The sequence below is a fragment of the Puerhibacterium sp. TATVAM-FAB25 genome (assembly GCF_046535855.1).
Classification (GTDB): Bacteria; Actinomycetota; Actinomycetes; order Actinomycetales; family Cellulomonadaceae; genus Puerhibacterium; species Puerhibacterium variabilis_A.
In genome coordinates, this window is sequence record NZ_JAXUAK010000010.1 from 1 (window position 1) to 57443 (window position 57443).

Below are 57443 nucleotides of genomic sequence, written 5' to 3' on the forward strand. Positions count from 1 at the left end.
GTTTCCCGCGGGGGGCCCGCCCCGTGGGGGGGGGGGGGGGGGCGGCGGGGGCGGGCCCCCCCCGCCGGGCCGCCCCCGCCGGCCGCCCGGGGGGCGCCGCGGCCGGGGCCGCGGCGCCGACGCTCGGGGCGGAGGCGGTCATGAGCCCAGCAGCCCCTCGACCGTCGTCACGGCGCCCTGAGCGGCGTCCGCCGGCGACTTCTGCCCGCCGATGGCGGCGCTCCAGGCCTGGCCGACGGCGAGCTGCAGGTCGGCGACGGCCTCCGGCGGCACGACGGCGTCGGGGTAGTTGGCGCCGAACTTCTCGGTGGTCTCCGCGAACGGCGCGAGCAGCTCGTTGCCGGTCACGACGTCGGCCTGCGCGGCGTCGGCGCGCGACGGGATCGAGCCGACGATCTCCGGGGCGAGCAGCTGGCCGTCGGCGTCGAAGTACGTCGACGTCAGGTACTCCCACGCGAGGTCGGGGTTGTCGCTGAACGCGCCGATGGCCTCGCCCTCGCCGCCGAGGTACACCTTGCCGGTGTCGCCGAGCGGCAGCGGCACGACGCCGTACTCGAAGTCGGCGTCCGCCTCGGCGGTGCCCATCTGCCAGTTGCCGTTCGCGGCGAAGGCGAAGCTGCCGGCGGCGAACTGCTGGAACGGCACGGTCTGGTCCCAGTTGACGGCCTCCTGGGGCAGCCAGCCCTGGTCGACCCAGCCACGGACCCGCTCGAGGCCGGCCTGGAGGGCGCCGGCGTCGGGCGCCTCGTACGTGAAGCCGGCGTCGGTGATCCACGGGTAGGCCTGCCACTCGCCCTGCGACTGCGGCAGCCCGGAGAGCGTGATGCCCTGGTGGCCGGCCTCCTTGGCCTTGGCCATGGCGGCCTCGAGCTCCTCCACCGTGGTGGGCGGCTCGACCCCGATCTCGTCGAGGATGTCCTTGTTGTACCAGAGGCCCAGGAGGTTGACGTAGCCCTGGGCGGCGTACATGGTGCCGTCGACCTCGTGGATGACCGCCTCGGGGAACTGGTCGGCGTCCTCGTAGGCGTCCCAGTACTCGTCCATCGGGGCGAGCGCGCCGCCGAGGGCGAGGGTGGACGCCTCGGCGCCGTTGAAGACCACCACGTCCGGGCCCTGCCCGGCGCCGGCGGCCGAGATGAGCTTCGAGTTCATCTGGTCGTAGGGCACGAACACGTTCTCCACGGTGCTGCCCTCGTGCTCCGCCTCGAACTTGGCCTTGTACTCGTCCATGAGCCGGACCTGCTGCTCGTCCGAGAAGTAGTGCCAGACGGTGACGGTGTCGGCACCCCCGCCCTGGGTGGCGTCGCCGCCGCCGGTGCCGCCCCCGCCGCCGCCGCCGGAGCAGGCGGTGAGCGCGAGCGCGGACAGCGCGGCGGTGGCGGTCAGGCCGAGTCGGGCGACGCGGCGGGTCGGCATCGCGTCCTTGCGGTGGTTCCTCATCGGTGCTCCAGGTGACGTGACGGGCGGCCCCGGGCGGGGCCGTGCGACGCGCCCCGTCGCCGCGGCGCTGCGGCGGGGCGAGGAGGGTGCGGGGCTCGACGACGTGCTGTCCTCGAAACGACCCGAAACCCTTTTCGGCGAACGTAGCACCGGTGTGGAACGGTGGCAAGAGACAACTCGGCTGGGGTAGTTTTCGACCACGCCCGGCGGCCACGCCGTGCAGGAGGGAGCCCGTCCGCGTGACCACGACGCCCGACGCCACCCGTCCCCGCAAGGTGACGCTGCGCGACGTCGCCCAGCTCGCGGGGGTCTCGGTGGCCACCGCCTCCAAGGCCCTCAACGGCCGCTCCCAGGTGCACCCCGAGACGCGCCGGCGCGTCAAGGAGGTCGCCGACCGGCTCGCCTTCACGCCCAACTCCCTGGCCCGCGCCATCGTCGCCGGCCAGACCGGCACGCTCGGGCTGCTCACCAGCGACCTCGAGGGCCGGTTCTCGCTGCCCATCCTCATGGGCGCGGAGGACGCCACCGGCGCCGGCCAGATGTCGGTGTTCCTCTGCGACGCCCGCGGCGACGCCATCCGCGAGCGCTACCACCTGCGCGCGCTGCTCGGCCGGCGCGTCGACGGCCTCATCGTGGTGGGCTCCAAGACCGATCCGCGCCCGCCGCTGAGCGAGAAGGTCGCCGTCCCGGTCGTGTACGTCTACGCCCCGTCGGCCGAGCCCGGCGACATGTCGGTCGTCGCCGACAACGTCCGCGCCGGCCGCCTGGCCGTGGAGCACCTGTTGTCCACCGGCCGGCGGCGCATCGCGCACGTCACCGGCGACCCCACGTACGCCGCCGCCCACGACCGCGTGCGCGGGGCCACCGAGGCCCTCGCCGAGGCCGGCCTGGACCTCGTCGGCCCGCCGCGGTTCGGCGCCTGGACCGAGGCGTGGGGCCGCGCCGCCGCGGCAGCGGTGCTCGAGGAGCACGCCGACGTGGACGCCGTCCTGGTCGGCAGCGACCAGGTCGCCCGCGGCGTCCTCGACGCGCTGCACGACCGCGGGGTGCGCGTGCCGCAGGACGTGGCCGTCATGGGCTTCGACAACTGGTCCCCCATGGTCGAGGGCGCCCGTCCGGGCCTGACCAGCGTCGACATGCGGTTCGAGGAGATGGGCCGGCGGGCCGTGCAGCGGCTGCTCGGCGCGCTCGACGGCGCCGCCGAGCCGGGCGTCGAGGCCATCGAGCCGCGGGTGGTGGTGCGCGACTCCACGGTGGGCTGAGCCGCCCAGCTCGCTGTGGGTACAGAACACGCCGTGCGGATCGTGATCCGCACGGCGTGTTCTGTACCCACAACAGCAAAGGCCGGGATCAGCGCACCCCGTGCCGCTCGAGGAACGCGTTGACGAACCGCCGCCGCGGGTCGAGCCGCTCGGCCAGCTCGCGCAGGTGGCCGATCCGCGGGTAGAGGTCGGCCGCCGGCAGGTCCGGCGTGAAGACCTTGCCCCAGTGCGGGCGGGCGCCCAGCGGCAGCAGGGCCTCCTCGACCGCGGGCAGCGCGCGGCCGACCGCCGCGGCGTCCTTGACCCACGTGAAGTGGAAGCCGACGAACCAGTCCGCCGACCCGCCGTCGGCCAGGGCGCGCGACGTGGGGCTGGCCCACGCCTCGTCCGCGGCCACGCTGCGCAGCTCGGCGACCTGCAGCAGCGGCGTCACGACGTCGCTCAGGCCGCGCATCGCCTTGACGGCCTCGGCGACCCGGTCGCCGGGCAGCAGGTACTCCGACTGGATCTCCTCCCCCGCGCTCGGGGTGTGGTCGGCGCGGAAGTGCGGCAGCCGCGCGTGCCACGGGCCGGGCACGCCGCCCTGCTCGTTGGCTGCCTCGGCCGGCAGCCCGAGGATCGGGTGCCGCCGCTCGGTCACCGGCGTGCCGCCGGCGGCGGCGAGCACCTCGCCCGCCGCGGCCAGCTCCTCGGCGGAGGCCGCCTTGACGAAGACCTGCTGCGGCCCGTCGCCGGCCCAGTCGGTGAACACGCTCACCGAGTAGGCGCTGCCGAGCAGGCCGGAGGGGTCGTCGCCGACCGCGTCCCAGCGCACGCCGTCGAACACCTGCTGGCGCACCTCGAACGTGGGCACGACGTCGAGCGTCACGTCGAGCACGACGCCGAGCGCGCCGAGGTGCACCGCGGCCGCGGCCGCCTCCTCGCGCCCGAGCTCGACGACCTCGCCCTCGCCGGTGAGCACGCGCAGCCCGGCCACCTGGGTGGCGAGGCTGCCGGTCCGGGTGCCGGAGCCGTGCGTGCCGGTCGCCACCGCGCCCGCCACGGAGATGTGCGGCAGGGAGGCGAGGTTGCGCAAGGCCCAGCCCTGCGCGTGCAGCGCCTCGGCGAGCGCCGCGTGCCGCACCCCGGCGGAGACCGTGACGGTCCGCGCCTCGGCGTCGACGATGATCGACGTCGGCAGCGCGGTGACGTCGACCAGCACGCCGTCGGTGTCCGCGACGGGGCTGAACGAGTGCCGCGAGCCGACCACGTGCACGCGGTCGGCGGCGAGCACCACCTGGCGCAGCTCCTCGACCGTGCGCGGCGCCACCAGCTCGCGCGCCGTGTAGGCGAGGCTGCGCGACCAGTTCTCCCCCGGCTCGGTGCCCGGGACGGGGCCGGGCGTCGGGTTCTCGGCCACGGTCACAGCCCCTCGGCGAGCTTGAAGTAGACCTGGTTCCAGCGCACCTGGTCGGCGAACCCGCGGCGCGTGGTGCTCTCGTCGATGACGAGCAGCTCGGTGCGGGCGATGTTGGCGAACACCTCGAACGCCTCGACGCCGGCGGCCGTGGACATCACGGTGTGGTGCGCGCCGCCGGCGGTCAGCCACGACTCGGCCGAGGTGGCGAAGTCGGGACGCGGCTTCCACACGGCGCGCGCGACCGGGAGCTTCGGCAGCTCGTGCGACGGCGCCACGACGTCGACGACGTTCGCGGTGAGGCGGAAGCGGTCGCGCATGTCGGCGAGCGACACGACCACGGCCTCGCCCGGGTCGGTGTCGAACACCATGCGGACCGGGTCCTCCTTGCCGCCGATGCCCAGCGGGTGGATCTCGATGCGCGGCGTCGAGGTGGTCAGCGTCGGGCAGACCTCGAGCATGTGGGCGCCGAGGATGAGCTCGCTGCCCGGCGTGAGGTCGTAGGTGTAGTCCTCCATGAGGGAGGCGCCGCCCGGCAGCCCCTCGCCCATGACCTTGGCGGCCCGCACCAGGACGGCGGTCTTCCAGTCGCCCTCGGCGCCGAAGCCGTAGCCCTTCTCCATGAGGCGCTGCACGGCCAGGCCGGGCAGCTGGCGCAGCGCGCCGAGGTCCTCGAAGTTGGTCGTGAACGCCTTCGCGCCGCGCTCGGTGAGGAAGGCCTCCATGGCGGCCTCCTGGCGGGCCGCGTAGCGCAGCGACTCGTGGCGGTCGCCGCCCCGGCGCAGCTCGGGCGCGACGTCGTAGCGCTCGGAGTACTCGGCGACCAGCGCGTCGACGGTGGCCTCGTCGACGGCGTCGACCGCCGCGACCAGCTCGTTGACGCCCCAGGTGTTCACCGAGACGCCGAAGCGCAGCTCGGCCTCGGTCTTGTCGCCCTCGGTGACGGCGACGTTGCGCATGTTGTCGCCGAAGCGCACCAGGGTGAGCTCGTGCGTGGCGGCCCAGCCGGCGGCGCCGCGCACCCAGGTGCCGACCCGCTTGGTGACGGCCGGGTTGGACACGTGGCCCACCACGGTGGTGCGGGCGACGCCCAGGCGCGTGGCGATGTACGCGTACTCGCGGTCGCCGTGCGCGGCCTGGTTGAGGTTCATGAAGTCCATGTCGATCTCCGACCACGGGAGCTCGACGTTGGCCTGGGTGTGCAGGTGCAGCAGCGGCTTGCGCAGCGCGTCCAGGCCGGTGATCCACATCTTCGCCGGGCTGAAGGTGTGCATCCACGTGATGACGCCGAGCACCTTGTCGTCGCTGTTGGCGTCGAGCATGGCGCGGCGGATGGCGGCCGAGTCCTTGAGGACCGGCTTCCACACGACCGTGACGGGCACGTCGTCGGACGCGTCGAGCGCGCGGGCGACCTCCTGCGACTGCTCGGCGACCTGGGCCAGCACGTCCTCGCCGTAGAGGTCCTGGCTGCCGGTGAAGAACCACACCTCGCGGTCGGCGTAGGGCTTGGTCATCGTCGTCCTTCCTGGGGTACGGGTGGTGCGGTGGGAGCCGGCAGCGTCAGTGCTGGCCGTAGACGTTCTGGTAGCGGTCGTAGAGGCTGTCGACGTACTGCTGCTCGATCGGCAGCGGCTCGCCCACCTGGCGGGAGACGTGCACCGTGCGCGCGACCTCCTCGAGCAGGACGGCGGCCTTGACCGCGTCCTTGGCGTCCTTGCCGATGGTGAAGGGGCCGTGGTTGCGCATGAGCACCGCGCGGCTGCGGTGGCCGGTGAGCGTCTCCACGATGCCGCGGCCGATCGAGTCGTCGCCGATGATCGCGAACGGGCCCACGGGGATCGGGCCGCCGAACTCGTCGGCCATCATCGTCAGCACGCAGGGGATCTCCTCGCCGCGCGCGGCCCACGCCGTGGCGTAGGTGGAGTGCGTGTGCACGACGCCGCCGACGTGGTCCATGTGCTTGTACACGTAGGCGTGGGCGGCGGTGTCCGACGACGGCGCGCGCTCGCCCTCGACGAGGTTGCCGTCGAGGTCGCACACGACCATCGACCCGGCGGTGAGCTCGTCGTAGGAGACGCCGGACGGCTTGATGACCAGCAGGTCGTCGCTGCCGTCGCCGGCGGTCCCGCGCACGCGCTCGGAGACGTTGCCGGCGGTCCACACGACGAGCTCCCAGCGGGGCAGCTCGGCGTGCAGGCGCGCGACGCGCTCCTTGGCCTCGTCGACGGCCGCGCGCAGGGCGGCGGGGACCTCGGTGGGGGTGCTCATCAGGGGTGTCTCTCCTGCGTCCGGGTGTGGTGCGGGGCTGGTGCGGGGGTGGTGCGGGGCTGGTGCGGGGCCGCGACGGGGTGCCGGGCGTCAGAGCGCCTGCGTGGCGGCGCGCTCCACCGCCAGGCCGGCGGCGTAGCGCTCGAGGTACGCCGCGAAGCCCTCCTCGTCGGCCGCGGCGGGCTCGACGACGTCGAGGCGGGCGTCGGCGAAGACGCGCTCGGCCAGGTAGGTGCCGAGGTCCTGGCCGCTGCCGGCGGCGGCGTAGGCCGCGAGCACGGCGATGCCCCAGGCGCCGCCGTCGCCGGCGGTCTCGCCGACGGCGACGGGCGCGCCGATGGCCGCGGCGAGCAGGCGCTGGGCCACGCCCTCGGTGCGGAACATGCCGCCGTGGGCGAACATCGCGTCGAGCGCCACGTCCTCGGCCGCCAGCACGCGCATGCCGAGCGCGAGCGTGCCGAAGACGCCGTAGATCTGCGTGCGGGCGAAGTTCGCCAGCGTCAGGCGGCTGCCCGGGGTGCGCACGACCAGCGGGCGGCCCTCGTCCAGGCCCGTGATCGGCTCGCCGGCCAGGTAGTTGTAGGCGAGCAGGCCGCCGCCGTCGGCGTCGCCGTCGAGGGCGGCGCGGAACAGCGCGCGGAAGACGTCGTCGGGCTCGGTGGGGCGGCCGGTGGCCGCGAGCAGCTCGCCGAGCAGGCCGGCCCAGGCGTTGAGCTCGCTGGCGCCGTTGTTGCAGTGCACCATCGCCACGAGGTCGCCGGCGGGGGTGGTGACGACGTCGAGCTCGTGGTGCACGCGGCGCAGCGGCTTCTCGAGCACCACCATGGCGAAGATGCTGGTGCCGGCGCTGACGTTGCCGGTGCGCGGCGCCACCGAGTTGGTGGCCACCATCCCGGTGCCCGCGTCGCCCTCCGGCGGGCACACCGGCACGCCGGCGCGCAGCGCGCCGGTCGGGTCGAGCAGCGCGGCGCCCTCCTCGGTCAGCGTGCCGGCCTCCTGGCCGGCGACGAGCACCTCGGGCAGCAGGTCGCGCAGGCGCAGGCCGGGGCGGCGCGGCGAGACCAGCTCGTCGAACCGGGCGAGCATCGTCGCGTCGTAGTCGTGGGTGGCCGGGTCGATGGGGAACATGCCCGAGGCGTCGCCGACGCCGAGGACGTCGCGGCCGGTGAGGCGCCGGTGCACGTAGCCGGCGAGCGTGGTGAGGGAGGCGACCTGCGGCACGTGCTCCTCGTGGTCGAGCACGGCCTGGTAGTAGTGCGCCACCGACCAGCGCAGCGGCACGTTGAACCCGAACAGGTCGGTCAGCTCGGCGGCCGCCCGCCCGGTGCTGGTGTTGCGCCAGGTGCGGAACGGCACGAGCAGCTCGCCGTCGGCGTCGAACGCCATGTAGCCGTGCATCATCGCCGAGACGCCGAGGCCCGCGAGGGTGGTGAGGCGCACGCCGTAGCGCTGCTCGACGTCGGCCGCCAGCGCCGCGACGCTGGCCTGCAGGCCGGCCCAGACGTCGTCGAGCGAGTAGGTCCACACACCGTCGAGGAGGTCGTTCTCCCACGCGTGGCTGCCCGTGGCGACGGGCACGTGGTCGGGGCCGATCAGGCACGCCTTGATCCGCGTCGAGCCGAGCTCGATGCCGAGGGTCGCGCGGCCCGCGGTGATCGCCTCCCGCGCGGCGCCCGTCGCGCCGCCGGTCACGTCGGTCGCGCCGCCGGTCATGCCGCCGGGCCCGTCCTGCTGCACCATCGCCAGCTGCTCCGTCCTCGCCCGGCTCCGTCGCGGGCGTCGTTCCTTACCGGCCTCGCCGGGCGTCTCGCCCGTCGTCGGATGTTAGCGCTCACACCGAGCGGTCCGCCACCGCCGTGCTCCCCTGGGTGCCGCGCGGCGCGGCGGTGCTGCCCCGGACCACCAGCTCCGGCGCGATGACGGCGGCCGGCCCGCGCGAGGCCCGCTCCGCGGGCTCGGCGAGCAGCGCCTCCAGCGCCGCCTGCCCGAGCGCCTGGAACGGCTGGCGGACCGTCGTCAGCGCCGGCACCAGGTAGCCGGAGCCCTCGAGGTCGTCGAACCCGACCACGGACAGGTCCCGCGGCACCACGACCCCCTGCTCCCACAGCGCGCGCAGCATGCCCTGGGCGAGCATGTCGTTGCCGGCGAACACCGCCGTCGGGCCGTCGCCCGCGGCGACCTCGGCGGCCACGCGCAGGCCCACCTCGTACCCGCGCGCCGCCGTCCAGTCCCCCGCCTCGTACTCGTGCGGCTCCAGGCCGCGGCCGGCCAGCACCTCGCGCCACCCGGCGCGGCGCACCTGGGCGTCCACCCACCCGGGCGGGCCGGAGACGTGCGCCACCCGCGTGTGGCCGAGGTCCAGCAGGTGCTCCGTCGCGAGCCGCGCGCCGAGCCGCTGGTCGACGTAGACGTGCCGGGTCGTCGAGCCCTCGGCGTCCTCGATCGCCGCCACGACGACGACCGGCTCGGCCGTGACCAGGTCGTCGACGACCTCCGCGACCGCGGCGATCGGCGCCACCACGACGAGGCCCTCGACGCGCTGGTCGAGCAGGTGCTCCACCGCCGAGCGCGCCGAGCCGGCGTCGTACGAGCCGAGGGACGAGATGGACACGAAGTACCCCCGCGCCCGTGCCGCCGCCTCGACGGCGACGACGGTGCTCGAGGGCCCGTGGTGGGCGCTGCCCATGGTGAGGATCCCGAGGGTTCCCGAGCGCGCCGTCGCCAGCGCCCGCGCGGCGACGTTGGGCCGGTAGCCGAGCTCCGCGATCGCGGCGACCACCCGCTCGCGCGTGCTGGGCCGCACGCTCGGGTGGTCGTTGAGCACGCGCGAGACGGTCTGGTGGGACACGCCCGCCAGCGCCGCCACGTCCGCCATCGACGGCGGGCGCGGCGGCGCCACCCGGCCCGGGGCCATGCTCATCCGCGCTCCGCGGCGGCCGGGGCGCCGGCGCTCACGGGGGCCGGCGCGGGCGCGCCCGACCGGGACAGCTCCGCCGCCAGCTCGCGCGAGCGGTCGCGGGCCGCCTCGATCGCGTCCGCGAACGCGGCGCGCACGCCGCCGTCGTCGAGCGCCCGCAGCGCCGCGGCGGTGGTGCCGCCCGGCGAGGTCACGCGCTCGCGCAGGATCACCGGGTGCTCGCCGGTCTCGTCGAGCAGCTGCGCCGCGCCCAGCACGGTCTGCACCGCGAGCCGCCGGGCGAGGTCGCGGTGCAGACCGACCAGCACGCCGGCCTCGGTCATCGCGTCGACCACGTAGAAGACGTACGCCGGGCCGCTGCCGGAGACGGCGGCCGCGGCGTCCTGGTCCTTCTCCGCCACGCGCACCACCACGCCGGAGCCGCGCAGCACGGCCTCGACGAGGTCGAGCTGCTCGGGCGTCACGGCGGCGCCGCCGCTGACCGCCGCGGCGCCCGCGCCGATGGCCGACGGCGTGTTCGGCATGACGCGCACGACGGCGGTGCCCGCCGGCAGCCGGTCCTCGAACCACGCGGTGGACAGCCCGGCGGCCACCGACACGACCACCGCGCCGGGCCGCAGCGCCGGCCCGACGACGGCGAGGAGGCCCGCCATGTCCTTGGGCTTGACGGCGAGCACGACGACGTCGGCGCCGGCGGCGGCCGCGGCGTTGTCCGCAGTCGTCGGCACGCCGAAGCGCTCGGTGAGGTGCTGCGCGCGCTCGGGGCGGCGGGCGGTGGCGGTCAGGTGCTCGGGGGCGACGCCGGACCGGAGGGCGCCCGCGAGGACGGCCTCCCCCATGGCGCCGGCGCCGAGGACGGCGACGGTGGTGGCGCTGAGGTTCACGCGGCCCACGGTACGCGGCCGGTGGACCGGTGCGGGCGCCGGTGGGCACGCGCCCGCGAGGTCAGAGGGGGTAGGCCGAGTAGAGGTCCTCGACGGCGTCGGCCGGGCCCGTGGCCGTGATGACGACCGTGCCGTTGCGCCACATCACGGTGGCGGCGCCGTCGGCGCCGGGCACGACGGCGTAGGCCCCCGTGACCTCGTCGCCGACCGTGACCTCGCCCTCCTCGGCGGGCTCGCCGGCGTCCTCGAGCCACGCGGCCGCGAAGCCCTCCGCGGCGGGCTCGTCCGCCCACTGGCCCACCTGCACGGTGATCTCGACGGCGCCGGCGCCCGCGCCGTCGGCGTAGGTGATCTCCCACGCCTCGACGACGTCGTCCTGCGCGCCCCACGTGGTGCTCTCGGCGAACCCGCGCTGCGCGTACTGCAGCACCGTGTCGGGCAGGGCGTCCGTGAGCTCGGTCTGCTCGCCCTCGCGGGCCGCCGGGGACACGGTCGGCGACGGCGGGGGCGCGGTGACGGTGGCCGCCGGAGCCGGCTCGGCCGGCAGGGCGAAGCCGGGCCACACGAGGGCCGTCAGCAGCGCCACGGCCACGACCACGCCGCCGGCCGCGCCCGCGAGCAGCCGCACGCGGCGCCCCGCCGCGGCGTCCCGCGCCCCGCGTGCGCGCCCCGCGCCGCCCGGTCCGTGCGGCTGCGCCATGGTCGTCCCCTCCGTGGTCCCGCGTCTCGGTGTCGCGTGTCGGTGTCGCGTGTCGTCGCTGCGGGCGGAAGCCTACGGGCGCCGACGGCGGTGTCGGTGGCCCGGCCTAGCGTGTCGGCGTGACCACCTCGACGTCCGCACGCGCCCCTCGGGCCGCCGGCAAGGCCGCCAAGCCCGCCTACCGCTGCACCGAGTGCGGGTGGACCACCGCCAAGTGGGTGGGCCGCTGCGGCGAGTGCCAGTCGTGGGGCACGGTGGCGGAGGACGGCCCGGCCGCCGCAGGCCCGCGCACCGTCGCCGTCACGCCGGTGCGCTCCGCGGCGCGGCCCATCGCGGAGATCGACGTCGACTCGGCGCGCGCCACCCCCACCGGCGTGGCCGAGCTCGACCGGGTGCTGGGCGGCGGGCTGGTGCCCGGCGCGGTGGTGCTGCTCGCCGGCGAGCCCGGCGTGGGCAAGTCGACGCTGCTGCTCGAGGTCGCCTCGAAGTATGCCGAGGGCACCGGGGACGCCGGGGACCGGGAGAGCCGCACCGTCCTCTACGTCACCGGCGAGGAGTCCGCCGGCCAGGTGCGCCTGCGCGCCGAGCGCGTCGGGGCGCTGGCGCGCACGCTGCTGCTCGCGGCCGAGACCGACCTCGGCACCGTGCTCGGCCACGTCGAGGCCACCGACCCCGCCCTGCTGGTGGTCGACTCCGTGCAGACGATCGCCTCGGCCGAGGTGGACGGCGCCCCCGGCGGCGTGAGCCAGGTGCGCGAGGTCGCCGCCGCGCTCATCGCGGCGGCCAAGGCCCGGCAGGTGCCCGTGCTGCTCGTGGGCCACGTGACCAAGGACGGCACGGTGGCCGGCCCGCGCACGCTCGAGCACCTCGTCGACGTCGTCTGCCAGTTCGAGGGCGACCGGCACTCGCGGCTGCGGATGGTGCGCGCCGTGAAGAACCGCTTCGGCCCCACGGACGAGGTCGGCTGCTTCGACCTGTCCGAGTCCGGCATCACCGGCCTGGCGGACCCCAGCGGGCTGTTCCTGTCCCACCTCGGCGCCGGGGTGCCCGGCTCGTGCGTCACGGTGACCCTCGAGGGGCGCCGGCCGTTGGCGCTGGAGATCCAGTCGCTGGTGGCCCCGTCGCCGCTGGCCAACCCGCGGCGCACCACGAACGGCGTCGACTCCTCCCGCCTGGCGATGATCCTCGCCGTCCTGCACCGGCACGCCTCGCTGCGGCTCGCCGACCAGGACGTCTACCTGTCCACGGTGGGCGGGGCGAAGGTCACCGAGCCCGCCGCCGACCTCGCGGCGGCGCTGGCCATCGTCTCGGCCCGCACGGGCGACGCGCTGCCGGCCGGCACCGTCGCCTTCGGGGAGGTCGGCCTCGCCGGGGACCTGCGCCCGGTCGCCGGCCTGGCCCGCCGGCTGTCGGAGGCGGCCCGGCTCGGCTTCACCGCGGCCGTCGTGCCGGCCGGCACCGACGCCAAGCCGCCGGCCGGGCTGCGGGTGCTCCAGGCCGGTCACGTCGCCGAGGCCGTCGACCTGGTCGGCCTGGGCCGGCGCGAGCGCTGAAGATCCGTGCCGACGCGTACGTAATTCCTCGGCCGATGCGGCCCCCGACACCGTAGGATTTGTGCTGTGCCCCCCACTCCCGCCCCCGACGACCTGCTCCGGGAGACCCTGGCAGCAGTCGCCCCCGGGACCGAGCTGCGTGACGGTCTCGAGCGCATCCTGCGCGGCCGCACCGGCGCGCTGATCGTGCTCGGGCTCGACAAGACGGTCGAGGAGATGTGCTCCGGCGGGTTCGTGCTCGACGTCGCCTTCTCCGCCACACGCCTGCGCGAGCTGAGCAAGATGGACGGCGCCGTCGTCCTCGACCGGGACGCCACGCGCATCCGCCGTGCTGCGGTGCAGCTGCTGCCGGACCCCACCATCGAGACCAGCGAGTCCGGCACCCGTCACCGCACGGCCGAGCGGGTGGCCAAGCAGAGCGGCTTCCCCGTCATCTCCGTCAGCCAGTCCATGCGCATCGTGGCGCTCTACGTGGGCGCCCAGCGGCACGTGCTGGAGGACTCCGACACCATCCTCGGCCGCGCCAACCAGGCCCTGGCCACCCTCGAGCGCTACCGCGCGCGCCTCGACGAGGTGTCGGGCACGCTGTCCGCGCTCGAGATCGAGGACCTGGTCACGGTGCGCGACGTGTGCTCCGTGGTGCAGCGCCTGGAGATGGTGCGCCGCATCTCGGAGGAGATCGCCGGCTACGTCATCGAGCTCGGCGTCGACGGCCGCCTGCTGGCCCTGCAGCTCGACGAGCTCATCGGCGGCATCGGGTCGGACAGCGAGTTCGTCATCCGCGACTACGTGGACCTGGAGCGATCGGGCCGCACCCTGGCCGACGTGCAGGCCGACCTCGCCGTGCTCGACTCGGGGCAGCTGCTCGACCTCGGCCAGATCGGCCGCGTGCTCGAGCTGCCCGGCGCCGGCATCGCGCTCGACGCCGCCGTCGCCCCGCACGGCTACCGCCTGCTGTCGAAGGTGCCGCGCCTGCCGGGCGCCATCATCGACCGCCTCGTGGCGCACTTCGGCGGCCTGCAGAAGCTGCTGGCCGCCAGCGTGGACGACCTCATGACCGTCGACGGCGTCGGCGAGCAGCGCGCGCGGGCCGTGCGCGAGGGCCTGTCCCGGCTGGCCGAGTCCAGCATCCTCGAGCGCTACGTCTGACCGTCAGCCCGCGGACTGCGACGGCGCGGGCGTCGTCGGTCCGGCCGGCGTCCCCGCGGCACCCGCAGCCGCGGGCGACGCGGGCGCCGGGTCCCCAACCGTGAGCGTCACCGGCTCGCCCACGGCGCCCTCCACCGAGGCGACCGACACCTGCGCGGTGTAGGTGCCGGCGGGCACGGTGGCCTGGCCCGTGGTGCAGTCCCCTGCGACCGAGCGCTTGCCCGACCAGCGGATCGTCTTGCTGTCCACGTCGCCGGGACCGAGCAGCAGCTGCCGCTCGCCCGAGGTGCAGTGCGCCGACGTCCACACCGCCTGGCCCGTGGCGTCGGCGACCGTGATCCGGCGGTTGACGCCGGACCCGTCGACGATGCAGGGCCGCCGCCCCGAGTTGGTGATGGTGACGACGAACGCGAAGGACTCGCCGACGTCGGCCTGGGCGTGGTCCGGCGCGAGGCCGAGCGTCAGGCTCGAGGCCGGGCAGGGGCGCGACGGCCCGCCCATCTCGGCGGGGTCGGGCGCGGCCACCTTCTGCGCCTCGAGCCGGGGCACCGGGTCCGGCCACACGTCGCGCACCGCCTGCACGCCGCGGCCCACGCCGTAGCCGGCCGCGGCGCCGAGGGCGACGAGCACGGTCAGGACGAGGACGGCGCCGACGAGCCGCCGGCGGCCGGCGGAGACGGTCGCGCGCCCCGGCGGCCGGGTGGACGTCCGACGGGCGGAGGGCCGTGTCGAGGACGTGCGGGCGGACGACGTGCGGGCGGACGACGTGCGGGCGGACGACGTGCGGGCGGACGACGTGCGCCCCGGCGCGGCGCCGCCGGTGGCCCGGCGCGGCCGGACCGTCGAGCCGCCGGCCGCCGCCCCGGGGGCCTGGAACCCGTGGGTGCTCACGACCCGCTCGTCGCGTCGCCGCGTGCTGCCCTGCCCGGCGCTGCCGCCCGCGGCGGGGCGCGCAGCCCGCGCCGAGGCGCCGCCCGACGCGGACCGGGGCTGCGTCGCTCCGCCTCGCTGGGGCCGGGGCTGCCCGGACGTCTCCTTGCCGGGCGCGCCGCCGCCGGTCGCCCGGCCGGCCGCGCCGCCGCGGCCCACCGCGCTCCCTCGCGCGCCGCTGCCGCCGGACGCGCCGCGACCCGACGCCCCACGGCCGGCCGCGGACCCACCACGGCCGGCGCCGGAGCGCGGCGACGAGGCCGGGCGGTCGTCGGCGCTTGCCACGGGGTCCTCCGTGCTGTCGTGGTGCGGGTCGGTGCTGGATCCCCGGCCGGGACGCGGTCGCGCGCCGGTCGGGGACCGTGTCGGCAGGGTAAGTCCTGCGTCTCGGCGCCCCGGGGAGCCGCGCCGCGCGCCGGCGCCGTGCCGTCGCCCACGGGCCGGAGCACCGGCGCGCCAGGGCACCGGAGCACCGGAGCCTCGGCGAGGGCGGGCCGCACGGCGCCGCCGGACGCGCTGAGAGGATGGACCCGTGCCTGCCTCCCCCACGACCGCGCCGCGCCCGGACGCCACCGACGCGGCGGCCGTCGGCGAGCTCGTCGAGCGTGTGGTGACGTGGTTCGCCGGCGCGGCGCGCGACCTGCCGTGGCGGCGGCCGGAGCGCACGCCGTGGTCGGTGCTGGTCAGCGAGGTGATGCTGCAGCAGACCCCCGTGGTGCGGGTCGAGCCCGCGTGGCGGGCCTGGATGGAGCGCTGGCCCACGCCCGCCGACCTCGCCGCGGCGCCCACCGCCGACGTCCTGCGCGCGTGGGACCGCCTCGGCTACCCGCGCCGCGCGCTGCGCCTGCAGGAGTGCGCCCGCGCCGTCGTCGAGCGGCACGGCGGGGAGGTGCCCGACGACGAGGAGGCGCTGCGCGCGCTGCCGGGCATCGGCGAGTACACGGCGGCCGCCGTGCGGGCGTTCGCGTTCGGGCGGCGCTCCGTCGTCGTCGACACCAACGTGCGCCGCGTGCTGGCGCGGGCGGTGACCGGCGCCGCGCTGCCCGCGCCGTCGCCCACGGCGGCGGAGCGCGCGGCCGCCGCCGCGGCCGTGCCCGACGACGACGCGGCCGCCGCACGCTGGGCGGCGGCGTCCATGGAGCTCGGCGCGCTGGTGTGCACGGCGCGCGCGCCGCGCTGCGCGGCGTGCCCCGTGGCGGACCTGTGCGCCTGGCGCGCGGCCGGCAGCCCGCCCGACGCGCACGCCGGGCGCCGCAGGACCCAGTCCTGGCACGGCACCGACCGCCAGTGCCGCGGCCGGATCATGGCGGTGCTGCGCGGCGCCCCGGGCGCCGTGGACCGTGCGGCGCTCGACACCGCGCTCGACACGGCCCCCGCCACCGGGCCGCGGACGACGGGCGCGCCGGACGCGGCGCAGGTGACCCGCTGCCTGGCGGGCCTCGTCGAGGACGGGCTCGTGGAGCAGGACGCCGCGGGCGCCTACCACCTCCCGCGGGACTGACCGCGCCCGGCCCGCGCCGCCTCACATCTCGGCGGGCTGCACCACCACGAAGCCCTGGCCGTGGAAGGCCATCTGGAAGCTCTCGCCGGAGCCGCGGCCGACGAGCGTGCCGAGGTTGACGTCCGTGCGGACGCCCGGCGCCAGCGACGCCGACCAGCACACGGCGGCCTGCGGGTCGACGAACGTCGGCGTGGCGCAGTCGAGGATCATCGGCTCGCCCTGGCAGCAGACGGCCACTACGCCCTGCCCGGAGATCTCCAGGTTGAACAGGCCCGCGCCGCTGGCTAGCGAGCCGACGCCCCGCACCCGCCGGATGTCCCACGCGAGGCCAGCGTCGAACGCCAGCAGGTTGGCCGAGCTGACCGTCAGGGCGTCCTGCGGGCCCTCGAGGTACATGAGGAAGATGTTCGCCGCGGCGCGCGCGAAGAACACCTCGCCGTGCCCCTCGACCCGCATCATCGGCGTGTCCTCGTTGGTCACCACCTTCTTGAGCAGCTGGCCCATCGACGCGGACCCCTGGTGCCGGAACGCGACGTTCCCCTGGTAGGCCACCATCGCGCCCTTGGTCGCGATCATGGGGGCGTCCGGCGTGACCAGCCCGCGCAGCATCCGGGGCGACTGCTGCGTCCAGCGCTGGTCGAGATTCTGCTCGGCGTGCCGGGCGGCGAAGAGCTCGCTGCGCATGGTGGGCCTCCGTCGGGTGGGTCGGGTGGTGCCGGCCGGGTCGCCGGCGGGTCGGTCCGATCGTCCCGTGCCCGCGCGGGTCAGAGCGTGAGCAGCATCCGCGTGTTGCCGAGGGTGTTGGGCTTCACGCGGGCCAGGTCGAGGAACTCGGCGACGCCGTCGTCGTGCGAGCGCAGCAGCTCGGCGTAGACCTCGGGCGCCACGGGCGTGCCCTCGATCTCCTCGAACCCGTGGCGGCGGAAGAACTCGACCTCGAAGGTCAGGCAGAACACCCGCGACAGGCCCAGGGCCCGCGCCCGGTCGAGGAGCGCCTCGACGACCGCGTGGCCCAGGCCGTGGCCCAGCCAGTCGGGGTGCACGGCCAGCGTGCGGATCTCCGCCAGGTCGTCCCACATGACGTGCAGCGCGCCGCAGGCGACGACGCCGCCCGCCCGGCCGCCGTCGGGCGTGCCGCCGTCGGCCGCGCCGTGCTCGCCGGAGGGCTCCGGCGCCTCGGCGACGACGAACTCCTGCACCGCCTCGAAGTAGCCGACCATCTCCTTGGCCAGCAGGATCCGCTGCTCGGCGTACGGCTCCACCAGCGCCCGCACGGCGCGCACGTCTGCCGGCAGCGCGGCGCGCACGACGACGCCGCCGGGGCCGGACCGCGCCGCCGCCGGGATCGTCAGGGAACGGGGCGCGCTGCTGGGGTCGGGCACGGTCGTCACTGTACGTCCGCGTCCACCGGCCGCGACGGCGTCGCCCGGTGGACGAGCGGCAGGCCCTCTGCCGGCACCACCTCGGAGCGCAGCGCCTCGGGCCGCCGCGCCCGCACGCCACGCATCAGCCCGGCGGCCGTCCGCTCGTCGATGACGAGGTCGGTCACGACGCCCGCCGCGAGCGCCGCGCGCAGGCCGGCCACCTTGTTGTCGCCGGCCACGGCGCACAGCCGCCGCGGGATCCGGCGCAGCTGGTGCGGGGCCGGGCCGGTGGCGCGCCGGTTGATGGGGATGTCGCGGTAGGTGCCGTCGGCCCGCAGGAACACCGTGCACACGTCGCCGACCACGCCGGCGGCGTCGAGCACGGCGAGGTCCTCCGGTTCGAGGTAGCCGCCGGCGTAGACGTGCGAGGGCAGCCCGCCGGTCAGCGCGCCGACGGAGAACAGCGCGATGTCGGCCCGCGCCTGGGCGTCGAGCACCCGGCGGATGGACCGCTCGCGCCACATGGCGGCCTTGGTCTCCGCGTAGTCGAAGAACGCGGGCACCGGGAAGTGGTGCACGTGGGCGTCGAACGCCGCGCCGAAGCCGGCGATGAGGTCGCCGGCGTAGCTCACGCCCGAGGTGCGGGTGTTGGCGGCGCCGTTGAGCTGCACCACCTCCGAGCCGCGGGTGGGCTTGCGCGGCAGGTGGCGGGCGATCGCGGCGAGCGTGGTGCCCCAGGCGACCCCGAGCACCATCTCGGAGTCGAACCATCGCGTCAGCAGCCGGGCGGTGGCCATGGCCACCTGCTCGAGCCGGTCCTCGAGCGTCGCCGAGTCCGGCACGGGCACCACGTAGGCGTCGATGCCGTAGGTGGCGGCGATCTGCTGGCCGAGGCCAGGGGCGCGGGAGTGCGCGGGCCGCAGCGTGATCTCGACGATGCCCTCCTCGCGGGCCCGCTTGATCAGGCGCGACACGGTGGAGCGCGACGTGCGCAGGTGCTTGGCGATGGTCTCCATCGTCAGGTCCTGCAGGTAGTACATGGTCGCCGCCATGACCACCTCGCGGTCGCGGTCCGACATGCTTTTCGCGCCTCCTGTCCCGGATCGTCCGGTGCGACGGGCGTCACACCGATGCACGTTTGTGCACAGCGCTTGCGCGAACGTTCCCGAAGTGTGACGTTAGCCCGGACACCGCGAGGAAGGAAACCCGATGGCGTCCAACCGACTGACGGCCGAGTCGCGGGCCCAGGCACTGTCCGCGCTCGAGGCCTCCACGACGCCCAGCGGCGAGCTGGACGTCCTCGTGATCGGCGGCGGGGTCACCGGCGCCGGCATCGCCCTCGACGCCGTGACCCGCGGCCTGTCGACGGCGATCGTCGAGGCGCAGGACTGGGGCTCCGGCACCTCGAGCCGCAGCAGCAAGCTCGTCCACGGCGGCCTGCGCTACCTGCAGATGCTCGACTTCCACCTCGTGCACGAGGCGCTCACCGAGCGCGACCTGCTGCTCAAGCAGATCGCGCCCCACCTGGTGCGCCCGGTGCCGTTCCTCTACCCGCTGGAGCACCGCGTGTGGGAGCGCGCGTACGTGGGCGCCGGCATCGCGCTGTACGACACGCTCGCCGCCGTCGCGCCCGGCAAGCGGGCGATGCCCCTGCACCGCCACCTGACCCGCCGGCGGATGGAGCACAAGTTCCCCGACCTGGCGCACGACGCGGCGATCGGTGCCGTGCAGTACTGGGACGCGTCGGTCGACGACGCCCGCCTCGTCGCCACGCTCGTGCGCACGGCCGCGGGCTACGGCGCGCACGCCGCCAGCCGCACCCAGCTCGTCGGCCTCACCCAGACGTCGTCCGGCGCCGTCAACGGCGCCGTCGTCGTCGACCTGGAGAGCGGGCGCGAGATCACCGTGCGCGCCCGCCACGTCATCAACGCCACCGGCGTGTGGACCGAGGAGACCGAGGCCCTGGCCGGGTCCGAGGGCGGCCTGCGCGTGCTCGCGTCCAAGGGCGTCCACATCGTCGTGCCGCGCGAGCGGATCCGCGGCGACGTCGGGCTGATCCTGCAGACCGAGAAGTCGGTGCTGTTCGTCATCCCGTGGTCGCGGTACTGGGTCATCGGCACCACGGACACGCCGTGGACCGAGGACCTCGTGCACCCCGTGCCCACCGCGGCGGACATCGACTACGTGCTCGACCACGCCAACGCGGTCCTGGCGCACCCGCTGACCCGCGAGGACGTCATCGGGACGTGGGCGGGCCTGCGGCCGCTGCTGCAGCCGGGCACCAAGGAGGGCACCAGCTCGGCGAAGGTCAGCCGCGAGCACACCGTCGCGAGCCCGACGCCGGGGCTGTCCGTCATCGCCGGCGGCAAGCTCACCACCTACCGGATCATGGCCAAGGACGCGGTGGACCACGCCATCGGCCAGCGCGCGGCCGCGCTGCCGTCGATCACCCACGACATCCCCCTCGAGGGTGCCGTGGGTCTGCAGGCGGTCCGGCGCCAGGCGCGCACCTGGGCCAAGCGGTTCGGGTGGACCCCGCCGATGGTCGACCACCTGCTGCACCGGTACGGCTCCAACCTGGCCGAGATCGTCGAGCTGTGCGAGGCCGACCCGTCCCTGGCCCGCCCGCTCGAGCACGCTCCCGCCTACCTGCGCGCGGAGGTGTACTACGGGGCGTCCCACGAGGGCGCCCTGCACCTGGAGGACGTGCTGCTGCACCGCACGCGCCTCGTCTACGAGGTCCCGGACAGCGGCCTGGCGGCCCTGCCCGAGATCGCCGACGTCGTCGCACCCGTGCTGGGCTGGGACGACGCCGCGCGCCAGGCCGAGCTCACGGCCTACCGTGACCGGGTGGCCGCCTACCAGGCCGCCTCCCAGGAGCCCGACGACGAGTCGGCCGCGCAGGCCCGCCTGCAGGCCGCGGACGTGGCGGGGATGGTCCCGCTGCAGCCGTAGCACCGTCGTCGGTGCCGGACAACGACGTCCCTACAGCGCCTCAGAGAGGAACCGAACCGACATGGATTCTTCGCTCATGACAGCCTTCTGGTCCGAGGTACTCGGCACCGGGCTGCTGATCCTCCTCGGCGCCGGTGTGGTCGCCAACGTCATCCTGCCGAAGAACAAGGGCTTCGGCCCCGACTGGCTCCTCATCAACTTCGGGTGGGGCCTGGCCGTGTTCATCGGCGTGTACGCGGCGTACCGCAGCGGCGCGCACCTCAACCCCGCCGTGACCGTGGGCCTGTGGACCGCGGACCTGCCGTTCGCCGACAACGACGTCGTCGGCACGATCGAGCCCAGCTTCGTCAACGCGCTGGTGTACTTCGCCGGCGAGTTCCTCGGCGCGTTCCTGGGTGCGATCGCCGCCTTCCTCGCCTACAAGCGGCACTTCGACCAGGACGCCGACCCGGGCACCAAGCTGGCGGTCTTCTCCACGGGGCCGGCCGTCCGCTCCTACGGCTGGAACCTCGTCACCGAGATCATCGCCACGTTCGTGCTGATCTTCTGGATCGTCATCCAGGGTGAGACGCCCACGATGATCGGCCCGCTGGCGGTGGCCCTCGTCGTGGTCGCGATCGGCGCCTCGCTCGGTGGCCCCACCGGCTACGCCATCAACCCTGCCCGCGACCTCGGCCCGCGCATCGCCCACGCCGTGCTGCCCATCCGCGGCAAGGGCAGCAGCGACTGGTCGTACTCCTGGGTGCCCGTGGTCGGCCCGCTCATCGGCGGCATCCTGGGCGGCCTCCTCGGGCGCATCTACCTGTGACCCCCGGGCGGGCGCGTCGCCCTGGCGCGCCCGCCCGGCCCACCGCCGGCCCCGGCCGGCACCCATCCCCGCACGACAACGACGACGTGAAGGAACTCATCGACATGGCTGACTACGTCCTCGCCATCGACCAGGGCACGACCAGCTCCCGTGCCATCGTCTTCGACCACTCCGGCCGGATCGTGTCCACGGGCCAGCTCGAGCACGACCAGATCTTCCCGCGGGCCGGCTGGGTCGAGCACAACGCGGAGCAGATCTGGAACAACGTCCGCGAGGCCGTCGGGCTGGCCCTCACCCGGGCGAACCTCATCCACTCCGACATCGCCGCGGTGGGCATCACCAACCAGCGCGAGACCGCCGTGGTCTGGGACAAGACCACCGGCATGCCCGTGTACAACGCGATCGTCTGGCAGGACACCCGCACGCAGGCGATCGTCGACGAGCTGGGCGGCGACACCGGGCCCGACAAGTACAAGGACGTCGTGGGCCTGCCGCTGGCCACGTACTTCTCCGGCCCGAAGATCAAGTGGATCCTCGACAACGTCGAGGGCGCCCGCGAGGCGGCCGAGCGGGGCGACCTGCTGTTCGGCAACACCGACTCGTGGGTGCTGTGGAACATGACCGGCGGGCCCGACGGCGGCGTGCACGTCACCGACGTCACCAACGCCTCGCGCACCATGCTCATGGACCTCGACACCCTCTCGTGGCGCGAGGACATCGCGGCGGACATGGGCATCCCGCTGTCGATGCTGCCGGAGATCCGCTCGTCGTCCGAGGTGTACGGCCACGGCCGCCCGCGCGGCATGGTGCCGGGCGTCCCCATCGCGGGCATCCTCGGCGACCAGCAGGCGGCCACGTTCGGCCAGGCGTGCTTCGAGGTCGGCACCGCGAAGAACACCTACGGCACCGGCAACTTCATGCTGCTCAACACGGGCACGCAGAAGGTGCCGAGCAAGAACGGCCTGCTCACCACGGTCTGCTACAAGATCGGCGACGCGCCCCAGGTGTACGCGCTCGAGGGCTCGATCGCCGTCACCGGCTCCCTCGTGCAGTGGCTGCGCGACAACCTCGGCCTGTTCGCCGACGCGCCGGACGTCGAGTGGCTCGCCCGCAAGGTCGAGGACAACGGCGGCGCGTACTTCGTGCCCGCGTTCTCCGGCCTGTTCGCGCCGTACTGGCGGCCGGACGCCCGTGGCGCGCTCGTGGGCCTGACGCGGTACGTCACCCGCAACCACATCGCCCGCGCCTCCCTGGAGGCCACGGCGTACCAGACCCGCGAGGTCATGGACGCCATGAAGGCCGACTCCGGCGTCGAGCTCACCGAGCTCAAGGTCGACGGCGGCATGGTCAACAACGAGCTGCTCATGCAGTTCCAGGCCGACCAGCTGGGGGTCGACGTGGTCCGCCCGAAGGTGGCAGAGACGACGGCGCTCGGCGCGGCGTACGCCGCCGGCATCGCCGTCGGCTTCTGGGAGGGCGAGTCGGACGTCACGGCCAACTGGGCCGAGGACAAGCGGTGGTCGCCGGCCATGCCGGAGCAGGAGCGCGACCGGCTGTACCGCAACTGGAAGAAGGCGGTCACCAAGACGTTCGACTGGGTGGACGAGGACGTTCAGTGACCGTCTAGGCCGAAACCTCGGTTCTCGCCGCGGCGGGGACGGACGTCGTACGCGGGGCCGCGTTCACGGGCCCCGAGGGGCCCTCCACTTCGGGAGGGATACGGCCCCCCGTACGACGTCCGTCCCCGCCGCTCGATCGTCACCTCCCCGTCCGTGCAGGTTGGTGTCCGCGTCCGGCCGGTGGCGGGGAGGCAGGGTGGGGTGTGCGGGTGGCTAGGGTGAGCCGGTGAGCAGCTCCGTGACCTCCGAGGTCTCGTACACCCTCCCCGGCGTCCACGTCACCGACCGCACCGTCGAGGTGCCGCTCGACTGGTCGCGGCCCGACGACGGGCGCACGATCAGCGTCTTCGCCCGCGAGTGCGTCGCGCCGCACCGGCGGCACGAGGACCTGCCGCTGCTCGTGTTCCTCCAGGGCGGCCCCGGCGGCAAGGGCCCGCGCCCCACCGGTCCCGACGGCTGGCTGGGCACGGCCCTCGAGCGCTTCCGCGTGGTGCTGCTCGACCAGCGCGGCACCGGCCGCTCCAGCGCCGTGCGCGCCGGCGCGCTCCAGGCCCTCGGGGACGCCGCCGCGCAGGCGGAGCACCTCACGCACTTCCGCGCCGACGCGATCGTCCGGGACGCCGAGCACCTGCGCACCACGGTCTACGGCGGCCGGCGGTGGTCGACGCTGGGCCAGTCCTACGGCGGGTTCGTCACGCTCACCTACCTGTCGCTCGCGCCCGACGGCGTCGCGGCGGCGTACGTCACGGGCGGGCTGGCCGGCCTCACCGCGAGCGCCGACGAGGTCTACGCGCGCACCCAGCCGCGCGTCGCCGCCAAGAACGCCGTCTACCGCGAGCGCTACCCGCACGACGTCGCGACGATCGCGCGGGTCGCCGACCGCCTCGCCGCCGGCGACGTCGTCCTGCCGGGCGGCGACCCGCTGACCGTCGAGCGGTTCCAGTCGCTCGGCATGGCGTTCGGGATGCAGCCGGGCTTCGAGCGCGTGCACTGGATCGTCGACGAGGCGTTCGACTCCCCCGGCTCCGACGAGCTGACCGACACCTTCCTCGCGGAGGTGCAGGCGGCGACGTCGTTCGCCACCAACCCGCTGTACGCGGTGCTGCACGAGTCCATCTACGCGCAGTCGGGCACCGGCGCGACGGCGTGGGCCGCGCAGCGGGTCAAGGACGCCGACCCGGCGTTCGCGCCGTCGGCCCGCCCGCTGGAGCTCACCGGCGAGATGATCTACCCCTGGATGTTCGAGCAGGCCGAGCTGCGCGGGTTCCGCGCCGCGGCCGAGGCGCTCGCGGCGCGCGAGGACTGGGGCGACCTGTACGACGTCGACGCGCTGGCGGCCAACGAGGTGCCGGTCGAGGCCGCCGTGTACTTCGACGACATGTACGTGGACGCCGGCCTGTCGCTCGACACGGCGTCGCGCGTGGGCAACGTCCGCGCCTGGGTCACCAACGAGCTCGAGCACGACGGGCTGCGCCTCGGTGGCGTGCTGGCCCGCCTGCTCGAGCGGATGGACGCCCGCGGCGGCGCCCTCGCCTGACGCGGGCCCGCGACACGACCACCACCGATCGACACCCCCGATCGACCACCACCGATCGACCACCACCACGGAGAGCGATGCCATGAGCACCACCGCCACCCCCGTCCTGCGCGCCGAGGGGCTGGTCGCCGGCCACGGCGGGCCCGCCGTCCTGCGCGGGGTGAGCCTCGACCTGGTGCCCGGCGGCACGCCCGTCGGGGTGCTGGGCGAGTCGGGCGCCGGGAAGTCGACGCTCGTGCAGGCGCTGCTCGGCCAGGTGCGGCCGTCCGCGGGGCACGTGACGTTCGAGGGCCGCACGGTGAGCCGGCTCGGGCGCCGCGACAAGCGGCGGTTCCGCGCCGCCGTGCGCACCGTCGCCCAGCAGGGGCTCGACGTCGACCTGCGCTGGACGGTGGAGCGGGCCCTCGCCGCCGCGCTCGCCGACGCCCGCAAGGCGGGCCGCACCGGCGGGCGCGACGTCGCGGACCTGCTCGACGACGTCGCCCTCGAGCCGCGGTTCGCGGGCCGCACCGTGCAGTCCCTGTCCGGCGGCGAGCGCCAGCGCCTCGCCCTGGCGCTGGCACTGGCGACGCGGCCGGACGTGCTGCTGCTCGACGAGCCGCTGACCGCCGTCGACCCCGGGATGCGCGGCGAGATCGTCCGCCGGCTCACCGACGCCACCCGCGCCGACGGCACCGCCGTGCTGCTCGTCTCGCACGACGTCGAGCTCGTGGGCCGGCTCTGCCCCACCGTGCACGTCCTGGCCGACGGCGTCTTCGTCGCGTCCGGGCCGATCGGCGACGTGCTGTCCGTCGACGGGGACGCCCACCCCGCCGTGCGCGGGCTCGCCGAGGCCGCACCGCTCGCGGCGCAACGGTTCCGCTGAGCCGAGCCTCGCGAGACGACGCTCCTGACAGGACGACGGGGCGCACGGCCGCGGCCGTGCGCCCCGTCGTGAGGAGCGTCAGTCGAGCTCGGACCCTGTGGACCTAGGCGGGTTCACCGAGTGCGCCTTTGCGCCGGTCCCGCCGTCATCGGCGGCACGAGCTGCGGAGGGTGCCGACTCCTCGGTCACCGCCGTCGGCGCCTCGGACACCTTCGTCAGGGTGCCACAGCTGTCTGCGTAAAAGCCGACATCACCCGGCGCGACCTCCCAGTGGAACTCTTCGTCCGGCCAGGCGACGTAGCTGTCGCTGAAGCTGGTCTGGAAGCCGCGGAAGGCGCTGACCGTAGCGACCTCGCACGACCATGCATCGGCGTCGTAGGACGGAGCGACGACCTTGTAGACGCCGGGGGCGATATCGATCCCGACGCGGTACCAGCCGTCGCCGATCGGCGAGACGAACCGCGGGGTGTCCTTCGGGAACACCTGCGTCCACGAGCCGCAGCCGTCGGTCCAGAACCCGGCTGCCGAGGTCTCGACGTCCCAGTAGATCGTCTCCCCTGGGTCTGCCCAGGCAGAGTCGATGATGCTGTCGTCCGTCCCGCTGAGGTCGCTCAGCGACGCGACGACGCACTCGCTCCCCGCCGGGACCTTGGCCTTGTACCGGCCGACGGGTGCCTGGGAACCCACCGCGTACATCCCGTCACCCCGGATGGTCGCGTAGGGCGCCGCCACGCGGCGCACCCCGAGCGTGTCCTTGCGGTCGGCGTTCCAGTCGCCGACCAGCACGACGTCCTTCGCCTTGCCGTAGCTGAAGACGATGCTCGCCTTGCCGCCGCGGGTGCCGTTGGTCAAGTGGTACGTCGAGGACCGGCGCACGCCCAGGGTGTCCTTGCCGTCGCCGTTCCAGTCGCCGACCAGCACGACGTCGTCCGCCTTGCCGTAGCTGAAGACGACGCTCGCCTTGCCGCCGCGCGTGCCGTTCGAGAGGTGGTAGGTGGCGCCGCGGCGCACGGCGAGGGTGTCCTTGCCGTCCCCGTCCCAGTCGCCCACCAGCACGACGTCGCCGGGCCGGCCGTAGGTGAACACGGTGCTCGCCTGGCCGCCGCGGGCGGCGTTGGACAGGTGGTAGGTGGCGCCGCGGCGCACGGCGAGGGTGTCCTTGCCGTCCCCGTCCCAGTCGCCCACCAGCACGACGTCGCCGGGCCGGCCGTAGGTGAACACGGTGCTGGCCTCGCCGCCGGTGGTGCGGTTGGTCAGGTGGTACGTGGCGCCGCGGCGCACGGCGAGGGTGTCCTTGCCGTCCCCGTCCCAGTCGCCGATGAGCGTCACGTCGTTCGAGCGCCCGTAGGCGAACGTGACGTCCGCGGGGCCGCCCTTGGTCCCGTTGCTCAGGTAGTACCACTTGCCCAGGTTGTCCGCGGCCTGGGCGGCCGGGGCGATCAGCGCAGCCGTCGTCGCGAGCACTGCTGCTGCGGCGAGGGACGCGACCGTGCGACGCATGGACATCTCGTTCCCCCTGTCGAAGACGCTCTGTCGAGCAGGAGGAACGTAGCGCTCCTGTGGCGCGCGTCACGCCGACCGGCGGCACGCCGCCGCGGAATTCACCCTGACCGGCGCGCACACCGGACGCCTCGGCTCAGCCCTCCTCGGGGCGGGGCGCGTGCCGCTCGAGGAACGCGAACACCTCGGTGTCGTCGACACCCGGGAACGCCCCGCGCGGCAGCGCCGCGAGCACCTGCTGGTGCATGCGCGCGCTGGGCCACGACCCGGCGGCCCACCGCTCGGCGAGGCTCGCGGGCGGGCGCTGGCAGCAGGCCGGGTCGGGGCAGCGGGAGAGCCGGCGCACCGGGGTGTCGCGGCCCCGGAACCACTTGGCGTGCGCGAAGGGGACGCCGACCGTGATGGAGAACGCCCCGGCACCGAACCCGGCGGAGGTGCCGGCGCTGTCGGTGCCGCGCGTGCCCGTCTGCACGGCGTCCCAGTACGTGCCGTTCGGGGTGTCCGTGTACTGGTAGAACTCCGTGGCCCGGTCCCGGCGCGCGAACGCCTCGCGCGCGGCCCAGCGCCGGCACACCAGCTGGCCCTCGATGGCGCCGGTGACGTCCTGCGGCAGCGGCAGGCCGTCGTTGGCGTACCCGCGGAACAGCGCCCCGTCGTCGCCGACGCGCAGGAAGTGCAGCGGGATCCCGAGGTGCTCCGTGGCGAGGTTCGTCAGCCGCATCGCCGCGGCCTCGTGCGTGAGGCCGAACGTGTCCCGGAAGTCCTCGACCGCGAGGTCCTTCTCGCGCTTGCGCGCCTGGAGGAACGCGACGGCGGCCGAGCGCGGCGCCAGGCAGGCGGCGGCGAAGTAGGTGATCTCGACCCGCTGGCGCAGGAACTCGGCGTACGAGCGCGGCCGCTCGTGGCCGAGCACCCGGTGGGCGACCGCCTGCAGCGCGAGCGATCGCAGGCCGTGCCCGCCGGGGATCGAGGCCTGGGGCAGGTAGATCCGGCCGTTCCTGAGGTCGGTGACGGTGCGGGCCGACCGCGGCAGGTCGGTGACGTGCAGGATGGTGAACCCGAGCGACTCCGCCAGGCGGGCCACGGTGCGGTGGGTCACGGCGCCGCCGCCGGCGTACCCGGCGCGGCCGATGAGGTCCTCGGCCAGGTCCTCCATCTCGCCGTAGTAGTTGCCCCGCGCCTGCCGCTCGAGGCGCAGCTCGGTGTTCGCCCGGCGCGCCTCCTCGGGCGTGGCGATCGCCTCCTCGGCGCGGCGGGCGATCTCCTCGTGCAGCCCCACGAGCTGCTCGAGCACCGGCAGGGGCAGGCGCTGGCTCGGCCGCACCGCGGGCAGCCCTAGCTCGGCGAACAGCCGGTCGCGCTGCGCGCGCTCCAGGGCGATCTCCAGCTCGGCCCGCCGGTCGGGCGCCTCGTCGGACAGCAGGTCGCCGACACCGACGCCGAGGGCCTCGGCGAGGTCGCGCAGCAGGGACAGGCGCGGCTCGCGGCGCCCGTTCTCCACGAGCGACAGCAGGCTCGGGGCGCTGCCCACGCGCTCGCCGAGGGCGTCCAGCGTGAGCCCGCGCGCGGTGCGCAGGTGGCGGATGCGCCGGCCCAGCGTGAGCAGGTCCGGCCCCGCGCCGTCCCCGGCGGGGCGCTCCGTCGTCGTCCGCGGCGCCACGGATTCACGCTACGTCAAGAACGCACGATCTTCACGGGCGGATCGATGGAAATGCGTGCGCCCGCGGGCGGAAGGTGGAAGAGACCCGCGAGGCAGGCCTGCCTCGCCCCTGACGACCGCCCGACCGGAGGCCCCACGATGTCGTTCCGCCCGCTCCCCCACCGCACGCGCCTGGTCGCCGAGCTGGTCGGTGCCGCCACCGACCTCGCCGGCGCGGGCGGCGAGGCGCCGCGCGGCCTGCCCGCCGGCGGTGCGGACGTGCGCGCGTGGGTGGCCGAGGTGGCCGCGCTCACCGAGCCGGACCGCGTGGTGTGGTGCGACGGCTCCGCCGCCGAGAAGCAGCGCCTGCTCGACGAGATGGTCGCCGCCGGCACGCTGACCCCGCTGGACGAGGCCAGGCGGCCCGGGTCGTACCTGGCGCGGTCGCACCCGTCCGACGTCGCGCGCGTCGAGTCGCGCACCTTCGTCTGCTCGCGGCGCGCGGAGGACGCCGGCCCCACCAACAACTGGCGCGCGCCGGCCGGCATGCGGGCCGAGCTGCGCGACGTCTTCGCCGGCGCGATGCGCGGGCGCACGATGTACGTGGTCCCGTTCTCCATGGGGCCGGTGGGCGGGCCGATCTCGCAGGTGGGCGTCGAGGTCACCGACTCGCCGTACGTCGTCGTGTCGATGCACGTGATGACCCGCGTCTCGCCGCGGGTGCTCGACCTGGTCGACGCCGGGCGGCCGTGGGTGCCGGCGGTGCACTCGGTCGGCGCGCCGCTGGTGGACGACGACGGCCGGCGGACCGCCGACGTGCCGTGGCCGTGCAACGACACCAAGTACGTCGTGCACTTCCCCGAGTCCCGGGAGATCTGGTCCTACGGCTCCGGCTACGGCGGCAACGCCCTGCTGGGCAAGAAGTGCTTCGCGCTGCGCATCGCCTCGGCCATGGCCCGCGACGAGGGCTGGCTCGCCGAGCACATGCTGCTCATCAAGGTCACGTCGCCGCAGGGGCGCACCTACCACCTGGCCGCGGCGTTCCCCAGCGCCTGCGGCAAGACCAACCTCGCGATGCTCCAGCCGACGATCCCCGGCTGGACGGTCGAGACCCTCGGCGACGACATCGTGTGGATGCGCCCGGGCCCCGACGGCCGGCTGCGCGCCATCAACCCCGAGGCCGGCTTCTTCGGCGTCGCGCCCGGCACCGGCGTCGACACCAACCCGACCGCCGTCGCCACGCTCGAGCGGGACGTCATCTTCACCAACGTGGCGCTGACCGACGACGGCGACGTGTGGTGGGAGGGCCTGACGCCCGAGCCGCCCGCCCACCTGGTCGACTGGACGGGTCAGGACTGGACGCCCGCCGACGGCGCCGCCGGCCGCCTCGCCGCGCACCCGAACTCGCGGTTCACCGTGGCCGCGGCCCAGTGCCCGACGATCGCCGCCGACTGGGAGGACCCGGCGGGCGTGCCGGTGGACGCGATCGTCTTCGGCGGCCGCCGTGCCTCCAACGTGCCGCTCGTGGTGCAGGCCGACGGCTGGGACCACGGCGTCTTCCTCGGTGCGACGATCAGCTCCGAGCGCACCGCCGCGGCCGAGGGCGCGCTCGGCGAGCTGCGCCGTGACCCGTTCGCGATGCTGCCGTTCTGCGGCTACAACATGGCCGACCACTGGGCGCACTGGCTGGAGGTCGGCGACGGCCTCGACGCCGACGCCCGGCCGCAGGTGTTCCAGGTCAACTGGTTCCGCCGCGGCGCCGACGGGCGGTTCCTGTGGCCCGGGTTCGGCGAGAACTCCCGCGTCGTGGCGTGGATCGTCGACCGGCTGGAGGCGGCCCGCGGGCCGCAGGGCGCCCCGGCCGGCGGGGCCGCGCCGGCCGACGGCACCACCCACCGTCCCGGCGCCGTCGCCTCGCCGGTCGGCCTGCTGCCCGCACCCGGCGCGCTGGACGTCGACGGCCTTGAGCTGCCGGCCGAGGACCTCGCCGCGCTGCTCGACGTGCCGGTCGGGCCGTGGCTGGCCGAGACCGACCTGACCGCCGCGTTCTTCGACACCTTCGGCGACCGCGTCCCGCAGCGGCTGCGCGACCAGCTGGCCGCGCTGCGCGCGCGGCTCGAGGCCGCGGCCGGCTGAGCGCGCGGGGCCGCCGGCGGCCCACCCGGGGCCCGCCGGCGGCCCGTGCGGGTCGGGTAAGCCGCTTCCCGGACGGGTGCCGCGCATTTCTTCTACGCTTTCGTGCATGGCACTCTTCCCCGTCCCGGCGGCCACCACGGGGCCCGTCACCACCGGCCCTGACACGACGACCGGAGCGGTCCGATGAGCGCCGGCCTGCTCGGCCTGCTCGACGACGTCGCCGCCCTCGCGAAGCTGGCGGCTGCGTCGATCGACGACGTCGGCGCGGCCGCGGGGCGCGCCACCGCCAAGGCGGCCGGCGTCGTCGTCGACGACACCGCGGTGACCCCGCAGTACGTCCAGGGCGTCAGCCCGGCGCGGGAGCTGCCCATCGTCAAGAAGATCGCGACGGGCTCGATCCGCAACAAGCTGGTGTTCATCCTGCCGGTGGCCCTGATCCTCAGCCAGTGGGCCGAGTGGCTGCTCACGCCGATCCTCATGCTCGGCGGCACCTACCTCGCCTACGAGGGTGCTGAGAAGATCTGGGGCCGCCTGCGCGGGCACGACGACCACGCCGCCCCGGCCGCTCAGATCGGTCCGGACGCCGAGAAGTCGGTGATCTCCAGCGCCGTGCGCACCGACCTCATCCTCTCGGCCGAGATCATGGTCATCGCGCTCAACGAGGTCGCCGACGAGGGCTTCTGGTCGCGGCTGGCGATCCTGGCGGTGGTGGCGGTCGTCATCACCGTGGTCGTGTACGGCGTCGTCGGCCTGCTCGTGAAGATGGACGACATGGGCCTGGCGCTGGCGCAGCGCCGGTCGCCCGCCGCCCAGCGGTTCGGGCGCGGGCTCGTGACGGCCATGCCACGCCTGATGGCGGTGATCTCCGTCGTCGGCACCGTGGCGATGCTGTGGGTCGGCGGCCACATCCTGCTGGTGGGCGCCGACGAGCTCGGTCTGCACGCGCCGTACGACGCCGTGCACCACGTCGAGGAGGACATCCACCACGCCGTCGCCGGCGTCGGCGGCGTGCTGGCCTGGCTGTTCAACACGCTGTGCTCGGCGATCGTCGGCGTCGTCGTCGGCGCCGTCGTGGTGGCGGTGATGCACGTGCTGCCGTTCGGTCGCAAGGGCCACGGCGAGGGCCACGACGAGGGCCACGGTGCCGGTCACGGCGAGGCGCCCGGCGAGGCGCACGGCGAGGCGCACGGTGCGGGCGCCGCCGCGGAGGCCGGTGCCGCGCCGGTGCAGCGGCACGACGCCGCGGGCGAGGCGCCCGGCCGCTGACGGCGGCGGCGTCGGCGGCCGGTGGGACGCCGCGCGGTGGGAGAATCGCCGTCGTGCCCACCGACCCGCTGACGCCGCAGCCCGCCGCCAACCCCCACCCGACGGCGCCGCCCGCCCCGTCGGCCGCGTTCGCGCACGTCGTCTACTTCGAGCCGCGGATCGCCGGCAACACCGGCTCGGCGATCCGCCTCGCCGCGGTCACCGGGGCGCGCCTGCACCTCGTGGAGCCGCTGGGGTTCGACCTGGAGGAGTCGAAGCTGCGGCGCGCCGGCCTGGACTACCACGACCTCGCGGTCATGGACGTGCACCCGGACTTCGACGCCGCGATGGCGGCGCTGCCGGACGCGCGGGTGTTCGCGTTCACCGCGCACGCGGACACGGTGTACACCGACGTCGCGTACCGGCCCGGGGACGTGCTGCTGTTCGGGCCCGAGCCGACCGGGCTGCCCGAGGAGGTCATGGCCCACCCGCGGGTCACCGACCGGGTGCGCATCCCCATGCTGGCGGGCCGCCGGTCGCTCAACCTCACGAACGCCGCCTCGATCGTCACCTACGAGGCCTGGCGCCAGCAGGGCTTCGCGGGCGCCTGACCCGCCGGCCCGCGCGGTCCGACCGTCAGGGCGCGAGGAGCCAGGACGCCGCGCGCAGCAGCAGGTCCTGGTGGCCCGGGGCGTCGTAGGAGCGCACGTCGTGGCCGAGGGCCGAGTAGACCGTGCGGCCGCCGTGCGCCTCGTGCACCCACAGCGCGGGGTGCCGCCCGCCGTCGTCGTCGCGGACCCAGCCCAGCACCTGCGCGGCCGGCGCCACGCGCATGCCGCAGTACCGCTCGTCGAACGCCTCGACGCGCGCCGGCCCCTCGGTGACCGGGTGGGCGCCGACGGCGAGCTCCAGCGTGGCGTCGCCGATGGGCGGGTGCCCCGAGACGCCCTCCACCCAGCGGCCGCCGAGGACGGCCTCGAACGCCGGCTCGAACGTGTTGGCCGCCTGGTGCACGGCGAGCAGCCGGCCGCCGTCGCCGGCCCACGCCGCCAGCCGGGCGTGGAACGCCGCCCAGTCCGCGTCGTCGTCGATCCCGGCCTCCCGGTACCCCGGCTGCGACGTGCCCGCGTTGACCGCCAGCAGGTCCACGCCGTCCAGGTCGTCCAGCGCGTGCGGGAACGCCGACCGGACCTCGACGTCGACGCCCGGCAGGGCGGACAGCACCAGGGCGAGCCGGTGCGACGTGGCGGCGTGGTCGTGCCAGGGGTCCTCGTACCGGCCGCGGCCGGCGAGGACGAGGGCGCGGGGCATCAGGGCTCCTTCGTCTCGGTGAGAGGGCGGACGGCGGACAGCCAGCCGCGCGGGCCGACGTGCTGCACCCGCTCGGTGGCCACCGCCGTGGCGGTCCCGACGGCGGCGGAGAGCCGGCGGCCCGTCGCCAGCGCCGCGGTCAGCGCGCCGTGGAAGGCGTCGCCGGCACCGAGGGTGTCGACGGCGGTGACGCCGGAGGTCTGCACAGCCTGCCCGTAGGGGCTGCCGTCGGGGAACGTGAACGCGGTCGTGGTCAGGTCGACCGGCCCGGGGCCGTGGGTGACGACGACGGCGCGCGCCCCGAGGGCCAGCACCGCGGCCGCCACCCGTTGGTCGGGGGTGGGCGGCGCGACGCCGGGGACCGCGTCCGCGGGCGTGGTGAGCGGCGACTGCGCGGGGAGGCCGGGGCGGGGCGCGACGTCGGCGGGCACCGTGAAGTCGGCGGAGCACGCGGCGACGTCGGCGGCCGGGACCAGCTCGGCGAACAGCGGCCGCCACCGCCCGCAGTCGAGCACGACGAACGGGCGCCCGCCGGCGTCCGGGCCGGCCGGGCCCGCGCCGCCCTGGGCGTCGGCGACCTCGGGCAGGTCCTCGGGCGGGAAGCGCCGCGGCGCCGCGCCGAGGGCGTCGACGTGGGCCAGCACCGCCCGGGCGATCGCCGGGTGGTGCCCGTCGAGCAGCACCGCGTCGGGGCGCGGCAGGGCGGCCAGCGCCGCGGGCGCGGGCGCGGGCGCGGCGGCCAGGGCGGCGTCGGCGGAGACGACCGACCGCTCCCCCGTCGCCTCGTCCACCAGCGCCGCCGAGACGGCCAGCGGGAACGCGGCGGCCTGGGCCGCCGGCAGCGCGGCGGCGACGTCGAGCACCTCGACGCCGTGCGCCTCGAGGTCGGCGCGGGCGGCGGTCGCGACGGGCCCGGTGCCGAGCGCGGTGACCAGCACGGCGCGCGCGCCGAGCGCGGCGGCGGTGACCGCGGCGTTGGCGGCCGGGCCGCCCGCGGCGACGTCCTGCCGGCTCGCGGTGATCTTGCGGTCGCGCCCCGGCGGGGCGGCGGCGCGGTGGACGACGTCGAGCGTCGTCAGGCCGGCGAACCAGCACACGGGCGCCATGGACACCTCCAGTCGTCGGGCCCGCCCCTCGGCTGTGGGTACAGGACACGCCGTCGAGAACGCGAGACGGACGGCGTGTCCTGTACCCACAACGGAAGGGGCAGGGGTCAGCGGCCGGTGCCGTCGACGGCGTGCGGCTCGATGGCGGCCAGCTCGTCGTCGGTGAGCGGCGGCGCGCTCAGCGCGGCGACGTTGTCCTCGAGCTGGGCCACGCTGGAGGCGCCCACCAGCGCGGAGGTCACGCGCGCGTCGCGCAGCACCCAGGACAGCGCGAGCTGCGCGAGGGACTGCCCGCGGCCGGCGGCGACCTCGTGCAGCGCCCGGACGCGCTCGAGGTAGGTCTCCGAGAGGTTCGACGCCGACAGGAACGGCGAGTCCGGCCGGGCCGCGCGCGACCCCTCGGGGGCTGCGCCGGACAGGTACCGGTCGGTGAGCAGCCCCTGCTGCAGCGGCGAGAACACGATCATGCCCACGCCCACCTCCCCCACGACGTCGATCAGCGACTCCGTCTGCGGCCCGTCGTAGGCGTCCTCGCGGTCGGCGATCTCGACGTGCCGGTTGAACATCGAGTAGCTGGGCTGGTGGAGCGCGAGCGGCGTGCCGAGGTCCGCGAGGATCCGCGCCGCCTCGCGCGTGCGCGCCGGCGAGTAGTTCGAGACGCCGACGTACCGCGCCTTGCCCGCGGCCACGGCCGACGCCAGCGCGCCCATCGTCTCCTCGAGCGGCGTGTCCGGGTCGGGCCGGTGGTGGTAGAAGACGTCGACGTGGTCGAGGCCCATCCGGGCCAGCGACTGGTCGAGCGAGTCGAGCAGGTACTTGCGCGAGCCGTGGTCGCCGTACGGGCCGGGCCACATGTCGTAGCCGGCCTTGGTCGAGACCACCAGCTCGTCGCGGTACGGGTGCAGGTCCTTGGCCAGCAGGCGGCCGAAGTTCTCCTCCGCCGAGCCGTACGGCGGGCCGTAGTTGTTGGCCAGGTCGAAGTGCGTGACGCCGAGGTCGAAGGCGCGGCGCACCACGTCGCGCTGGGTGGCGAACGGGGTCGTGTCACCGAAGTTGTGCCACAGGCCGAGCGACAGCGCGGGCAGGTGCAGACCGGAGCGGCCCACCCGGCGGTAGGGCATGGCGTCGTAGCGGCCGTCATCGGCGACGTACCGGGATGCGAGAGGCATGGGCCCATCCTGCCCTGCAGCGCGGCGGACGGCTCGCCCGCGCCGCGGCGGGTCGCGCCCGGGGCCGCACCCGCTCTCCGCACCTGGTAATCGCTTTCCGAGCCGGTGTACGGTCGTCCCCGAGGACCGCACCGGCGGCACGGGAGCCGCCGGGCCCGAGCGACGACGGAGGCGCGAGCGTGGGGACACGACCGGCAACGGGTGCGGCGAGCGCGCCGGAGGGCACGGCGACGGGCGCGGGGACGACGACGAGCACGCCGACGCCTGCGGCGGCGCGGGCGACGGCGGCCCCGCCGCGGGCCAGCACGACCGAGGCGCCGCGGATCGCCGTCGTGGGCATCCACGGCCACGGCGACAGCCACGTGCGCCGCGCCCTGGAGCTGCAGCGCGCCGGCCGCGCCCGGCTGGCCGCCGTCGTCGACCCCGCCCCGCCCCGCCCGGGCGACGCCGCGCACGGCACGGACGCGCCGTGGCTGACCGACCTGGGCGACCTGCTGGCCGGGCGCGAGCGGCCGGACGTCGTCGTGCTGTCCACGCCCATCCCCACGCACCTGCCGCTGGCGCGCGCGGCGATGGAGGCCGGGGCCGACGTGCTGCTCGAGAAGCCGCCGGCCGCGTCGCTGGCCGAGCACGCCGCCATCGTCGAGGCGGCGGAGCGCACCGGGCGGCTGTGCCAGGTGGGCTTCCAGACGTTCGGCTCGCACGCCGTGCCCGCGGTGCGCGAGCTGGCCCGCTCCGGCGCGGTCGGCGACGTCGTGGGGATCGGGGCCGTGGGCACCTGGGTCCGCACCACCGGCTACTGGGGCCGGGCCCGGTGGGCCGGGCGGCGCCGCCTCGACGGCCGCGACGTCGTCGACGGCGTCGTGACCAACCCCCTCGCGCACGCGGTGGCGACGGCGCTGGCGGTCGGCGGCGCGCTGGCGGCCGACGACGTCGCCGAGGTGGTGCTCGACCTGCGCCGGGCGCACCCCGTCGAGGCGGACGACACCTCGTCCGGCCGGGTGACCGCCCGCGACGGCTCCCGCTTCGGGTTCGGGCTCACGCTGTGCGCCCCGGAGGCCTCCTCCCCCGCCCGCGTGCTGGTGCTCGGCACCCGGGGCGAGATCGAGCTGGCCTACGAGACCGACCGGGTCACCGTGCGCACGCCCGACGGCGTCACCGAGCGGACGTACGGCCGCACGCCGCTGCTCGACGACCTGCTCGACGCGCGCGCCGAGCGTGAGGCCGGGCGGGCGGCGGCCCTGCGCTGCGACGCGCGGTCCACCGGGGCGTTCATGCGCGTGCTCGAGGCCGTGCGCACGGCCCCGGACCCCGCCCCGCTGCCCGCCGCCACCGTCGCCTGGCACGGCGAGGGCGACGAGCGCCGCGCGGTGGTCGCCGACGTCGAGACGTGGTGCGAGCGGGCCGCGCGCGAGCAGCGCACGTTCGCCGAGCTCGGTGCCTGGGCCTGACCGGCCCGGACGGCGGCGCGGCGCTTCCTACCGCCGCGCCCCGTCCCGCCACGGCACCACGGGCTCGTCGCGGTAGGTCCAGGCGTACAGGAACCGCACGTCGAACCGGTCGGCGCAGCGGCCGCAGGACAGGGGCCGGGAGGGCCGCCGGAACCGGGTGACGCGGTGGCCCGTGGGGCACACCCCGACCCAGTCGCCCTCGACGGTCGGCGCGGCCGGGTCGACGGTGCGCCGCCCGGTCGCGCCGATCCGTACCGCGGTGGCGCGCCAGACGGCGTCGTGCCCGTGGCGCGGGCCGACGAGCGCGTGCGCGACCTCGTGCAGCACGGTCTCGCGCACCTCGGCCTCGCCGTGCAGCGCCGTCAGCTCCCGCGACAGCGTGATGCGCCGCAGGTCGTGGCGGCACTGGCCCGCGCGGCGCCGGGCCCGGTCCCAGGCGAACGCCCACCCGTCCAGGCCGTGCTCGTCGAGCAGGCGGCGGGCCAGCGCGGCGGCGGCGTCGAGTTCCACGTCCGGCACCGTACCGGGCGCCGCCGACGCCGCCCGCCGGCCGGCGACAGGGCCCGCTCCCCCGCCCGGCCCACCGGGCTCAGTCCTCGGCCGGCGGGATGGGGAAGTTGGCCCGGAACACGTTGTCGGGGTCCCAGTCCCGCTTGAGCCGACGCAGCCGCGTGAGCGTCTCGCCCGGGAACGCGTCGGCCAGCCGCTCCGGCCGGGTGTCGGTGTCGAACGACAGGTACAGCCCGTCCGTGCGCGGCCCCATCTCCCCGTCCCACAGCGGGTCCAGGTGCTCGTGCGAGGAGCCCATGGCCGACAGCAGGAAGTTCTGGTGACGGTGGGCGTACGCCGTGGCGTCGGGAGCGACGTCGTGCGCCGCGCCGCCGGTGGCGCGCAGCGACAGCAGGTAGGCGGCCCCGGAGCCGGCCACCCGCTCCAGGGCCCGCGCCACGTCCCGGTCGAGGTGGTCCACCAGCCCGGAGCGCACCACCGGGTCGCCGCCGCCGGTGTGGTGCCGCTCGGCCGGGGTCACGACGGCCGAGTACGGCAGCAGGTACGCCTGGTGCTGCAGCACCGGCCCGGCGTCGGCGAGACGCTCGAGCTCGGCCACCGCGGCCGTCGCGTCGTCGTCCGCCCACACCGTCATCAGCTGCGCGACCGGGCCGCCGCCGCGCCGGCCGCCGCCGGGCGACATCATGAGGAAGCTGGTCAGCTCGCGCGGCGCGTCCTCGACCGCGGCCGCCCAGCGCTCGAGCAGGCCCGCGGTGTCGGTCGCGTCCAGGGCCATCTGCGAGAAGACGACGTCACCCACCGGGCCCGCCTCGAGCTCGAAGGACGTGACCACCCCGAGGTTGGCCCCGGCGCCCCGCAGGCCCCAGAACAGCTCGGGGTTCTCGTCGGCGGACGCCCGCACCAGCCGCCCGTCGGCGGTGACGACGTCGGCCGCCACGACGTGGTCGATGGTCAGCCCCTGCAGCCGCCCGAGCAGCCCGATGCCCGCCGTCGTGGCCAGGCCGCCGACGCCGACGCCGCCGTAGTCGCCGGAGGTGATCGCCCAGCCGCGCGGGGAGAGCTCCTGGGCGACGCGCCCCCAGGTCGCCCCGGCGCCGACCCGCACCCGCCGGGTGGCCTCGTCGAGCACCTCGATCCGGTCGAGCGCGCCGAGGTCGACCACCACGCCGCCGTCGTTGGTGGACCGGCCGCTGATGCCGTGGCCGGCCGAGCGCACGCCCAGCGGCACGTCCTGGGCGCGGGCGTACGCGAGCGCCTGCGCCACCTCCTCGGGGTCGCGGGGGCGCAGCACCAGGCCCGGCGCGCCGCTGCGCAGGTAGTTGTGCCGCAGGCCGGCCCAGGCCCGGTCGCCGGGCTCGACGGCGCGCCCCGCGAGCGCCGGCGGCACCGCCGCGTAGTCGATGCCGGGCCGCCGCAGGGCGACGGCGCGGGCGCCGCGGCGCGCGGCGGCCGGCGTCGTGCCCGCGGCCTCGCGCTCCTTGGCGACCCGCTCGCGCACCGCGGGGGCGACCTCCTCGCCCACCCGGCGGACGACGTCCGGGTCGTCCGTCGCGACGACGAACGTGCCGATCCCGTCCTCGAGCGCCAGCCGCACGAGCCGGTCGACCCACTCCTGCGTCGAACCCTCCGGCGGCGTGACGTTGAGCAGGCGGCGCACCTCGGCCGGGTCCCGGCCGGCGCCGCGGGCCGCCTCGTCGACGACGGCGTTGCCGCGCTGCAGGTCGCCGGGCTTCAGGTAGCCCTCCGACGGCAGCCAGCCGTCGGCGGCGGTGCCCACCAGCCGCAGCATCCGCGGCTTGTACGCCCCGAGCCAGATCGGCACGTCGTGCGCCGGCGCGGGCCCGCGCTTGGCGCCGACGACGCGGTGGTGCGCACCCTCGACGCGCACCGGCAGGCGGGTGCCGGTGTCCCACAGCGCGCGGATCACCTCGACCGCCTCGGCGAGGGCGTCCACCGACTCCCCCGGGGAGAGCCGCGGCGCCCCCATGGCCTCGATGGCGTCCCAGAACCCGCCGGCGCCCAGGCCGAGGGCCACGCGGCCGCCGGAGAGCAGGTCGAGGCTCGCGGCGGCGCGGGCCAGCACGGCGGGCGGGCGCAGCGGCACGTTGAGCACGTTGCCCGCCAGCGTGACGCGCGACGTCTGCGCGGCGGCCCACGTGAGCAGCGTCCAGGTGTCGAGGAAGGCCGGCTGGTACGGGTGGTCCTGGAAGGAGACGAGGTCGAGCCCGGCCTCCTCGGTCAGCCGCGCGAGGCGCACGGGGGCCTGCGGGTCGGCGCTCGTGGGCGTGATGAAGGTGCCGAACACCAGGTCGTGGCCGTAGTCGGGCATGCGCGTCGCTTCCTCGCTCGGGCGGAGATCGTCTGCGTCACAGATGATATCAGCGGCAACCCTTCTGTCGGTCGGCGTGTTCCCGACTACGATCGGGACGTGACCTCCCCCCGCCCCGCCGCCGCCCCGGCGGCCGTCGACCGCCCCTCGGCGCTCGGCTGGTCGCTCGCCGCGCTGCTGCGGGAGTGGAGCGCGCGCGTCGAGGGTGTGGCCGGCGAGCTGCCGCACGGCACCCGCGGCTACCAGGTGCTCGCCGCGGTGGTGCACGACGCACCGCCGACGCAGGCGGCGCTCGCCGCCCGCCTGGGCATCGACCGCACCGTGATGACGTACCTCATCGACGCCTTCGTGGGCTGCGGCCTGGTCGAGCGCCGGCAGGACCCGGCCGACCGCCGGGCCCGGCGCATCGTCGCCACCGGCCACGGGCGCGGCGTGCTCGAGGCGGTCGACGCCCGCGTCCGCGCGGCGGAGGCGGAGCTGCTCGGCGGGCTGGCCGAGGACGAGCGCGCGGCGCTGCGGGCGCTGCTCGAGCGGGCCGCGGACGCCGTCGCGCACGACGAGGACCGCTGCGCCGTCGTCGCGCGGGCCGCGGCGCCCGCCGCGCGCTGACGGCGCGGGCCGACCCGGCCTCAGCGGCCTGTGCCGGCGCCCCGGTCCTCGCGCGCGAGGCCGGCCTGCTCGGAGAACCCCCAGATGTGCCGGCGCGCGTGCTCCTCGGCGGCCGCGACGTCGCCCGCGCGGACCGCGGCGAGGATCTGCCCGTGCTCCTCGCCCAGCCGCGCGGCGTGCTCCGGCCACGCCGTCAGCCGCTGCGCGCCGGCCGGGACGTACGAGCCGACGGCCGCGCGCAGGCCCGCGAGGACCGCCTCGACGAGCGGGTTGCCGCAGCAGCGCACGAGCGCGAGGTGGAAGTCCTGGTCCAGGGCCACGAAGTCGGGCACGGCGAGGCCCGGCGCGCGCATGGCCTCGAGGATCTCGCGCAGGTCGCCGTCCTCGTCGTCGGACCACCGCGCCGCCGCCTGCCCCACCGCCCACGCCTCGAGCACCGCCCGCGTGGCCACCACGTCGGCGACCGGCAGCGTGCCGGAGGCCACGTGCAGGCGGACGGCGGCCCCCAGCCCGGCGGCCGGCCGGCCGATCACCGTCGCGCCGGCGCCGGGGCCGGAGCCGACGGCGGTGCGCACGATGCCCATGGCCTCGAGCACGCGGATGGCCTCGCGCACCGACGGCCGCGACACCCCCAGCTCCTCGGCGAGGGCCCGCTCGCCCGGCAGGCGCTCGCCGAGCGCCCACCGCCCGGCGGCGAGGTCGGCCTCGACGCGGGCCAGGACCAGCTCGTGAGCGCGCACGGCGTCAGGCTACGTGGTGCCCCGCCGGGTGGTGGCTCACGGGTCGGTGCGGCACGGCCCGGCGCCGGGCGGGCACCCCGGTGCATCACGGAGAATGGACACCCGTGACCGACTCCGCCGCGACCCCCTCCGCGCCCGACGCGCTCTTCGACGTCCCGCCCGAGGCCCGCCGCCCCCGCGTGCGCGTCGTGCTGCTGACGGGCCCGTCCGGCTCCGGCAAGTCCGCGCTGGTGCGCCGCCTCGGCCTGCCCGCCGTCATGCTCGACGACTTCTACCTCGACGGCGACCACCCAGGGCTGCCGCGGCGGTTCGGCATCGTGGACTGGGACGACGCGGGCAGCTGGGACCGCCAGGGGGCGCTGGAGGCGCTGCGCACCCTGGCGACGACGGGGCGTGCCGAGCTGCCGGTCTACGACATCCCGACCAACCGCCGCACCGGCACCACCGTGCTCGACACCGCCGGCGCGCCGCTGGTGGTCGCCGAGGGCGTGTTCGCGGCCGAGCTGGTGGCGGCCTGCCGGGCCGAGGGCTTCCTCGCCGACGCGATCTGCCTGCGCCGCCCGCGGCTGGTGACGTTCTGGTTCCGGTTCCTGCGGGACGTGGCGGAGGCCCGCAAGCCGCTGCCGACGCTGGTGCGCCGGGGGTGGGCGCTGCTGCGCGCCGAGCCGGGGATGGTGGGGCGCTGGGCGACCCAGGGCTGCCGCCCGACGACGCCGGTGCAGGCGGAGCGGGACATCCGCGCGCTGGCCCAGGCGGCACCCCCGGAGAACGTCATCGGAAGTTAACAGCACGGTCATGCCCTCCTCACCTGGCGCCATGACGCTGGGCGCGGAGGTGGTTCGATGACCCAGCGCACGCCCGGGGCCGGTGCCCTGCGGATCCTGTCCCTGTACGAGGGCTTCTTCTCCGGCGGTGCCCGCCAGCTGCACACGACGGTGGTGGCCGGCCTGCACACGGGCGGGCGCCAGCAGCACTCGGCGCTGAGCATCCACCGCGAGGTGCGCCGGGAGGCCACGCTGCAGCGGATGGAGGACGACCAGCGCTACCGGACGCTGCGCGCCGCCGGCGTGCGGGTCGCCTCGCTGGGCCGCACCACCGACTCGGACGACGACCCCCGGTCGTTCACGCCGGCCGAGATGGAGGTCGCCGCCCGGCACGCGCGCTCGGCGCACGTGGTGATGTCGCTCAAGGAGCAGCCGCTGCGCCTGGTCAACCACGCCGGCTTCCCGGAGCGGCCCGTCGTGGCGTGCCTGCACCGGTCGGACCCCGAGAACTCCGGCTCCGCGCTCGACGACCTGCTGGTGGCCGCCGACACCGGCCGCCTCGCCGCCGTCGTGTGCTGCGCCGAGTCCACGCGCGACGCGTACCTGCGCGCCGGCGTGCCCGCGAGCCTGCTGCGCGTCATCCCCAACGGCATCAACCTGGCCCGGTTCCGGCCGGTGTCCGGCGCGCGCCGCCTGGCGCTGCGCGGCGCGGCCGGGCTGCCGGTGGACGCGGACGTCGTCGTCTACGCCGCCCGCTACGACACCATGAAGAACCCCGGCCTGTTCGTGGCCGCCGCCCGGCAGTACCTGGAGCGCGACCGGCGCGGGCACGTGGTGATGTGCGGCGCCGGCATGAGCCCGGCCAACCCCGACCTGGTGGCCGAGCTGGAGCTCGCGTTCGGCGACCGGCCCGACCTGCTCGAGCGCGTGCACCCGCTCGGCGTGCGCACCGACATGGAGCTCGTCTACGCGATGGCGGACGTCGTCGCCCTCACCTCGCTGTTCGGGGAGGCCGCGCCGCTGTGCCTCATCGAGGGCGCGATGTGCGGCGCCGTGCCCGTGACCACGCCCGTGGGCGACAGCGCGCGGATCGTGCACGGGATCGGGTTCGTCACCGGGTTCGACCCCGCGGAGATCGCCGAGACGTGGATCGAGGCGGCCGCCCGCCGCGACGAGCTGACGCCGGCGCTCACCGCCGCCCGCCCACGGTTCAGCCACGTGCGGATGCTGGCGGGCTACGGCGCGGTGCTCGAGCGTGCCCACCGCGGGGCGGGCAAGCGGCTGCTGCACGTCTGACCCGCACGCCCGGCCCGCACGCCCGACCGCCCGGCGCGGTGGCCTGCACCGATAGGATCGGAGCGTGTCCTCCCCCCGCCCCGCCGCGGCCGTCGGCCCCCTGAGGCGTCGGGTGCTGGCCGACCACGTGTTCGACCAGGTGCTGACGATGCTGCTCGACGGCACCCTGCCGGCCGGCAGCAACCTCAACATCGACGGCCTGGCGCGCCAGCTCGACGTCTCCCCCACCCCGGTGCGGGAGGCCCTGGCGCGCCTGGAGGCGACGGGCATGGTGCGGCGCGTGGCGCTGCGGGGCTACTCGGTGGCCCCGGAGCCGACCGCCAAGGAGCTGGCCGACCTCATGGACGCCCGGCTCGCCGTCGAGCCCGCCAACGCCTGGCACGCGTGCCGGCGGGGCGGACCGGACTTCCTCGCGGCGCTCGAGCAGGCCGTCGCCGACCTCGAGGCGGCGCCGAACGGGCCCACCTACCAGGAGTTCCGCGACTACTGGGCGGCCGACGAGCGGTTCCACGAGCTGGTCGCCGAGGCCGCCGACAACGCCTACCTGCACGCCGCGTACGCCGCGCTCGGCGGCCTCCTGCAGCGCTTCCGGCAGTTCTCGGGCCGCGGCGTCACCGACAAGGAGGTCGCGGTGCACGAGCACCGCGCGGTCCTCGACGCGCTGCGCTCCGGTGACGCCGACCTCGCCCGCGATCTCATGGCGCGGCACATCGAGGGCGTCAAGGCCCGCTCGCTCGCCGAGCGCGCCTGACCACCCGGGCGGGCCCCGGCACGCGGAGAGGGCGCCCCGCCGGCCGGCGGGGCGCCCTCTCCCCTGAGCGCTGCGCGGTCACCCGCGCGGCCGGCGTCGTCGACGCCGGCCCGTGCCGCGTCAGCGCGCGGCGGTCCCGGTGGCCGGGGCCGCCTCGGGCTGCCCGACGGCGCGGCGCTGGATGCGCTGCACCACGCCGCGCGCGGCGAAGGTGCCGACCGCGCCGAGCCACAGCACGGCCATGAGGAAGTACATGCCTGCCGCGGTGCTGCCCGAGGCCTCGGTGAAGATGCCGACCACGTACGGGCCGATGAACCCGCCGAGGTTGCCGAACGAGTTGATGCCGGCGATGGCGACGGCGGCCGTCGCCCCCGCGAGCACGCCGCTGGGCAGCGCCCAGAACACGCCGGCGATCGAGTACACGCAGAACGCCGCCAGCGAGAGCGCGGCGAGCTGCGCCACCGGCGAGGTGAAGAACGCGCTCGCGCCCATGCCGATGCCGGCACCGAGGAACAGCACCGCCAGCGGCACCCAGTTCTCCGAGAACTTCTTCGACGCCCAGCGCGAGGTCACCAGCACGCCGACGAGCGCGAAGACGTACGGGATGTCGGTGAGCAGACCGGTCTGCATGTTCGACGTGGAGAACCTGTCCACCACCTGCGGCAGCCAGAACGACAGACCGTAGACGCCCACGGTGGAGGGGAAGAACAGCAGGGCGAAGGTCAGCACGCGCTTGTCGAGCAGGGTGCGCAGCGGGTTCTTGCCGTCCTCCTGGCCGCGCTCGCGCTTGTCCTTCTCCAGCTCGCCCTCGATCCACGCGACCTCGTCGGCCGACAGCCACGACACCGAGCGCGGGTTCTCGGGCAGGAGCTTCCAGGTCGGGATGGCCATGAGCACCGCGGCGGCGCCGACCACGAGGAACAGCCACTGCCAGCCCACCATGCCGAGGCCGGAGACGCCGAGCAGCCAGCCTGCCAGCGGCGACATGATGAGGAACGCCAGCGGCGCGGAGATCACGAAGGTGCCCGTGGCCTTCGTGCGGTGCCGGTGCGGGAACCAGGTCGTGAGGTAGAAGATCACGCCCGGGTAGAAGCCCGCCTCGGCGACGCCGAGCAGGAAGCGCAGCACGTAGAAGCTGATCGGCCCCTGCGTGAAGGCCATCGCCATCGTGATGAGGCCCCAGGTGACCAGGATGCGCACGAACCACATGCGCGGCCCGTACTTCTGCATCAGGACGTTGCTCGGCACCTCGAACAGGAAGTACGCGATGAAGAACAGCCCGGCGCCGAGCCCGAAGGCGGCGTCGCCGATGCCGACGTCGGCGCCCATGTGCAGCTGGGCGAACCCGACGGCGGAGCGGTCGACGTAGGCGACCGTGTAGAGGATGACCAGCAGCGGCAGCAGCTTCGTCGTGATGCGCTTGACGAGGGCGGCTTCGTTGACCACGAAAGACTCCTGTGTCTTCGGCGCCGGGCAGCGATGCCCGGCCAGGGAGAGGGCGGGAGGGAGGGGACGGGGGCGCGTCAGGCCGTCGGGGCCGGACCGAGGGTGCGCACCAGACGACCCATCTCGCTGTACGCCTTGTTGCGGTAGGCGACCAGCGCCTTGACCTGCTCCGGGGTGTAGTCGCGCAGCAGGCCCTTGCCGTTCTTGACACCGCGGCGGTCGTCGGCCACGGCGTCCTTGATGAGCTGCGGGGTGCTCAGGCGCTCGCCGAAGGCCTCCTCGAAGGTGCGGAAGCCGCCGGCGTAGACGTCGAGGCCGGCCTGGTCGGCGATGGCGAACGGGCCGAAGAAGCCCAGGCGGAACCCGAACGTGGTGCGCACGATCGTGTCGACGTCCTCGGGGCTCGCGATGCCCTCCTCGGCGATCGACATGGCCTCCTTGAGCAGCACGTACTGGAGGCGGTTGAGCACGAAGCCGGGCACGTCGGCGACGATCGCGGCCTGGCGGTCGGCGCGGGCGAGCAGCTCCTTGACGACGGGCACGACAGCCTCGTCGGTGCGGTCGCCGAGCACCAGCTCGACGCCCGGGATGAACGGCGCCGGGTTGGAGAAGTGCACCGTGAGGAACCGCTCGGGGTGCTGCACCGCGGTGGCCAGCGTGCGCGCGGGGATCGTGGAGGTGTTGGAGCCGATGATGGCGTCCGGCCGCGCCGCGGCGGAGATGCGCGCCAGCACGTCGTGCTTGACGTCGACCTGCTCGAAGACGGCCTCCTCGACGAAGTCGACGTCGGCGACGGCCTCCTCGATCGACGGGGCGGCGGTGAGGTTCTTCCGGATCGTCTCGGTGGCACCGGTGTCGAACAGGCCGGCGTCCTCGAACTCGCGCGCCTCGGCGAGCAGGCGCTCGAGCGCCGCCGCGGCCGCGTCGGCGGAGACGTCGGCGATGGTGACGGGCAGCCCGGCCAGCGCGAGGGACTGGGCGATCCCGCCGCCCATGTAGCCCGCCCCGACGACGGCGACGGTGCTGATGCTGGTGACCATGGTGGTCCTCCTAGGGGTGGTGCGGTGGTGCGAGGGAACAGGGGTGGGGTGCGACCGGTCAGCGCGTGACCGCGGCACCGGGCGCCGCGACGCGGCGCGCCTCGGCGAGGACGTCGCCGAGCGCGGCGACGTCGTGGGCGAAGCGGCCGAGGAACACGCCGTCGACCGCGGGCGCGAGGGCCGTGAGGGTGCCGGGGCCGGCCGCCCCGCCGTAGACGACCCGGCCGGGCACGCCCAGCCCGGCGAGGGCGGCGTGCAGCCGGTCCGCGACGGCGACGACGTGCTCGGGCCCGGCGGGCTCGGGCGCGCCGATGGCCCACACGGGCTCGTACCCGACGACGACGTCCGTGGCGCCGGTGCCCGTCAGGGCGTCGGCGAGCTGGGCGGCGGCGACGTCGGCGGCCTCGTCCGCCGGCAGGCGCTCGGTCTCGCCGACGCACAGCAGCGGCACGACGCCGGCCTCGGCGAGACGCGCGACCTTGGCGCGCACGACCTCGTCGGTGTCGCCGAACCGGGCCCGCCGCTCGGCGTGCCCGACGACGGCGTACCGGCAGCCGAGCTCGGCCAACAGGGGCGCGGTGACCTCGCCGGTCTGGGCCCCGGCGTCGGACGGCGCGACGTCCTGCGCGCCCCACGCCACCGCGGTGCCCTCCAGGACCCGCGCCGCGACGGGCACGAGCGGGAACGACGGCAGCACCGCGAGCTCGACCGTGCCGTCGCCGACGCCCTCGCCGGCGGCGAGGTCGCGGACCCCGGCCAGCCAGTCCGTCGTGGCCGCCGCGCCCAGGTAGGCCTTGAGCGAGACGGCGACCAGCGGCGGCCGCGGCGTCGCCGTGGGCTCCGGCGTCGAGGACATCAGCAGGACCCGACGGCCTCGGGGGCGGTGCCGGCGGCGGCCTCGACCTCACCGATCGCCGCGACCTTGGGCGCGGACGACGAGGACGGGTCGAACCGGTAGCCGAGCCACTCGCGCACGAGGCGCTTGGCCAGCTCGATGCCGATGACGCGCTGGCCCAGGCACAGCACCTGTGCGTCGTTGGAGAGCACCGAGCGCTCGACGGAGAAGGAGTCGTGCGCGGTCACCGCGCGCACCCCCGGCACCTTGTTGGCCGAGATGGCCACGCCGAGGCCGGTGCCGCAGACCAGCAGGGCGCGGTCCGCCTCGCCGGCGGCCACCATGCGTGCCGCGGCGGCGCCGACGTACGGGTAGTGCGTGTGCTCGTCCGAGCCCACGCCGACGTCGACCACCGACGCGACGCGGTCGTCCTTCTCCAGCTCGGCCTTGAGGATCTCCTTGTAGTCGAACCCCGCGTCGTCGGAGCCGACCACCAGGCGCAGCGTGTCGGTCATCAGGAACCCACCTTCGTCTCGTCAGCGGGGGCGCCGAGCGCGGCGCCCGCCTCGGCCAGGAGCATCGCGAGCGACGTCGCGCCCGGGTCCGGCACGCCGAGGCTCTTGTCGCCCAGCACGCGGGAGCGGCCGCGGCGGGCCGCGACGTCCTTCGTGGACTCGGCGCCTGCGCGGGCGGCGGTCACCGCGGCGCGCCAGGCGTCGGCCAGGTCGGCGCCGTCGCCGTGCGCGGCGACGAGCGTCTCGGTCGCGGGGGCGAGCGCGTCGACGAGCGTCTTGTCGCCCGGGCGCGCGCCACCGATGCCCGTGACCGCGTCGTGGAAGGCGCGCACGCCGCGGACCACGTCGTCGGCGGACACGTCGGCGTCCACCGGCAGCACGTCGGCCAGCGCCAGCAGGCCCACGCCCCACAGGGCGCCGGAGGTGCCGCCGGCCTTGTCGGCCCACGCGTCGGCGGCGCGGCGCAGCACGGACGGCGCGTCGCCGTCGGCGGCCAGCGCGACGTCGGCGGCCGCGACGGCCGCGTCGATGCCGCGGCACATGCCGCGCCCGTGGTCGCCGTCGCCGGCGATCGCGTCGAGCCGGCCGAGCTCGTCCTCGGCGCCGTGCAGCGCCTCCTGCCAGCGGTACAGCACGTCGGCCACCTGGCGGGCGGCGCGGCGGCCGGCGTCCGTCGCGGCGGCGGTCAGCGCGGGCTCGGGCTCGGCGACGGCCTCGGGCGCCGGGGTCTCGGGGGCAGCGCGCCACGAGCCGTGGTGGAACGCCGGGGTGTCGGCGGGTGCCAGCCACAGCGGCTCGAGCTCGTCGTCCAGCCAGGCGACGGTGAGCGAGCAACCGGCCATGTCGAGGCTGGTGACGTACTCGCCGACGAGCGGCGCGACGAGCGTGACCCCACGCTCCGCGAGCAGGTCGCTCACGCGGTCCCACAGGACGAAGAGCTCCTCGTACTTGACGTCGCCCAGCCCGTTGAGGATCACGGCGGCGCGGCCGTCGGCGTCGGCGGGGCGCTCGGCGAGCACGCGGTCGACCATCTCCTGCGCGAGCACCGCGGCGGACGGGCGGGGCTCCTCGCCCACGCCGGGCTCGCCGTGGATGCCCAGGCCCCAGCCGACCACGCCCTCGTCGAGGTGGAACAGCGGCTGCTCGGCACCCGGCAGCGTGCAGCCGTCGAAGGCGACGCCGAAGGAGAAGGTGCGGTCGTTGGCGTGCGCGGCCAGGCGCGTCACCTCGGCCAGGTCGGCGCCGGCCTCCGCGGCCGCGCCCGCCACCTTGAACACCACCAGGTCGCCCGCGACGCCGCGACGCTCGGCTGCGCGCTCCGGCGGCGCGGAGACGACGTCGTCGGTCACGGCGAGCACGGAGACCTCCATGCCCTGCGCGCGCAGCCGGCTGGCGGCGGCGCCGAAGTTGAGCACGTCGCCGGCGTAGTTGCCGAACGAGAGCCACACGCCGGCACCGGCGTCGGCCGCGCGGCACACGTCGATGACCTGCCGGGTGGACGGCGAGGCGAACACCTCGCCGCAGACCGCCGCGTCGGCGAGGCCCTCGCCGACCACGCCGGCGAACGCCGGGTAGTGGCCCGAGCCGCCGCCGACGACGACGGCGACCTTGCCGGGGCGCGTGCCCTCGGCGCGGGCGATCCCGCCGGGCACGGCGCGCAGCCGGCCGGGGTGGGCCTTGACCAGGCCGGACAGCGCCTCGCGGGCGAAGTCCTCCGGCCGGTTGTGGACGTACGTCATGAGACCTGCACCTTTGCTCGTGTCGTCAGGGGTGTCGTCGGGAGGTGTCGGCAGCGGCCGGCACGGGGTGCCGGCGGTCGCGCCGGTGGGCGCCGGTGGGCGCCGGCGGTCGCACGGCGCCCACCGGCGCGGAGGGTGTCAGCGCCCGGCGGAGCGCAGCACGCCGCGGATGTAGTCGCGGTTGATCGCGGCGACCCCGAGGCTGTCGGAGCCGTAGTGCTCGCAGACGAAGACGCCCTCGAAGCCCAGCTCCAGCGCGCGGCGGATGTGGGCGCGGTAGTTCACGACGCCCGAGACCAGCGGGGCCGGGTGCGTCGCGTAGGTGCCCGTCGTGGGGTCCTCGTCGCGCGTGTAGTTCTTGATGTGCCAGAAGTTCGTGAAGGGCAGGACCTTCTCGAACATCGTGGGGATGTCCTCGATCGGGCGGTGCAGGCGCACCAGGTTGCCCAGGTCGGGGTTGAGGCCCACGTTCTCGCGGTCGACGTCCTGGACGAACCGCACGGCGAGGTCCGGGGTGCCGATGAAGGTGTCCTCGTACATCTCGAGGCTGATCGCGACGCCCACCTCGGCGGCGTGGTCGGCCAGCTCGCGGATGCGGCGGACCGCCTCGGCGCGCGCCTCGGGGTCGTCGACGGGGTCGTGGTGCCCCTCGGCGAGCCAGAACCACAGCGCCTTGCGCTGCGCCGGCGTGAGGTCCTGCATGAAGCCGAAGTTCACGACCTCGGCGCCGAGCGCCGGCGCCCGGTCGATGATCGCGTGGCCGATGCGCAGGTAGTCGTCCCCGCGCTCGGCGTCGACGACGCTGCGGCGCGTGGTCGAGACGGACGGGACCGCCAGGCCGACCTCCTTGAGGACCTCGAGCAGCTCGGCGAACCGCGCGTCGGTCAGCTCGCCGATCGACAGCCACGCGTCGGTCGGGTCGACGTCGGTGAACCCGAGGTCGGCGACCTGCTGGAGCTGCGAGCGCCACGACTCGGCGGGCGCCTCGAGGTTGGGGGTCCCGTCGGCCGCCGTCGAGCCGAAGGACAGCATGTTGGCCGCGATGGGCCAGGTGTCTGCAGTGCGCACTGGTGATCTCCGTCGATCGGACGTCTTCGTGTTTCCTATAGGAAACACGGTTGCGCCTCCGGCGTCAACCGTGGCGCCGGCGCGGGCGGCGCTCTCGGGCGCCGCCGCAGGCCAGCGCCCCGCTGCGTGCGGTCGGCGCGGTCGGCGCGGTCAGCGCGCGGTCGACTCCCGCAGCAGCACCTGCGTGGCGAGCGCACCGCCGTCGCCGCCGACCTCGTCAGCCTCCCCCAGCGCGACCCGCACGGCCAGCCGGCCCATCTCCACCAGCGGCACGCGCACGGTCGTCAGCGCGGGCACGTGGTCGCGCAGCGTCGGGATGTCGTCGAAGCCGGCCACGAGCACGTCCGCGGGGACGCCGACCCCGCGCTCGCGCAGGCCCGCGATGAGCCCGATCGCCATGACGTCGGTGACGGCGAAGACGCAGGGGCGCCCGCCGCCGTCGCCGGCCAGCGCGGCCACCTGGCTCGCGGCCGCGAACCCTCCGTCACGGGAGAACTCCGGCGCCTCGACCCGCTCGAGCGAGCCGCCGCCGGCGCGCACCGCCGCGCCGAAGGCGTCGGCGCGCTCGCCCGCCGTGACCACCTCCTGCGGGCCCGCCACGACGACGAAGCGGCGGTGGCCCTCGGCGAGCAGCGCCTCGGCCAGGGCCCGGGAGCCGGGGGCGTTCGGCGGGCGCACCACGGCAGCGGCGTCCAGCGGCTGGCCCACGACGACGGCGCGCCCCCCGACGTCGGCGTACCGGCGCAGCTCGGCGTCGAGCGCCGCGTCGTCCGGCCCGGCCCAGCGCGTGCCGACGACGACGATCGCGTCGGCGCGGTGCGCGGCGAAGGCCGCGACGGCGTCCCGCTCGGCGACCGGCTCCCGGTCGGTGCTGGCCAGCAGCAGCTGCAGGCCGTGCGCGCGCGCCTCGGCCTGCGCGCCGGCGGCGATCGAGGAGAAGTACGGGTCCGAGATGTCCTGGACCACGAGGCCGAGCAGCCCGGTGCGCGCCTTGGCGAGCGCCTGCGCCTGCGCGTTGACGACGTAGCCGAGGTCGGCCGCCGCGGCCCGCACGCGCTCCACCAGCTCGGGCGCCGGCGTCCGGCTCGAGCCGTTGAGCACGCGCGACGCCGTCGCGAGCGACACGCCCGCGCGCTCGGCGACGTCCTGCAACCGTGGTCTGCCCACTGCCCACCTCCGCAGGAACCCTACGGCGAACGCGGCCCCGGCGGGGCGGGGCGCGCGGGCCGGGGGCCCCGCCCCCCGCGGCGCGACGGCGCCGACCCTTGACGCGGTCGCACGGCGCGCCCTACGGTCTTGGAAAGCGCATTCCAGCGCACCGCCACGCGCGGCGGACGGCGTGCTCCCGGCCGCGCCGCCGCCCGACCGGACGAAGGAGTCCCGATGACCCGCACCCTGCGGATCGCCATGAACGGCGTCACCGGACGCATGGGCTACCGCCAGCACCTGCTCCGCTCGATCCTGCCCCTGCGGGAGCAGGGCGGCGTCCTGCTGCCCGACGGCACGCGCGTGCAGGTCGAGCCCGTCCTCGTCGGCCGCAACGAGACGCGCCTGCGCGAGCTCGCCGCGCAGCACGACGTGGCGGAGTGGACCACCGACCTCGACGACGTGATCGCCGACCCGGCCACCGACGTCGTCTTCGACGCCTCGATGACCGCGCTGCGGGCCAAGACCCTCACCAAGGCGATGCAGGCCGGAAAGCACGTCTACACGGAGAAGCCGACGGCGGAGACGCTCGCCGAGGCCGTCGAGCTCGCGCGGCTGCGCGAGGAGGTCGGCGTCACCGCCGGCGTCGTGCACGACAAGCTCTACCTGCCCGGCCTGGTCAAGCTGCGCCGGCTCGTCGACGAGGGCTTCTTCGGCCGCATCCTGTCGCTGCGCGGCGAGTTCGGGTACTGGGTGTGGGAGGGCGACGTGCAGCCGGCCCAGCGCCCGTCGTGGAACTACCGGGCGCAGGACGGCGGCGGCATGACCACCGACATGTTCTGCCACTGGAACTACGTGCTCGAGGGCATCGTCGGCACCGTCCGCACGGTCTCGAGCCAGACCGCCACGCACATCCCCACCCGCTGGGACGAGCAGGGCCGGCCGTACGCGGCCACCGCCGACGACGCGGCGTACGGGGTCTTCCAGCTCGAGACCCCCGCCGGCGACCCGGTGGTCGCGCAGATCAACTCCTCCTGGGCGGTGCGGGTGCACCGCGACGAGCTCGTGGAGTTCCAGGTGGACGGCACCGAGGGCTCCGCCGTGGCCGGCCTGTTCCGGTGCGTCGCGCAGCCGCGCTCCGCCACGCCCAAGCCGGTGTGGAACCCCGACCTGCCCACCACCGAGCGCTTCCGCGACCAGTGGCTGGAGATCCCCGACAACGCGGACCTCGACAACGGGTTCAAGGCGCAGTGGGAGGAGTTCCTGCGCGACGTCGTCGCCGGCCGCCCGCACCGCTTCGACCTGCTCTCCGCCGCCCGCGGCGTGCAGCTCGCCGAGCTCGGCCTGCGCTCGTCCGCCGAGGGCCGCCGCCTCGACGTCCCGGTGATCACGCTGTGAGCGCGCCCGCGACCACCGCCGGCCGCACCACCGGCCGCCCCGGCGCGGCCGGGCTCGCCCCGGCGCTCGGCCCCAGCGGGGTGACCGTGCGCCTGCCGCGGTTCGACGCCGCCGGTCGCGTGGCGGGCACCGAGCTCCGCGAGCTCAGCGCCCCCGGCCCGTGGACACGCCCGACGGCGCCGCTGACCTCGCGCGTCGCGTTCGCCGCCGCGCACGTGGTGCCCGTCGTCGGGGCCGCCAACGTGCCGGGCTCCCCCGCCGTCGTCGACTGGGACGCCACGCTCGCCTACCGCCACCGGCTGTGGGAGCACGGCCTGGGCGTCGCCGACGCGATGGACACCGCCCAGCGCGGCATGGGCCTGGACTGGCCGGCCACCCAGGAGCTGGTGCGCCGCTCCGCCGCCGAGGCCCGCGCCGCGGGCGGCCGGATCGCCTGCGGCGCGGGCACCGACCAGCTCGACCCCGCCGTCGTCGCCGGCCGGCGGCCCGGCGACCCCGCGGCGCTCGACGCCGTCGTGGCCGCCTACCGCGAGCAGGTGCACGTGGTGCAGGACGCCGGCGCGCAGGTCATCGTCATGGCCTCCCGCGCGCTGGCGCACGCGGCCCGCTCGGCCGACGACTACGCCCGCGTCTACGACGCCGTGCTCGCCGAGGCCGACCGGCCGGTCGTCCTGCACTGGCTCGGCACGATGTTCGACCCCGCCCTGGCCGGCTACTGGGGATCGGACGACGTCGACGCCGCCACCGCGACGTTCCTCGACGTGGTCCGCGCGCACCAGGACAAGGTGGACGGCGTCAAGGTGTCGCTGCTGGACGCCGCGCACGAGGTCCGGCTGCGCCGGGCGCTCGCCGCCCTGGACGGCTCGCCCGTGCGGCTCTACACCGGCGACGACTTCAACTACCCCGAGCTGATCGCCGGCGACGCCGAGGGCCACAGCGACGCGCTGCTCGGCGTCTTCGCCGCGATCTTCCCCGCGGCCTCGACGGCGCTGCAGGCGTTCGACGCCGGCGCGGCGGGCGACCCGGACGGCGCCGCGCGCGGCCACGCCGTCCTGGCGTCCACCGAGGCGCTGGGTCGCCACCTGTTCGGCGCGCCCACGTACTACTACAAGACCGGCGTGGCCTTCCTGTCCTGGCTCAACGGGTTCCAGCCCGGCTTCCAGCTGGTCGGCGGCCTGCACGCCGGCCGGTCGGTGCCGCACCTGGTCGAGCTGGCCCGCCTGGCCGACGGCTGCGGGCTGCTGCTCGACCCGCCCACCGCCGCCGCGCGGCTGCGCGCGTTCCTGGTCACGGCGGGGGTGGACGCGTGAGCGCCGCGCCGGGCACGACGGCGGCCACGACGCCCGACCTGAGCCGCTGCTCGCTCAACCAGGCCACGGTCAAGCACGCCACCCTGGCCGAGGCCGTGGAGGTCGCCGCCGCGGCCGGGATGGGCGCGATCGGGCTGTGGCGCGACCGCGTCCAGGAGGTCGGCACCGAGAAGGCCGCCCGCGTCGTCGCCGAGGCGGGGCTGCGGGTCTCCTCCCTGTGCCGCGGCGGGTTCCTCACCGCGGCGGACGACGCCGGCATCGCCGCCGCGCTGGACGACAACCGGCGCGCGATCGAGCAGGCCGCGGCCGTGGGTACCCGCGAGCTCGTGCTCGTCGTCGGCGGCCTGCCGGCGGTCAGCGGGTTCGGCCAGGGCCCGCGGCCCGACGCCGGGCCCGGCGACCGCGACGTCGTGGCCGCGCGTGGCCGGGTGGCCGACCGGCTCGCCGACCTCGCCCCCGTCGCCGCCGAGCACGGGGTCCGCCTCGTGCTCGAGCCCATGCACCCGCTGTTCGCCGCCGACCGCGGGGTGCTGTCGACCCTCGACCAGGCGCTCGACCTGGCCGACCCGTTCCCGGCGCACGTCGTGGGCGTCGTCGTGGACACCTACCACGTGTGGTGGGACCCGGAGCTGCGCGAGGCGGTCGCCCGCGCCGGGCAGGAGGGCCGGATCGCCGGGTACCAGGTGTGCGACTGGGTGCTGCCGCTCGCGGCGGACCCGCTGCACTCCCGGGGGCACGTGGGCGACGGCTACGTGGACTTCCCCACGGTCACGCGCTGGGTCGCCGAGGCCGGCTACGCGGGCTTCGTGGAGACGGAGATCTTCCACGAGGGCGTCTGGGCCGCCGACCCGGCCGCCACGGCCCGCACGGTGGCCGACCGGTACGCGCGGCACGTCCTGCCCGCGCTGACCACGCCGGCCGCACCGACCGCACGACGGGCCTCCTGAGCGGTCGGCACCGTCGGCCCCCGGCGGGCGGGTACGCTCGATCCTTGTGACCGTACGACCCACGAGGGTCGAGCAGTGCGACGGAAGGGCACGAGCGTGACGCAGCACGGCGACGTCCAGGTGAAGGACGGCGGCGCCCTGTGGGTCATGAGCGGCGAGATCGACGCGGCCGTCCAGGCCCACGTCGAGGACGCCCTCAGCGAGGCCGCCGGTGCCGTCCACGGCCGCCTGGTGATCGACGCGACCCGCGTGACCTTCATGGACTCGGGCGGCCTGCGGCTGCTCTACCACGCCGCCTCGCTCACCCCCGAGCCCCCGCTGCTGCGGGGCGTCCCCGACCACATCCGGGACCTGCTCGAGCTGACCGGGGTGACCGACCTCTTCACCTACGAGGGCGCGGGTGACGCCGTCCCGGTGGGCGGTCGCGGGGTGGACGAGCGGTGACGCTCGTCGAGCTGGCGCCCCCGGCGACGCTCACCGAGGTGGCGCGCTGGACGATCCGGTCCGTCGACGACCTGTCGGGCGTCCGCTCGCACCTGCTGGCGCACCTGCGGGACACCCTGCCCGAGGGCGAGAGCGCGGCCGCCGAGCTCGAGCGCATCGTGCTCGTGGCGAGCGAGCTCGCCACCAACGCCCTGCGGCACGGCAGCCCGCCGTTCGCCGTCCGGCTGCTGTGCGACGAGGGCACGGCCACGGTCGACGTCGTCGACCACCGCCCCGACGTCCCGCCCGTCATCGCCGCGCACCGCGAGCCCGGGGCCGGCGGGTTCGGGCTCAAGCTGGCGCGCCGCGCCGCGCGCGAGCTCGGCTGGTTCCGCGACGGCGACGACGAGAAGCACGTCTGGGCGCTGTTCGCCACGCCCTGACGGCCGCCGCCCGGCCGTCGGCCTCGACGGCTCGAGTCCTCGATCCCTGGGCCGCAGCCCCCGGGCCTCACGCGTCCCGGCGCACCACCAGCAGCGTCGCGTCGTCCGCCGACTCCGCGTCGCGCGCACGCCGCACCACCGTGTCGACGTCGGTGTCCGCCCCGAGCACGAACGCCCGCTCGAGCCGGCCGAGCCCCACGAGGATCGACTCCCCGCGCCGCTCCACCAGCCCGTCGCTGAACAGCACCAGCGCGCCGCCCTCGGGCACCGTGACGCGCACCGGGTCCGGGACCTCGCGGGCCAGCCCCAGCGGCGGCTGCGCGGCGCGCGGCCCCCACTGCGGGGTGCCGTCCGGGCCCACGACGAGCAGCGGCGGGTGGCCGAGCGCGATGTGCTCGACCTCGCCGGTCACCGGGTCGAGCAGGGCGACGGACAGCGTCGCGACCTCGCCCGGGAGCGTCCAGCGGGCCGTCTCGCACAGGGCGGCGACCGCGTCGCGCGCCGACCCCGTGGTCACCAGGCCCGTGCGCAGCGCCGTGCGCAGCTGGCCCATCGTCGCCGCCGCCTGCAGGCCGTGCCCGGTGACGTCGCCGACCACGAGCGCCAGCCGGCCCGACGGCAGGCGCAGGGCGTCGTACCAGTCGCCGCCCACGAGCCCGGACCCGGCCGCCTCGTACCGCGCCTCGATCGACCAGCCCGCCACGCGCGGCATGCTGGTGGGCAGCAGGCTGCGCTGCAGCTCGCCGGTGGCCCGCACCTCCTTGCGGCCGCGCAGGTAGAGCGCCTCGACGAGGTGGCCCCGCAGCGCGGCGGCGCTCTCCACCTGGTCGGCCGTCCACGGCGTCGTCGTGCCGTCGGGGGCGGGCGAGCGCAGCCACAGCAGCACCTGCCGCTCGGGCAGGGCGATGCCCATGACGCTGCGGACGCCGGGGGCCTTCACGGCGACCTCGGGCGCGTCCGCGACCAGGTCGTCGGTGTGCACCACCTCGTCCCCGGCGTCGGCGACGAAGTCCATGAGGGCGAGCTGCGCCTCGTCGTCCTCGGGCACCTCGCCCACGAACGTGACCCGCTCCTCGGCCCGCACGATGGCGCCGTCGGCGCTCACGAGGCGCCGCGTCCAGCCCGAGCGCGTGATGGCGATGCCCAGCGGCACGGTCTCGTCGCGCGAGTCGGCGGCGAGGTGCGCGAGCACGCGCTCCTGGCGGCGGCTCTCCGCCTGCCGCTCAGCCACGCTCTCGGCCGCCCGCTGCACCGCGCGCGTCTGGTCGACCAGGGCGTCGAGCAGCGTGCGGACGTGCCGCACGGCGGTGGGCCGCAGCTCCTCCGGCTGCGCGCGGTCGAACGCCTCGATGGCACGCCGAGCGAGGTCGCGCGCCGTCTCCACAGAGAACGGCGCGTGCCCGGGCTCGGGCGTGGCAGACAGTGTCAC

Annotated in this window: 50 protein-coding genes; 22 read left to right on the top strand and 28 right to left on the bottom strand. The window is 75.9% G+C overall.

The genetic code is table 11. From position 1 onward, the window contains the following. Positions 1 to 138 precede the first annotated feature (138 nt). Complete coding sequence (locus tag U5M74_RS10510) at positions 139 to 1440, bottom strand: extracellular solute-binding protein (RefSeq protein ID WP_410908804.1); 1302 nt, start codon at positions 1438 to 1440, stop codon at positions 139 to 141. A 239-nt stretch (positions 1441 to 1679) separates the two neighbouring features. On the opposite strand from U5M74_RS10510, the gene U5M74_RS10515 reads away from it, so the two are divergent. Further along, positions 1680 to 2702, top strand: a complete 1023-nt coding sequence (locus tag U5M74_RS10515) for a LacI family DNA-binding transcriptional regulator (RefSeq protein WP_410908806.1) — start codon at positions 1680 to 1682, stop codon at positions 2700 to 2702. An 88-nt stretch (positions 2703 to 2790) separates the two neighbouring features. Here the strand turns inward: U5M74_RS10515 and U5M74_RS10520 are convergent, their stop codons facing one another. The 7 genes from U5M74_RS10520 to U5M74_RS10550 all read right to left on the bottom strand — a co-directional run bounded on the left by U5M74_RS10520 (position 2791) and on the right by U5M74_RS10550 (position 10867). Beyond that, positions 2791 to 4101, bottom strand: a complete 1311-nt coding sequence (locus U5M74_RS10520) for an FAD-binding protein (protein WP_410908808.1) — start codon at positions 4099 to 4101, stop codon at positions 2791 to 2793. A gap of 2 nt (positions 4102 to 4103) precedes the next feature. Then, positions 4104 to 5612: an L-arabinose isomerase gene (araA, locus tag U5M74_RS10525; protein WP_410908810.1), complete on the bottom strand. Its 1509-nt coding sequence runs from the start codon at positions 5610 to 5612 to the stop codon at positions 4104 to 4106. A 46-nt stretch (positions 5613 to 5658) separates the two neighbouring features. After that, positions 5659 to 6366, bottom strand: a complete 708-nt coding sequence (locus tag U5M74_RS10530) for an L-ribulose-5-phosphate 4-epimerase (RefSeq protein WP_410908812.1) — start codon at positions 6364 to 6366, stop codon at positions 5659 to 5661. Between the two features lie 90 nt (positions 6367 to 6456). Beyond that, entirely contained in the window at positions 6457 to 8079 is a 1623-nt protein-coding gene (locus U5M74_RS10535; RefSeq protein ID WP_410909007.1) for a xylulokinase, read from the bottom strand. A gap of 118 nt (positions 8080 to 8197) precedes the next feature. Beyond that, on the bottom strand, positions 8198 to 9286 hold the full coding sequence (locus U5M74_RS10540; RefSeq protein ID WP_410908814.1) for a LacI family DNA-binding transcriptional regulator: 1089 nt from the start codon (positions 9284 to 9286) through the stop codon (positions 8198 to 8200). Next, positions 9283 to 10167: a pyrroline-5-carboxylate reductase gene (proC, locus tag U5M74_RS10545; protein ID WP_410908816.1), complete on the bottom strand. Its 885-nt coding sequence runs from the start codon at positions 10165 to 10167 to the stop codon at positions 9283 to 9285. The genes U5M74_RS10540 and proC overlap by 4 nt, the downstream gene beginning before the upstream one ends. A gap of 61 nt (positions 10168 to 10228) precedes the next feature. Beyond that, the gene (locus U5M74_RS10550) at positions 10229 to 10867 is read right to left on the bottom strand and encodes a hypothetical protein (RefSeq protein WP_410908818.1); all 639 of its coding nucleotides are present in this window, start codon (positions 10865 to 10867) and stop codon (positions 10229 to 10231) included. Between the two features lie 119 nt (positions 10868 to 10986). Here U5M74_RS10550 and radA point away from each other — a divergent pair, with 119 nt between their 5' ends. Both radA and disA read left to right on the top strand, forming a co-directional pair. After that, positions 10987 to 12420, top strand: coding sequence for a DNA repair protein RadA (gene radA / locus U5M74_RS10555; protein WP_410908820.1), 1434 nt, complete (start codon positions 10987 to 10989; stop codon positions 12418 to 12420). Between the two features lie 66 nt (positions 12421 to 12486). Then, positions 12487 to 13569 (top strand): DNA integrity scanning diadenylate cyclase DisA, encoded by a 1083-nt coding sequence (gene disA, locus U5M74_RS10560; RefSeq protein WP_069984662.1) that lies wholly within the window; start codon positions 12487 to 12489, stop codon positions 13567 to 13569. 3 nt (positions 13570 to 13572) lie between these two features. Here disA and U5M74_RS10565 read toward each other — a convergent pair whose 3' ends face one another. Beyond that, complete coding sequence (locus tag U5M74_RS10565; protein WP_410908822.1) at positions 13573 to 14460, bottom strand: hypothetical protein; 888 nt, start codon at positions 14458 to 14460, stop codon at positions 13573 to 13575. A gap of 571 nt (positions 14461 to 15031) precedes the next feature. On the opposite strand from U5M74_RS10565, the gene U5M74_RS10570 reads away from it, so the two are divergent. Then, positions 15032 to 16000, top strand: coding sequence for an A/G-specific adenine glycosylase (locus tag U5M74_RS10570; protein WP_410908824.1), 969 nt, complete (start codon positions 15032 to 15034; stop codon positions 15998 to 16000). 21 nt (positions 16001 to 16021) lie between these two features. Here the strand turns inward: U5M74_RS10570 and U5M74_RS10575 are convergent, their stop codons facing one another. From U5M74_RS10575 to U5M74_RS10585, 3 genes are all read right to left on the bottom strand, one after another. Further along, positions 16022 to 16684 (bottom strand): AIM24 family protein, encoded by a 663-nt coding sequence (locus U5M74_RS10575; protein WP_410908826.1) that lies wholly within the window; start codon positions 16682 to 16684, stop codon positions 16022 to 16024. Between the two features lie 80 nt (positions 16685 to 16764). Next, entirely contained in the window at positions 16765 to 17352 is a 588-nt protein-coding gene (locus U5M74_RS10580) for an amino-acid N-acetyltransferase (RefSeq protein ID WP_410909008.1), read from the bottom strand. Between the two features lie 35 nt (positions 17353 to 17387). After that, a complete protein-coding gene (locus U5M74_RS10585; RefSeq protein WP_410908828.1) occupies positions 17388 to 18443 on the bottom strand; it encodes a sugar-binding transcriptional regulator in 1056 nt (351 codons plus the stop codon). Positions 18444 to 18573: 130 nt separating this feature from the next. Here U5M74_RS10585 and U5M74_RS10590 point away from each other — a divergent pair, with 130 nt between their 5' ends. The 5 genes from U5M74_RS10590 (at position 18574) to U5M74_RS10610 (ending at position 25148) form a co-directional block, all read left to right on the top strand. Further along, positions 18574 to 20319, top strand: a complete 1746-nt coding sequence (locus U5M74_RS10590; protein ID WP_410908830.1) for a glycerol-3-phosphate dehydrogenase/oxidase — start codon at positions 18574 to 18576, stop codon at positions 20317 to 20319. 76 nt (positions 20320 to 20395) lie between these two features. Then, complete coding sequence (locus U5M74_RS10595) at positions 20396 to 21127, top strand: MIP/aquaporin family protein (protein WP_410908832.1); 732 nt, start codon at positions 20396 to 20398, stop codon at positions 21125 to 21127. A gap of 104 nt (positions 21128 to 21231) precedes the next feature. After that, entirely contained in the window at positions 21232 to 22746 is a 1515-nt protein-coding gene (gene glpK, locus U5M74_RS10600) for a glycerol kinase GlpK (protein ID WP_410908834.1), read from the top strand. Positions 22747 to 22972: 226 nt separating this feature from the next. Beyond that, the gene (locus U5M74_RS10605) at positions 22973 to 24283 is read left to right on the top strand and encodes an alpha/beta fold hydrolase (protein WP_410908836.1); all 1311 of its coding nucleotides are present in this window, start codon (positions 22973 to 22975) and stop codon (positions 24281 to 24283) included. A gap of 82 nt (positions 24284 to 24365) precedes the next feature. After that, complete coding sequence (locus U5M74_RS10610) at positions 24366 to 25148, top strand: ABC transporter ATP-binding protein (RefSeq protein WP_410908838.1); 783 nt, start codon at positions 24366 to 24368, stop codon at positions 25146 to 25148. A gap of 78 nt (positions 25149 to 25226) precedes the next feature. Here U5M74_RS10610 and U5M74_RS10615 read toward each other — a convergent pair whose 3' ends face one another. Further along, a complete protein-coding gene (locus U5M74_RS10615) occupies positions 25227 to 26648 on the bottom strand; it encodes a hypothetical protein (RefSeq protein WP_410908840.1) in 1422 nt (473 codons plus the stop codon). A gap of 136 nt (positions 26649 to 26784) precedes the next feature. Then, positions 26785 to 28308, bottom strand: a complete 1524-nt coding sequence (locus tag U5M74_RS10620; RefSeq protein WP_410908842.1) for a helix-turn-helix domain-containing protein — start codon at positions 28306 to 28308, stop codon at positions 26785 to 26787. 138 nt (positions 28309 to 28446) lie between these two features. Between U5M74_RS10620 and U5M74_RS10625 the strand changes: the two genes are divergently transcribed. The 3 genes from U5M74_RS10625 to U5M74_RS10635 all read left to right on the top strand — a co-directional run bounded on the left by U5M74_RS10625 (position 28447) and on the right by U5M74_RS10635 (position 32279). Beyond that, positions 28447 to 30423 (top strand): phosphoenolpyruvate carboxykinase (GTP), encoded by a 1977-nt coding sequence (locus U5M74_RS10625; RefSeq protein ID WP_410908844.1) that lies wholly within the window; start codon positions 28447 to 28449, stop codon positions 30421 to 30423. A 183-nt stretch (positions 30424 to 30606) separates the two neighbouring features. Beyond that, entirely contained in the window at positions 30607 to 31689 is a 1083-nt protein-coding gene (locus U5M74_RS10630; RefSeq protein WP_410908846.1) for a DUF808 domain-containing protein, read from the top strand. A 53-nt stretch (positions 31690 to 31742) separates the two neighbouring features. After that, positions 31743 to 32279, top strand: coding sequence for a tRNA (cytidine(34)-2'-O)-methyltransferase (locus U5M74_RS10635; RefSeq protein ID WP_084817946.1), 537 nt, complete (start codon positions 31743 to 31745; stop codon positions 32277 to 32279). A gap of 25 nt (positions 32280 to 32304) precedes the next feature. On the opposite strand, the gene U5M74_RS10640 is transcribed toward U5M74_RS10635, so the two are convergent. The 3 genes from U5M74_RS10640 to U5M74_RS10650 all read right to left on the bottom strand — a co-directional run bounded on the left by U5M74_RS10640 (position 32305) and on the right by U5M74_RS10650 (position 35254). After that, a complete protein-coding gene (locus U5M74_RS10640; protein ID WP_410908848.1) occupies positions 32305 to 32979 on the bottom strand; it encodes a ThuA domain-containing protein in 675 nt (224 codons plus the stop codon). Then, a complete protein-coding gene (locus tag U5M74_RS10645) occupies positions 32979 to 34085 on the bottom strand; it encodes a PfkB family carbohydrate kinase (protein WP_410909009.1) in 1107 nt (368 codons plus the stop codon). Before U5M74_RS10645 ends, U5M74_RS10640 begins: the two co-directional genes overlap by 1 nt. 107 nt (positions 34086 to 34192) lie before the next feature. Then, a complete protein-coding gene (locus U5M74_RS10650; RefSeq protein WP_410908850.1) occupies positions 34193 to 35254 on the bottom strand; it encodes an aldo/keto reductase in 1062 nt (353 codons plus the stop codon). Between the two features lie 179 nt (positions 35255 to 35433). Between U5M74_RS10650 and U5M74_RS10655 the strand changes: the two genes are divergently transcribed. After that, complete coding sequence (locus U5M74_RS10655; protein ID WP_410908852.1) at positions 35434 to 36705, top strand: Gfo/Idh/MocA family protein; 1272 nt, start codon at positions 35434 to 35436, stop codon at positions 36703 to 36705. Between the two features lie 27 nt (positions 36706 to 36732). On the opposite strand, the gene U5M74_RS10660 is transcribed toward U5M74_RS10655, so the two are convergent. Together U5M74_RS10660 and U5M74_RS10665 are read right to left on the bottom strand one after the other, a co-directional pair. After that, the gene (locus tag U5M74_RS10660; protein WP_410908854.1) at positions 36733 to 37215 is read right to left on the bottom strand and encodes a SprT-like domain-containing protein; all 483 of its coding nucleotides are present in this window, start codon (positions 37213 to 37215) and stop codon (positions 36733 to 36735) included. Between the two features lie 79 nt (positions 37216 to 37294). Next, on the bottom strand, positions 37295 to 39544 hold the full coding sequence (locus U5M74_RS10665; protein ID WP_410908856.1) for an LLM class flavin-dependent oxidoreductase: 2250 nt from the start codon (positions 39542 to 39544) through the stop codon (positions 37295 to 37297). A 99-nt stretch (positions 39545 to 39643) separates the two neighbouring features. Between U5M74_RS10665 and U5M74_RS10670 the strand changes: the two genes are divergently transcribed. Next, a complete protein-coding gene (locus tag U5M74_RS10670) occupies positions 39644 to 40153 on the top strand; it encodes a MarR family winged helix-turn-helix transcriptional regulator (protein ID WP_410908858.1) in 510 nt (169 codons plus the stop codon). 20 nt (positions 40154 to 40173) lie between these two features. Here U5M74_RS10670 and U5M74_RS10675 read toward each other — a convergent pair whose 3' ends face one another. Beyond that, entirely contained in the window at positions 40174 to 40893 is a 720-nt protein-coding gene (locus U5M74_RS10675; RefSeq protein ID WP_410908860.1) for a FadR/GntR family transcriptional regulator, read from the bottom strand. A gap of 104 nt (positions 40894 to 40997) precedes the next feature. Between U5M74_RS10675 and U5M74_RS10680 the strand changes: the two genes are divergently transcribed. The 3 genes from U5M74_RS10680 (at position 40998) to U5M74_RS10690 (ending at position 43704) form a co-directional block, all read left to right on the top strand. Next, entirely contained in the window at positions 40998 to 41678 is a 681-nt protein-coding gene (locus tag U5M74_RS10680; protein ID WP_410908862.1) for a uridine kinase, read from the top strand. A gap of 57 nt (positions 41679 to 41735) precedes the next feature. Continuing rightward, positions 41736 to 42953, top strand: a complete 1218-nt coding sequence (locus tag U5M74_RS10685) for a glycosyltransferase (protein ID WP_410908864.1) — start codon at positions 41736 to 41738, stop codon at positions 42951 to 42953. Positions 42954 to 43017: 64 nt separating this feature from the next. Continuing rightward, a complete protein-coding gene (locus U5M74_RS10690) occupies positions 43018 to 43704 on the top strand; it encodes a GntR family transcriptional regulator (RefSeq protein ID WP_410908866.1) in 687 nt (228 codons plus the stop codon). Positions 43705 to 43824: 120 nt separating this feature from the next. On the opposite strand, the gene U5M74_RS10695 is transcribed toward U5M74_RS10690, so the two are convergent. From U5M74_RS10695 to U5M74_RS10725, 7 genes are all read right to left on the bottom strand, one after another. After that, positions 43825 to 45150 (bottom strand): MFS transporter, encoded by a 1326-nt coding sequence (locus tag U5M74_RS10695; RefSeq protein WP_410908868.1) that lies wholly within the window; start codon positions 45148 to 45150, stop codon positions 43825 to 43827. 77 nt (positions 45151 to 45227) lie between these two features. Next, on the bottom strand, positions 45228 to 46190 hold the full coding sequence (locus U5M74_RS10700) for a 3-hydroxyacyl-CoA dehydrogenase family protein (protein ID WP_410908870.1): 963 nt from the start codon (positions 46188 to 46190) through the stop codon (positions 45228 to 45230). A gap of 58 nt (positions 46191 to 46248) precedes the next feature. Next, positions 46249 to 47046: a triose-phosphate isomerase family protein gene (locus U5M74_RS10705; protein ID WP_410908872.1), complete on the bottom strand. Its 798-nt coding sequence runs from the start codon at positions 47044 to 47046 to the stop codon at positions 46249 to 46251. Then, complete coding sequence (locus U5M74_RS10710) at positions 47046 to 47540, bottom strand: ribose-5-phosphate isomerase (RefSeq protein ID WP_410908874.1); 495 nt, start codon at positions 47538 to 47540, stop codon at positions 47046 to 47048. Before U5M74_RS10710 ends, U5M74_RS10705 begins: the two co-directional genes overlap by 1 nt. Then, positions 47540 to 49279 carry a dihydroxyacetone kinase family protein gene (locus tag U5M74_RS10715; RefSeq protein ID WP_410908876.1) on the bottom strand — a complete coding sequence of 580 codons (1740 nt, stop codon included), beginning with the start codon at positions 49277 to 49279 and terminating at the stop codon, positions 47540 to 47542. Before U5M74_RS10715 ends, U5M74_RS10710 begins: the two co-directional genes overlap by 1 nt. Before the next feature lie 138 nt (positions 49280 to 49417). Further along, a complete protein-coding gene (locus U5M74_RS10720) occupies positions 49418 to 50347 on the bottom strand; it encodes a sugar phosphate isomerase/epimerase family protein (protein WP_410908878.1) in 930 nt (309 codons plus the stop codon). A 150-nt stretch (positions 50348 to 50497) separates the two neighbouring features. Further along, positions 50498 to 51514 carry a LacI family DNA-binding transcriptional regulator gene (locus U5M74_RS10725; RefSeq protein ID WP_410908880.1) on the bottom strand — a complete coding sequence of 339 codons (1017 nt, stop codon included), beginning with the start codon at positions 51512 to 51514 and terminating at the stop codon, positions 50498 to 50500. 216 nt (positions 51515 to 51730) lie between these two features. Between U5M74_RS10725 and U5M74_RS10730 the strand changes: the two genes are divergently transcribed. From U5M74_RS10730 to U5M74_RS10750, 5 genes are all read left to right on the top strand, one after another. Next, positions 51731 to 52891 (top strand): Gfo/Idh/MocA family protein, encoded by a 1161-nt coding sequence (locus tag U5M74_RS10730; protein WP_410908882.1) that lies wholly within the window; start codon positions 51731 to 51733, stop codon positions 52889 to 52891. Positions 52892 to 53010: 119 nt separating this feature from the next. After that, the gene (locus U5M74_RS10735; RefSeq protein ID WP_410909010.1) at positions 53011 to 54201 is read left to right on the top strand and encodes a dihydrodipicolinate synthase family protein; all 1191 of its coding nucleotides are present in this window, start codon (positions 53011 to 53013) and stop codon (positions 54199 to 54201) included. Continuing rightward, positions 54198 to 55148 carry a sugar phosphate isomerase/epimerase family protein gene (locus U5M74_RS10740; RefSeq protein ID WP_410908884.1) on the top strand — a complete coding sequence of 317 codons (951 nt, stop codon included), beginning with the start codon at positions 54198 to 54200 and terminating at the stop codon, positions 55146 to 55148. The genes U5M74_RS10735 and U5M74_RS10740 overlap by 4 nt, the downstream gene beginning before the upstream one ends. 96 nt (positions 55149 to 55244) lie before the next feature. Beyond that, positions 55245 to 55592: an STAS domain-containing protein gene (locus U5M74_RS10745; RefSeq protein WP_410908886.1), complete on the top strand. Its 348-nt coding sequence runs from the start codon at positions 55245 to 55247 to the stop codon at positions 55590 to 55592. Beyond that, positions 55589 to 56014, top strand: coding sequence for an ATP-binding protein (locus tag U5M74_RS10750; RefSeq protein ID WP_410908888.1), 426 nt, complete (start codon positions 55589 to 55591; stop codon positions 56012 to 56014). Before U5M74_RS10745 ends, U5M74_RS10750 begins: the two co-directional genes overlap by 4 nt. Before the next feature lie 67 nt (positions 56015 to 56081). Here U5M74_RS10750 and U5M74_RS10755 read toward each other — a convergent pair whose 3' ends face one another. Continuing rightward, positions 56082 to 57443, bottom strand: a complete 1362-nt coding sequence (locus tag U5M74_RS10755) for a PP2C family protein-serine/threonine phosphatase (protein WP_410908890.1) — start codon at positions 57441 to 57443, stop codon at positions 56082 to 56084.

Excerpts from the sequence above, each read along its gene's own strand:
- U5M74_RS10510 (WP_410908804.1), bottom strand. The coding sequence starts at position 1,440 with ATGAGGAACCACCGCAAGGACGCGATGCCGACCCGCCGCGTCGCCCGA.
- araA (WP_410908810.1), bottom strand. The coding sequence starts at position 5,612 with ATGACCAAGCCCTACGCCGACCGCGAGGTGTGGTTCTTCACCGGCAGC.
- U5M74_RS10530 (WP_410908812.1), bottom strand. The coding sequence starts at position 6,366 with ATGAGCACCCCCACCGAGGTCCCCGCCGCCCTGCGCGCGGCCGTCGAC.
- U5M74_RS10535 (WP_410909007.1), bottom strand. The coding sequence starts at position 8,079 with ATGACCGGCGGCGCGACCGACGTGACCGGCGGCGCGACGGGCGCCGCG.
- U5M74_RS10540 (WP_410908814.1), bottom strand. The coding sequence starts at position 9,286 with ATGAGCATGGCCCCGGGCCGGGTGGCGCCGCCGCGCCCGCCGTCGATG.
- U5M74_RS10550 (WP_410908818.1), bottom strand. The coding sequence starts at position 10,867 with ATGGCGCAGCCGCACGGACCGGGCGGCGCGGGGCGCGCACGCGGGGCG.
- U5M74_RS10575 (WP_410908826.1), bottom strand. The coding sequence starts at position 16,684 with ATGCGCAGCGAGCTCTTCGCCGCCCGGCACGCCGAGCAGAATCTCGAC.
- U5M74_RS10585 (WP_410908828.1), bottom strand. The coding sequence starts at position 18,443 with ATGTCGGACCGCGACCGCGAGGTGGTCATGGCGGCGACCATGTACTAC.
- U5M74_RS10590 (WP_410908830.1), top strand. The coding sequence starts at position 18,574 with ATGGCGTCCAACCGACTGACGGCCGAGTCGCGGGCCCAGGCACTGTCC.
- U5M74_RS10595 (WP_410908832.1), top strand. The coding sequence starts at position 20,396 with ATGACAGCCTTCTGGTCCGAGGTACTCGGCACCGGGCTGCTGATCCTC.
- glpK (WP_410908834.1), top strand. The coding sequence starts at position 21,232 with ATGGCTGACTACGTCCTCGCCATCGACCAGGGCACGACCAGCTCCCGT.
- U5M74_RS10610 (WP_410908838.1), top strand. The coding sequence starts at position 24,366 with ATGAGCACCACCGCCACCCCCGTCCTGCGCGCCGAGGGGCTGGTCGCC.
- U5M74_RS10615 (WP_410908840.1), bottom strand. The coding sequence starts at position 26,648 with ATGCGTCGCACGGTCGCGTCCCTCGCCGCAGCAGCAGTGCTCGCGACG.
- U5M74_RS10625 (WP_410908844.1), top strand. The coding sequence starts at position 28,447 with ATGTCGTTCCGCCCGCTCCCCCACCGCACGCGCCTGGTCGCCGAGCTG.
- U5M74_RS10630 (WP_410908846.1), top strand. The coding sequence starts at position 30,607 with ATGAGCGCCGGCCTGCTCGGCCTGCTCGACGACGTCGCCGCCCTCGCG.
- U5M74_RS10640 (WP_410908848.1), bottom strand. The coding sequence starts at position 32,979 with ATGCCCCGCGCCCTCGTCCTCGCCGGCCGCGGCCGGTACGAGGACCCC.
- U5M74_RS10645 (WP_410909009.1), bottom strand. The coding sequence starts at position 34,085 with ATGGCGCCCGTGTGCTGGTTCGCCGGCCTGACGACGCTCGACGTCGTC.
- U5M74_RS10650 (WP_410908850.1), bottom strand. The coding sequence starts at position 35,254 with ATGCCTCTCGCATCCCGGTACGTCGCCGATGACGGCCGCTACGACGCC.
- U5M74_RS10665 (WP_410908856.1), bottom strand. The coding sequence starts at position 39,544 with ATGCCCGACTACGGCCACGACCTGGTGTTCGGCACCTTCATCACGCCC.
- U5M74_RS10685 (WP_410908864.1), top strand. The coding sequence starts at position 41,736 with ATGACCCAGCGCACGCCCGGGGCCGGTGCCCTGCGGATCCTGTCCCTG.
- U5M74_RS10700 (WP_410908870.1), bottom strand. The coding sequence starts at position 46,190 with ATGGTCACCAGCATCAGCACCGTCGCCGTCGTCGGGGCGGGCTACATG.
- U5M74_RS10705 (WP_410908872.1), bottom strand. The coding sequence starts at position 47,046 with ATGTCCTCGACGCCGGAGCCCACGGCGACGCCGCGGCCGCCGCTGGTC.
- U5M74_RS10710 (WP_410908874.1), bottom strand. The coding sequence starts at position 47,540 with ATGACCGACACGCTGCGCCTGGTGGTCGGCTCCGACGACGCGGGGTTC.
- U5M74_RS10715 (WP_410908876.1), bottom strand. The coding sequence starts at position 49,279 with ATGACGTACGTCCACAACCGGCCGGAGGACTTCGCCCGCGAGGCGCTG.
- U5M74_RS10730 (WP_410908882.1), top strand. The coding sequence starts at position 51,731 with ATGACCCGCACCCTGCGGATCGCCATGAACGGCGTCACCGGACGCATG.